At 38.5% G+C, this 57,671-nt stretch carries 60 protein-coding genes (2 of these 60 running past the window's edge); 48 read left to right on the top strand and 12 right to left on the bottom strand.

Annotated features, from left to right (window positions below):
• From AB986_RS08950 to AB986_RS22335, 5 genes are all read left to right on the top strand, one after another.
• On the top strand, window positions 1–865 hold the 3' portion of the coding sequence (locus AB986_RS08950; protein ID WP_048310493.1) for an NADH:flavin oxidoreductase. Its footprint begins 227 nt before the window's first position; only the last 865 of its 1,092 coding nucleotides appear in the window; the start codon falls outside the window, past its left edge; the stop codon is at window positions 863–865.
• 255 nt (window positions 866–1,120) lie between these two features.
• On the top strand, window positions 1,121–2,314 hold the full coding sequence (locus AB986_RS08945) for a Bcr/CflA family efflux MFS transporter (protein WP_048310492.1): 1,194 nt from the start codon (window positions 1,121–1,123) through the stop codon (window positions 2,312–2,314).
• Window positions 2,315–2,423: 109 nt separating this feature from the next.
• On the top strand, window positions 2,424–3,281 hold the full coding sequence (locus tag AB986_RS08940) for an ABC transporter permease subunit (protein WP_048310491.1): 858 nt from the start codon (window positions 2,424–2,426) through the stop codon (window positions 3,279–3,281).
• Window positions 3,282–4,310 carry a hypothetical protein gene (locus AB986_RS08935; protein ID WP_048310490.1) on the top strand — a complete coding sequence of 343 codons (1,029 nt, stop codon included), beginning with the start codon at window positions 3,282–3,284 and terminating at the stop codon, window positions 4,308–4,310.
• A 55-nt stretch (window positions 4,311–4,365) separates the two neighbouring features.
• The gene (locus AB986_RS22335; protein WP_161797354.1) at window positions 4,366–4,503 is read left to right on the top strand and encodes a cupin domain-containing protein; all 138 of its coding nucleotides are present in this window, start codon (window positions 4,366–4,368) and stop codon (window positions 4,501–4,503) included.
• A gap of 50 nt (window positions 4,504–4,553) precedes the next feature.
• Here the strand turns inward: AB986_RS22335 and AB986_RS08930 are convergent, their stop codons facing one another.
• Complete coding sequence (locus AB986_RS08930) at window positions 4,554–5,894, bottom strand: arsenic transporter (RefSeq protein ID WP_048310489.1); 1,341 nt, start codon at window positions 5,892–5,894, stop codon at window positions 4,554–4,556.
• A 581-nt stretch (window positions 5,895–6,475) separates the two neighbouring features.
• Here AB986_RS08930 and AB986_RS08925 point away from each other — a divergent pair.
• The 7 genes from AB986_RS08925 to AB986_RS08895 all read left to right on the top strand — a co-directional run bounded on the left by AB986_RS08925 (window position 6,476) and on the right by AB986_RS08895 (window position 16,056).
• Window positions 6,476–6,760 carry a nucleoside/nucleotide kinase family protein gene (locus tag AB986_RS08925; protein WP_048310488.1) on the top strand — a complete coding sequence of 95 codons (285 nt, stop codon included), beginning with the start codon at window positions 6,476–6,478 and terminating at the stop codon, window positions 6,758–6,760.
• 56 nt (window positions 6,761–6,816) lie between these two features.
• Window positions 6,817–7,482 (top strand): class F sortase, encoded by a 666-nt coding sequence (locus AB986_RS08920; RefSeq protein ID WP_053216096.1) that lies wholly within the window; start codon window positions 6,817–6,819, stop codon window positions 7,480–7,482.
• Window positions 7,483–7,860: 378 nt separating this feature from the next.
• Window positions 7,861–9,819 carry an IucA/IucC family protein gene (locus AB986_RS08915; protein WP_048310487.1) on the top strand — a complete coding sequence of 653 codons (1,959 nt, stop codon included), beginning with the start codon at window positions 7,861–7,863 and terminating at the stop codon, window positions 9,817–9,819.
• Window positions 9,820–9,823: 4 nt separating this feature from the next.
• A complete protein-coding gene (locus tag AB986_RS08910) occupies window positions 9,824–11,842 on the top strand; it encodes an IucA/IucC family protein (protein WP_236690332.1) in 2,019 nt (672 codons plus the stop codon).
• Between the two features lie 96 nt (window positions 11,843–11,938).
• On the top strand, window positions 11,939–13,138 hold the full coding sequence (locus tag AB986_RS08905; protein ID WP_048310486.1) for a type III PLP-dependent enzyme: 1,200 nt from the start codon (window positions 11,939–11,941) through the stop codon (window positions 13,136–13,138).
• A gap of 447 nt (window positions 13,139–13,585) precedes the next feature.
• Entirely contained in the window at window positions 13,586–15,520 is a 1,935-nt protein-coding gene (fbp, locus tag AB986_RS08900) for a fructose-1,6-bisphosphatase (protein ID WP_048310485.1), read from the top strand.
• 89 nt (window positions 15,521–15,609) lie between these two features.
• A complete protein-coding gene (locus AB986_RS08895) occupies window positions 15,610–16,056 on the top strand; it encodes a hypothetical protein (RefSeq protein ID WP_048310484.1) in 447 nt (148 codons plus the stop codon).
• A gap of 107 nt (window positions 16,057–16,163) precedes the next feature.
• Here the strand turns inward: AB986_RS08895 and AB986_RS08890 are convergent, their stop codons facing one another.
• On the bottom strand, window positions 16,164–17,054 hold the full coding sequence (locus tag AB986_RS08890; protein ID WP_048310483.1) for a fructose bisphosphate aldolase: 891 nt from the start codon (window positions 17,052–17,054) through the stop codon (window positions 16,164–16,166).
• A 344-nt stretch (window positions 17,055–17,398) separates the two neighbouring features.
• On the opposite strand from AB986_RS08890, the gene AB986_RS08885 reads away from it, so the two are divergent.
• Together AB986_RS08885 and AB986_RS08880 are read left to right on the top strand one after the other, a co-directional pair.
• Window positions 17,399–18,226: an STAS domain-containing protein gene (locus AB986_RS08885; RefSeq protein ID WP_048310482.1), complete on the top strand. Its 828-nt coding sequence runs from the start codon at window positions 17,399–17,401 to the stop codon at window positions 18,224–18,226.
• A gap of 211 nt (window positions 18,227–18,437) precedes the next feature.
• Complete coding sequence (locus AB986_RS08880; protein WP_048310481.1) at window positions 18,438–18,953, top strand: CBO0543 family protein; 516 nt, start codon at window positions 18,438–18,440, stop codon at window positions 18,951–18,953.
• 68 nt (window positions 18,954–19,021) lie between these two features.
• On the opposite strand, the gene AB986_RS08875 is transcribed toward AB986_RS08880, so the two are convergent.
• Window positions 19,022–19,582: an MEDS domain-containing protein gene (locus AB986_RS08875; protein ID WP_048310480.1), complete on the bottom strand. Its 561-nt coding sequence runs from the start codon at window positions 19,580–19,582 to the stop codon at window positions 19,022–19,024.
• Window positions 19,583–19,832: 250 nt separating this feature from the next.
• Here AB986_RS08875 and AB986_RS08870 point away from each other — a divergent pair, with 250 nt between their 5' ends.
• A complete protein-coding gene (locus AB986_RS08870) occupies window positions 19,833–20,225 on the top strand; it encodes a DoxX family protein (protein WP_048310479.1) in 393 nt (130 codons plus the stop codon).
• Between the two features lie 87 nt (window positions 20,226–20,312).
• Here the strand turns inward: AB986_RS08870 and AB986_RS08865 are convergent, their stop codons facing one another.
• On the bottom strand, window positions 20,313–20,741 hold the full coding sequence (locus AB986_RS08865; protein ID WP_048310478.1) for an ArsI/CadI family heavy metal resistance metalloenzyme: 429 nt from the start codon (window positions 20,739–20,741) through the stop codon (window positions 20,313–20,315).
• 45 nt (window positions 20,742–20,786) lie between these two features.
• Entirely contained in the window at window positions 20,787–21,110 is a 324-nt protein-coding gene (locus tag AB986_RS08860) for an ArsR/SmtB family transcription factor (protein ID WP_048310477.1), read from the bottom strand.
• A gap of 390 nt (window positions 21,111–21,500) precedes the next feature.
• Here AB986_RS08860 and AB986_RS08855 point away from each other — a divergent pair, with 390 nt between their 5' ends.
• From AB986_RS08855 to AB986_RS08820, 8 genes are all read left to right on the top strand, one after another.
• Window positions 21,501–21,686, top strand: coding sequence for a hypothetical protein (locus AB986_RS08855; RefSeq protein ID WP_048310476.1), 186 nt, complete (start codon window positions 21,501–21,503; stop codon window positions 21,684–21,686).
• A complete protein-coding gene (locus tag AB986_RS08850) occupies window positions 21,676–22,860 on the top strand; it encodes an ImmA/IrrE family metallo-endopeptidase (protein WP_048310475.1) in 1,185 nt (394 codons plus the stop codon). The genes AB986_RS08855 and AB986_RS08850 overlap by 11 nt, the downstream gene beginning before the upstream one ends.
• 75 nt (window positions 22,861–22,935) lie before the next feature.
• A complete protein-coding gene (locus tag AB986_RS08845; protein WP_152670949.1) occupies window positions 22,936–23,271 on the top strand; it encodes a hypothetical protein in 336 nt (111 codons plus the stop codon).
• Between the two features lie 15 nt (window positions 23,272–23,286).
• On the top strand, window positions 23,287–23,844 hold the full coding sequence (locus AB986_RS08840) for a GNAT family N-acetyltransferase (RefSeq protein ID WP_152670948.1): 558 nt from the start codon (window positions 23,287–23,289) through the stop codon (window positions 23,842–23,844).
• 302 nt (window positions 23,845–24,146) lie between these two features.
• Complete coding sequence (locus AB986_RS08835) at window positions 24,147–24,596, top strand: VOC family protein (RefSeq protein ID WP_048310473.1); 450 nt, start codon at window positions 24,147–24,149, stop codon at window positions 24,594–24,596.
• 13 nt (window positions 24,597–24,609) lie between these two features.
• Entirely contained in the window at window positions 24,610–25,293 is a 684-nt protein-coding gene (locus AB986_RS08830; protein ID WP_048310472.1) for a VOC family protein, read from the top strand.
• 203 nt (window positions 25,294–25,496) lie between these two features.
• Complete coding sequence (locus tag AB986_RS08825) at window positions 25,497–26,909, top strand: LVIVD repeat-containing protein (protein ID WP_152670947.1); 1,413 nt, start codon at window positions 25,497–25,499, stop codon at window positions 26,907–26,909.
• A gap of 199 nt (window positions 26,910–27,108) precedes the next feature.
• The gene (locus tag AB986_RS08820) at window positions 27,109–27,582 is read left to right on the top strand and encodes a DinB family protein (protein WP_048310470.1); all 474 of its coding nucleotides are present in this window, start codon (window positions 27,109–27,111) and stop codon (window positions 27,580–27,582) included.
• A 47-nt stretch (window positions 27,583–27,629) separates the two neighbouring features.
• On the opposite strand, the gene AB986_RS08815 is transcribed toward AB986_RS08820, so the two are convergent.
• The gene (locus AB986_RS08815) at window positions 27,630–28,019 is read right to left on the bottom strand and encodes an SRPBCC family protein (protein ID WP_053216095.1); all 390 of its coding nucleotides are present in this window, start codon (window positions 28,017–28,019) and stop codon (window positions 27,630–27,632) included.
• Window positions 28,020–28,296: 277 nt separating this feature from the next.
• On the opposite strand from AB986_RS08815, the gene AB986_RS08810 reads away from it, so the two are divergent.
• Genes AB986_RS08810 through AB986_RS08795 form a run of 4 tightly spaced genes read left to right on the top strand, consistent with a single transcriptional unit; the run spans window position 28,297 to window position 31,632 of the window.
• Window positions 28,297–28,950 carry an ABC transporter permease gene (locus AB986_RS08810; RefSeq protein WP_048310469.1) on the top strand — a complete coding sequence of 218 codons (654 nt, stop codon included), beginning with the start codon at window positions 28,297–28,299 and terminating at the stop codon, window positions 28,948–28,950.
• A gap of 16 nt (window positions 28,951–28,966) precedes the next feature.
• Complete coding sequence (locus tag AB986_RS08805; protein WP_048310468.1) at window positions 28,967–29,959, top strand: ABC transporter ATP-binding protein; 993 nt, start codon at window positions 28,967–28,969, stop codon at window positions 29,957–29,959.
• A 4-nt stretch (window positions 29,960–29,963) separates the two neighbouring features.
• Window positions 29,964–30,701, top strand: coding sequence for an ABC transporter permease (locus tag AB986_RS08800; RefSeq protein ID WP_048310467.1), 738 nt, complete (start codon window positions 29,964–29,966; stop codon window positions 30,699–30,701).
• A gap of 22 nt (window positions 30,702–30,723) precedes the next feature.
• Window positions 30,724–31,632 (top strand): ABC transporter substrate-binding protein, encoded by a 909-nt coding sequence (locus AB986_RS08795; protein ID WP_048310466.1) that lies wholly within the window; start codon window positions 30,724–30,726, stop codon window positions 31,630–31,632.
• Between the two features lie 91 nt (window positions 31,633–31,723).
• On the opposite strand, the gene AB986_RS08790 is transcribed toward AB986_RS08795, so the two are convergent.
• Entirely contained in the window at window positions 31,724–32,302 is a 579-nt protein-coding gene (locus tag AB986_RS08790) for a DNA-3-methyladenine glycosylase (RefSeq protein ID WP_048310465.1), read from the bottom strand.
• A gap of 247 nt (window positions 32,303–32,549) precedes the next feature.
• Here AB986_RS08790 and AB986_RS08785 point away from each other — a divergent pair, with 247 nt between their 5' ends.
• Window positions 32,550–32,861 carry a hypothetical protein gene (locus AB986_RS08785; RefSeq protein ID WP_236690331.1) on the top strand — a complete coding sequence of 104 codons (312 nt, stop codon included), beginning with the start codon at window positions 32,550–32,552 and terminating at the stop codon, window positions 32,859–32,861.
• Between the two features lie 341 nt (window positions 32,862–33,202).
• Window positions 33,203–34,150, top strand: coding sequence for a phosphotransferase enzyme family protein (locus tag AB986_RS08780; protein ID WP_048310464.1), 948 nt, complete (start codon window positions 33,203–33,205; stop codon window positions 34,148–34,150).
• Window positions 34,151–34,572: 422 nt separating this feature from the next.
• On the opposite strand, the gene AB986_RS08775 is transcribed toward AB986_RS08780, so the two are convergent.
• Window positions 34,573–35,643: an AbrB family transcriptional regulator gene (locus tag AB986_RS08775; RefSeq protein ID WP_048310463.1), complete on the bottom strand. Its 1,071-nt coding sequence runs from the start codon at window positions 35,641–35,643 to the stop codon at window positions 34,573–34,575.
• A gap of 334 nt (window positions 35,644–35,977) precedes the next feature.
• Here AB986_RS08775 and AB986_RS08770 point away from each other — a divergent pair, with 334 nt between their 5' ends.
• The 9 genes from AB986_RS08770 to AB986_RS08730 all read left to right on the top strand — a co-directional run bounded on the left by AB986_RS08770 (window position 35,978) and on the right by AB986_RS08730 (window position 40,961).
• Window positions 35,978–36,583, top strand: a complete 606-nt coding sequence (locus tag AB986_RS08770) for a superoxide dismutase family protein (protein WP_048310462.1) — start codon at window positions 35,978–35,980, stop codon at window positions 36,581–36,583.
• Between the two features lie 191 nt (window positions 36,584–36,774).
• Window positions 36,775–37,038 (top strand): SunI/YnzG family protein, encoded by a 264-nt coding sequence (locus AB986_RS08765; protein ID WP_048310461.1) that lies wholly within the window; start codon window positions 36,775–36,777, stop codon window positions 37,036–37,038.
• Window positions 37,039–37,066: 28 nt separating this feature from the next.
• Window positions 37,067–37,666 (top strand): nucleotidyltransferase family protein, encoded by a 600-nt coding sequence (locus AB986_RS08760; protein ID WP_053216094.1) that lies wholly within the window; start codon window positions 37,067–37,069, stop codon window positions 37,664–37,666.
• 136 nt (window positions 37,667–37,802) lie between these two features.
• Window positions 37,803–38,099, top strand: a complete 297-nt coding sequence (locus AB986_RS08755) for a hypothetical protein (protein ID WP_048310460.1) — start codon at window positions 37,803–37,805, stop codon at window positions 38,097–38,099.
• Window positions 38,100–38,176: 77 nt separating this feature from the next.
• Window positions 38,177–38,488, top strand: coding sequence for a hypothetical protein (locus tag AB986_RS08750; protein WP_048310459.1), 312 nt, complete (start codon window positions 38,177–38,179; stop codon window positions 38,486–38,488).
• A gap of 34 nt (window positions 38,489–38,522) precedes the next feature.
• Complete coding sequence (locus AB986_RS08745) at window positions 38,523–38,717, top strand: hypothetical protein (RefSeq protein ID WP_048310458.1); 195 nt, start codon at window positions 38,523–38,525, stop codon at window positions 38,715–38,717.
• Window positions 38,718–38,764: 47 nt separating this feature from the next.
• Window positions 38,765–39,589 carry a DUF4037 domain-containing protein gene (locus AB986_RS08740; RefSeq protein ID WP_048310457.1) on the top strand — a complete coding sequence of 275 codons (825 nt, stop codon included), beginning with the start codon at window positions 38,765–38,767 and terminating at the stop codon, window positions 39,587–39,589.
• A 58-nt stretch (window positions 39,590–39,647) separates the two neighbouring features.
• Complete coding sequence (locus AB986_RS08735) at window positions 39,648–40,052, top strand: VOC family protein (RefSeq protein ID WP_048310456.1); 405 nt, start codon at window positions 39,648–39,650, stop codon at window positions 40,050–40,052.
• Window positions 40,053–40,595: 543 nt separating this feature from the next.
• Complete coding sequence (locus AB986_RS08730; RefSeq protein ID WP_048310455.1) at window positions 40,596–40,961, top strand: hypothetical protein; 366 nt, start codon at window positions 40,596–40,598, stop codon at window positions 40,959–40,961.
• An 86-nt stretch (window positions 40,962–41,047) separates the two neighbouring features.
• Here the strand turns inward: AB986_RS08730 and AB986_RS08725 are convergent, their stop codons facing one another.
• A complete protein-coding gene (locus AB986_RS08725) occupies window positions 41,048–44,080 on the bottom strand; it encodes an efflux RND transporter permease subunit (RefSeq protein ID WP_048310454.1) in 3,033 nt (1,010 codons plus the stop codon).
• Window positions 44,081–44,510: 430 nt separating this feature from the next.
• Here AB986_RS08725 and AB986_RS22330 point away from each other — a divergent pair, with 430 nt between their 5' ends.
• The 3 genes from AB986_RS22330 to AB986_RS08710 all read left to right on the top strand — a co-directional run bounded on the left by AB986_RS22330 (window position 44,511) and on the right by AB986_RS08710 (window position 45,776).
• Window positions 44,511–44,687, top strand: coding sequence for a hypothetical protein (locus AB986_RS22330; protein ID WP_161797353.1), 177 nt, complete (start codon window positions 44,511–44,513; stop codon window positions 44,685–44,687).
• A 594-nt stretch (window positions 44,688–45,281) separates the two neighbouring features.
• On the top strand, window positions 45,282–45,512 hold the full coding sequence (locus AB986_RS08715) for a hypothetical protein (protein WP_048310452.1): 231 nt from the start codon (window positions 45,282–45,284) through the stop codon (window positions 45,510–45,512).
• Window positions 45,513–45,548: 36 nt separating this feature from the next.
• The gene (locus AB986_RS08710) at window positions 45,549–45,776 is read left to right on the top strand and encodes a hypothetical protein (RefSeq protein WP_048310451.1); all 228 of its coding nucleotides are present in this window, start codon (window positions 45,549–45,551) and stop codon (window positions 45,774–45,776) included.
• A 290-nt stretch (window positions 45,777–46,066) separates the two neighbouring features.
• On the opposite strand, the gene AB986_RS08705 is transcribed toward AB986_RS08710, so the two are convergent.
• Window positions 46,067–47,299, bottom strand: coding sequence for an SGNH/GDSL hydrolase family protein (locus tag AB986_RS08705; protein WP_048310450.1), 1,233 nt, complete (start codon window positions 47,297–47,299; stop codon window positions 46,067–46,069).
• 368 nt (window positions 47,300–47,667) lie between these two features.
• Between AB986_RS08705 and AB986_RS08700 the strand changes: the two genes are divergently transcribed.
• Entirely contained in the window at window positions 47,668–48,513 is an 846-nt protein-coding gene (locus tag AB986_RS08700) for a hypothetical protein (protein ID WP_048310449.1), read from the top strand.
• A 166-nt stretch (window positions 48,514–48,679) separates the two neighbouring features.
• Here the strand turns inward: AB986_RS08700 and AB986_RS08695 are convergent, their stop codons facing one another.
• The gene (locus AB986_RS08695) at window positions 48,680–49,102 is read right to left on the bottom strand and encodes a hypothetical protein (protein WP_048310448.1); all 423 of its coding nucleotides are present in this window, start codon (window positions 49,100–49,102) and stop codon (window positions 48,680–48,682) included.
• Window positions 49,103–49,381: 279 nt separating this feature from the next.
• On the opposite strand from AB986_RS08695, the gene AB986_RS08690 reads away from it, so the two are divergent.
• Window positions 49,382–51,391 carry a hypothetical protein gene (locus tag AB986_RS08690; RefSeq protein WP_048310447.1) on the top strand — a complete coding sequence of 670 codons (2,010 nt, stop codon included), beginning with the start codon at window positions 49,382–49,384 and terminating at the stop codon, window positions 51,389–51,391.
• A gap of 162 nt (window positions 51,392–51,553) precedes the next feature.
• Here AB986_RS08690 and AB986_RS21575 read toward each other — a convergent pair whose 3' ends face one another.
• On the bottom strand, window positions 51,554–52,474 hold the full coding sequence (locus AB986_RS21575; protein ID WP_236690330.1) for an LVIVD repeat-containing protein: 921 nt from the start codon (window positions 52,472–52,474) through the stop codon (window positions 51,554–51,556).
• A 324-nt stretch (window positions 52,475–52,798) separates the two neighbouring features.
• Between AB986_RS21575 and AB986_RS08675 the strand changes: the two genes are divergently transcribed.
• The 5 genes from AB986_RS08675 to AB986_RS08655 all read left to right on the top strand — a co-directional run.
• Complete coding sequence (locus tag AB986_RS08675; protein WP_048310446.1) at window positions 52,799–53,707, top strand: ABC transporter ATP-binding protein; 909 nt, start codon at window positions 52,799–52,801, stop codon at window positions 53,705–53,707.
• Window positions 53,704–54,444, top strand: coding sequence for an ABC transporter permease (locus AB986_RS08670; RefSeq protein WP_048310445.1), 741 nt, complete (start codon window positions 53,704–53,706; stop codon window positions 54,442–54,444). The genes AB986_RS08675 and AB986_RS08670 overlap by 4 nt, the downstream gene beginning before the upstream one ends.
• A 171-nt stretch (window positions 54,445–54,615) precedes the next feature.
• Complete coding sequence (locus tag AB986_RS08665) at window positions 54,616–55,623, top strand: DUF3231 family protein (RefSeq protein ID WP_048310444.1); 1,008 nt, start codon at window positions 54,616–54,618, stop codon at window positions 55,621–55,623.
• A 453-nt stretch (window positions 55,624–56,076) separates the two neighbouring features.
• On the top strand, window positions 56,077–57,012 hold the full coding sequence (locus AB986_RS08660; protein WP_048310443.1) for an ABC transporter ATP-binding protein: 936 nt from the start codon (window positions 56,077–56,079) through the stop codon (window positions 57,010–57,012).
• Window positions 57,005–57,671, top strand: the 5' portion of a protein-coding gene (locus AB986_RS08655) for an ABC transporter permease (RefSeq protein ID WP_048310442.1). The gene runs 578 nt beyond the window's last position; only the first 667 of its 1,245 coding nucleotides appear in the window; its start codon is at window positions 57,005–57,007; its stop codon lies off the right edge, out of view. The genes AB986_RS08660 and AB986_RS08655 overlap by 8 nt, the downstream gene beginning before the upstream one ends.

Raw genomic sequence — 57,671 nt, 5'->3', positions numbered from 1 at the left:
ATTTCATGGGGAAGCAGCATTAAAAGGCTGGGAAAATGTTGTGAAGGAAGTTCACAGCGTTGGCGGTAAAATTGTTCCACAGCTCTGGCACGTTGGGATGACGCGTAGCAAAGGTGATCTTCCGAATGAAGAAGCATTGCCTGTTGGTCCATCAGGACTAAGCCTAGACGGCGAAAAAGTAACTGAACCGTTATCAGAAGAAGAAGTTGGTCAATTAGTAGAAGCGTATGCGCAAGCAGCGGCTGATGCCAAACGCATTGGTTTCGATGGAATTGAACTTCACGGAGCTCACGGTTATTTAATTGATCAATTCTTCTGGGAGCAAACGAATAAGCGTACCGATCGCTACGGTGGTGATCTTGTTGGTCGAACTCGCTTTGCAGTGGAAATTATTGAAGCATGTCGACGTGAAGTAGGACCTGACTTCCCGATCATCTTCCGCTTCTCTCAATGGAAAATGAATGACTTTAAAGCAAAACTTGCGACAACTCCAGATGAGTTAGAGCGTTTCTTACAACCTCTAGTTGAAGCTGGCGTGGATATTTTCCACTGTTCAACACGTCGTTTCTGGGAGCCTGAATTTGAAGGATCTGACTTGAACTTAGCTGGTTGGACGAAGAAACTAACAGGAAAACCTGTTATCTCTGTTGGATCCGTTGGACTTGATGGAGAATTCACTAGCTTTGCAGGTGCTGAAACAACAAGCCTTGATGGTCTTATCGAAAAAGTCGAGAACGAAGAGTTTGATCTCGTTGCCATCGGACGCTCACTGTTAATGGATCCAGAATGGGTGAAGAAGGTGCATGACGGTAGAGAAAATGATCTACTAGCGTTTGATAAAGAGTCACTCAAGAAATTAACGTAAGCTAGATGATGAATAGTGCATGAAGTAGGCTGGAGTTTAGGATATATTAGCCGAAATCTCGATATATTAGCGGGAATTCTATTTTATTGGCTAGATTTCAAATATATTGTCCAAATCCTACTTTTATTGTCCAAACCACCAAAGGGAGCTGCTATTCTGGCAGCTCTCTTTTTTAGTTAACTGTTGTCTTGCCCCTGCCTGTTTGCTAAAATCAATAGGGTTATTTAGCTAAAGCAAAGAAAGGTGTTACCATTAATGATACAAAATCCAACAGGGAAAGAACGCTTAGGACTCGCATTCCTGCTTGGTATGCTTGGAATATTAGGTCCGCTTAATATTGATATGTATTTACCGAGTTTTCCAGGAATTGCAAGTGACTTAGGGGCGAGTGCATCCCTTGTTCAACTTAGTTTAACCTCTTGTTTAATCGGCCTTGCCATCGGTCAAATTGTGGTGGGGCCGTATAGTGATGGGCAAGGTAGACGAAAGCCATTATTACTCTTTATTTTCTTATTCGCAGTGTCATCCATTCTATGTGCCATAGCACCAAACATTACCACGCTTGTCATTGCGCGCTTTCTTCAAGGATTTACCGCTTCAGCAGGCGTAGTTCTTTCTCGTGCCGTTGTACGAGACGTATTCAGCGGGAGAGAGCTTACGAAATTCTTCGCACTGCTTATGGTGATTAATGCAACAGCGCCGATGATTGCTCCAATGACAGGGGGAGCCATTCTGCTGCTTCCTTTTGCGACGTGGCATACGATTTTCTACTTTCTTGGATTTCTTGGCCTCGTTATTGTAGCAGTCATTAAGTTTAAATTACCGGAAACGCTGCCGCCTGAGAAACGAATGCCGGGTACAATTAGTCAATCCGTACGTACAATCGGAAGTCTTATGAAAGATCGTTCCTTTATCGGATATGCATTGACGATTGGTTTTGTACATGGTGGAAGCTTTGCTTATGTTTCAGGTACGCCCTTCGTTTACCAGGGCATATACAACGTTTCTCCGCAGGTATTTAGTATCCTATTTGGAATCAACGGCCTCGCCATCATTTCAGGAAGTTATCTGATTGGACGACTGAGTGCCTTTTTCCAGGAGCGTAGCCTACTTAGAACAGCTGTTGTTACTGCAGTGAGTGCGACGCTGTTCCTACTTGTGATGACTATTATTGAGGGACCTCTTGCGACGCTTGTTGTGCCAATCTTTATCTACATGACCGCAATGGGAATGGTCCTAACAAGCACATTCACTCTTGCCATGGAGAAACAAGGCCATCGGGCTGGTAGTGCAAGTGCAGTATTAGGAATGCTTCCCTTATTATTCGGTGCAATGGTTTCACCACTTGTTGGAATTGATGAAACCACGGCAGTACCGATGGGAACCATATTATTTACTACTTCCTTAATCGGTTCGATTATGTTCTTTACATTAACAAGTAAAAATTAAGTAAGAAGCGACTTCTGATAATGGGAGTCGTTTTTTGTTTTTTTGGAAACTTTTCTTGCTTTCACTCGTCTTTACTAGTATAGGAAAAATAAGTAAGGAGTGTAAGTGAATGAAAGGTATTGTAAGGTTCTTTAGTATCCTGTTAAGCATCGTTTTAATCGTGAGTATCGCAGGTTTGTTTCAGAACGGTATCAGCTTTAGCTTCCCTCTATTGCTTGATGAATTTGTAGCGAACGTCAAAGCAATCACCGATTTATCAACGATTACCTATGAATCATCAGAAGGGAGTGGGATTGAGCGCTCTGTTTTTCCAATTATTTTTGAGTATTATAGCTATTCTCTATCGATACTTCTACTTGGATTTGTTCTCGCTTTAGTATCAGCGCTGTTGTTAACAATCATCACTTTGTTCCTTCCGCACAGGTTACAAGAAATTCTAAAGAAAACGGTAGGGTTTCTAGAAGCCGTCCCTGATCTATTCATAATTGTGATGGTCCAGCTTGCTTTTGTTGCTCTCTACAAACAAACTGGTATTCTTCTTTTTGAAGTTGTAGGAGGGTTCGATCGGCCACTCGTTCTTCCGCTTGTGACCTTTTCTATATTGCCATCACTTTTTCTCTACCGAATTATGCTACTCATATTTGAAGATGAATTAACGAGGCCATACGTTGAGCTTGCGAGAGGGAAAGGCATTTCGAGATGGAAGATCTTGCTCAAACACATTACGAGGAATTCGCTAGTTAGCGTCGTTAATCATTCGAAATCGATTATTTTACTTATGCTAACGAACCTCGTCATGCTGGAAATTATTTTTAATCTGTACGGTATCACCTGGTTTATCATTTCGAATGTTAGCGCGCAAATTGTGATGTTAAGCATCATAATGATCTATATCCCGATCTACATAATCGAATTCGTTGCGAAACGCCTTATCACCCATTTCACAGGTGAGGAGGTGCCAAGTTAAATGCTACCAATATTGATACGAAATAAACGTTTTATGATTGGAAGTAGTTTTATCTTCATTCTGATTCTATCAAGTGTGCTGTATAGTGTTATTGCAGACAATTCCATTCCTACAGCGGAAATTATAACAAATGAGAATGGAGACATTGTCGCTCGACCACCATATTCACCATGGGACTATCCTCCCTTTGGTACGGATCAGATTTCTCAAGATTTGTTTTTTGTCATCCTAATTGGAGCCAAATATACAATTGGAATCGCGCTAGTTATCGCCTTAAGTCGCTTCTTGTTCTCTAGTATCTTAGGAATCTTCATGCAACTGTACTGTCGTTCCTTCCTTCAAAAAGTAAAACCGGTTTTTGAGGGATTGTATTACTTTCCGGCATCCTTACTTGCTTATTTATGTTTAAGCTGGGTACTGATGAAAGACGGATTCCTAGACGGGTTCTCAACGACATTTACTGAAAGAGTTCTGTTTGAGATGGTCGTTCTTATTCTAATTGGCGTCCCAATTGTTTTGATTAATGTTTCAAAGGAAGTAAGCATTATTCAAAAGAAGGAATTCATTGATAGTGTGAAGGTATTGGGAGGAAGCAGGTTCCATTTACTTCGTGTGCATCTTATGCCCTATTTACGCCCACAGCTGTTTCTACTCTTTGTTCGAGAGGTAATTCAGGTGTTGCTGCTATTAGCCCATTTAGGAATATTGAACATTCTGTTTGGAGGTGCGCTTCTAACAACAGACATGTTTGATAAAGCTGTTTATGTATCGTTTTCAAGTGAATGGTCTGGCCTAATTGGCAGTAATTTTCGCTTTCTGTTTACAGATTATTATTGGATCCCGTTAGTCCCAATTTTTTGTTTTACAATAGCGATTCTAGCGTTCAAGTTAATGATTGAAGGATTTGAAGCCACACTTTATACCAAAGCGTGTCAGTCCGCAGCAAGTGCGAAGGTAGATAGTAAGAAAGATATAAAAGATGTTCGTACTGGCGTAAGAATAACAAACAATTCTTTTGATTATTTGTAAGATAAAGACTGAAACACACCATTTGCTAACTAAAAGGAGAAGGTGGAGATGAAGGATGAATCTATTAACTTTACTATCTTTAGTGAAAACTGGTCGCTACAAAATATTCAGTGAAATGGATGACTATCAATTGAAACTAGTAAAAGTGGAAGGGGATTTTGTAGGTGAATTAACTGCCGATTATGATTTGTGAATATAAGAAAATGTGGTCAGTTCTCAGAAAGAGGATGACCACATTTTCTATTAAAAGAATAACCATTCCAACCAGAAATACAATAGTGTCCATGTGACTATAATCGTTGGTGGAATGACGATAAGAGTGACTTTGATATATTGCCACCATGTTACAACAATGCCTTTTTTCTTAAGAATGTGCATCCAGATTAATGTTGCTAATGTTCCCATCGGAAGGATCAGAGAACCAATATCACTACCAACGATGCTTGCCAGGTACATGCTTTCCATAACATTGTGATCAATAGTCATTGCCGTTAAAGATAAAGTACCAATCATTAAGGCAGGGTGGTTATTGAATAAGTTAGAAAAGAAAGTTACCGCTAGTCCATTCATAACACTTGCTTGATAAAGCGAGGCCTCAGCGAAAGGTTCTAAGTATCGGACAACAAGGTCGGTTAATCCAATGTTTGATAGACCGAAGACTAGTACATACATGCTAAATGCGAATAAGAAAATAGACCAAGGTGTTTTCTTTATCATATCGAGTGGACTGACTCGTAAGTAGTACCATCTCCAACCTAATAGAGCTAGTGAGCCAACTACTGCAACAATGGATACTGGGAAGTTAACGTAAGATGCAATGTACAACCCAATACGAACTGTGAAGACAAATAGCAATACTTTTTTCATGAATCTAGCTACTTTCTTAGGATTAAGATCCTCAGCATGATTGCCAAAAATCTTAGCGTGAATCTGGTCTTTTATTTCAAACTTTTTTGTTTCAAAGGTAACTGGTAATTGCTTTCGGAATACGAGGTACAATAAGAGGACCATGAAGAATAGACCAACAGAAGCTGGAACGAGCATCATAGCGGTGTGTCGATATAAGGAGATGTCAATAATATCAAGTGAAATGAGGTTCACAATGTTACTTACCCCAATAGGCGCACTTGATGCAGTGGCAACAAGGGCACCACTTAGTAAATAAGGAATCTTTTCTTTTGTTGTAAACGATAGGTGATTTAAGAGTAAGACTAGTATCGGCGTAGTAATTAGAATACTCCCATCGTTATTAAAGAAAAGCGTCATGAGGAAGCACAGTAGGTTTGTATAGAAAAAGAGTCGGATTCCTGAACCTCTGGAACGATCTACTAGTTGAGATGCACACCAATGAAAGAACCCGAAGCTTTCAAGCACAATTGCCATCACGACTGTGGCGACAATTGTAATACCAGCCCCACTAACCTTTGACGAAATAGTCAGTAGGTCACTATTGGAAACAACGCCTAGAGCAATAATGAACACAGCCCCAAGGGTTGCTGGAATTGCAATGTTTAATCCCCATGGTCGAATGAAGATGAAGAAAAGGGTGGCAATAAACGTAGCAATCGTTATTGTTTCAATCATCTTGTATTTTTCCTTCCTTTCTTAACCCACACATGTAGGCTAATGAATGTATGAGACATTCGTTCACCACTCATTTGTGGAGTGTTACGTTATACTACGTCAATGGACAATCATTGACCTGAGCAAATGCCATGCTAGGTAACAAAAATGGCTCTTGTCCATCAGAGATAGTTACCTAAATAATTTATTTACTAGAGAGAGAAGCTCATATTCTAAACAAAAGTATAGGAGAATGGCTTTATTTATGGGAAAATAATGTCATTAATGTCTGGAGGAAAATATAGACTCACTGTTTTGGTTTATATCACAAGTAGGCGCATGTACTGTTGGGACAACTTATAAAATTTGGGATAGTGTCTTAATTGATAAAACCTAAGTAGTTATTTCTCGTTTTTAAAAAAATTGGTGTATGTTAGGGCATTGAATGAGCCTAGTCATACTAAAGGTTTATAAAAAAATTACACAATTGTTGAATATCCCTTTAGCACATCGAATTAAGATCTTGGGTTTGAGACTTTTGTACTTGGGAATATATCTCATATCAGCAAATATCTGAACGGAACAATAATAAAAGATTTTGTGTGAAGAGAAATAAGAACTTAAGCCTTCCCTATGTAGCAGGTGACTATGAAGAGACTTGGTTTTCTGCTCGTGAAGGATATGCACATATGTTTACACCAGCAAAGCTATTTAGCTCAGCGATCGTAACGCAGTTTCCTGACAAATTTGCAGGTATGCCAGAAATGCCTGAAACAGGAATGGGTGGGATGAGTGACTCAGCTAGCCTAAACTGGTTAATCTGGACTGCACCACTGTTTATTCTTGCTGGCGCTTATGCAGTGAGAAGAAAAGTTTCTGCAGAGTGATAATTAGTGAAGGAGGGGTATTCCCTCCTTTTTTTACATAATAGGGAGGAAGAAAGATGAAAGGGTTACGTACAGTTGCATTTTTGTATATGATTTTTCTTCTAACCACAATTAGTGGTAATACTGTTGTAAAGCCACCAACGCTTGCTTCGGCTAAGGAGAATAGTTTGAAGGTAGAGCAGAATACGGGGAGTCAGGAAGAATCAGCAGAAGAAGCTGATCCTTCTATAGTAGTCCCAGATTATAAACCAGATCAGTCTCCTGTTAAAGGTACTGAAGCACTCACACCTGTTACTATTGAAATTCCATCCATTCATTTGAATGCTCCAATTCAAAATGTTGGTAGAACCAAAGATGGCTCAATGGGCGTTCCAGATGAAATCAATACCGTTGGTTGGTATGGACCCGGATACAAACCTGGAGAAACAGGTAATGCCGTTCTTGCAGGTCATGTTGATGGCAATTCTAAGCCAGGTGCTTTCTACTTTCTGAAAGAGATGAAAAAGGGAGACGTTGTTATCGTTAAGGGAGAAGATGGAGAGAAGCTCGAATTTCAAGTGACAGGGATAGAATCATACACGCCTGAAGATTCTCCACTTCAACGCATATTTGGCTATAGTAGCCAAACGAACTTGAATTTGATTACATGTACAGGAACATTTAACAGAAAGTCAGGTCATTACGAAGAACGGCTTGTGGTTTATACAGAGCTAGTTGAATAGATGGTGTGTGGTATAGGAAAATGAGAGGTCTCCATCATGGAGAACCTCTTTTTTCGTTTTTTACTAGTATCCATTTCGACAACCTTCGAGCTAATTCGGGTGGTGCCTGTCACTCGCACCCCACAACCCGCTCTAACTAACGAATTCATATTCGTTAGTCTTTTTAATGAGTGCATTTTGTTGCTATGTAGTAGACTAAAGAAATGAGAAAATGTCCAGGTGTTGAACTTGCTCATCCAGTAGTTGCACTTTATATGAAGCTATTGCCCGATTTTAAGGATAAGGTTTGACAGTGATAATCGTTTTCAATTAGTATGAATTGAATAGTACTTGATAACCATTTTCAATTACCGTGCGGATAGAAGAGGAGGGTTTCGATTGAAAGCTAACACCAAAGATGAAAACCGTATATACGACTACGCTTCAGAAGTTGTTCCTTACTTACAAGAAGATTTTCCTCATTTTATAGACCCATACAGAAATAATGTGAAGATAGCTGAAAAGGTTGTTCTTCATCAACTTGTTCAGGCGATTATAAGAGAAGAATTAATGGAAATTGAGTGGTTAAATACGAAAGAATCACTTTCGATCGCTACCATTAAACTGAACGAAGAGAATGAACTGATTGAAATCCCAGTTTTAAAGGTATATATATTAAGTCATATCGATATCAACGGTGATATCGTGCATGTGAATAAATCAGGTCACAGAAAAGTGATGTCTAACCCGAGTCAGTTTCTTTCGTTACTAACAGACAATGGTTTCGCTAAGACGTTTGATCATATCGACCAGTTCCATAACGAAATTACCAACAGCACGCATAACTATGCGCTCGCTTTAACAATAGCAGAAGATAGAAAAACGAACGTACAGAAAGAAGCAAAGCAGCTTGAAGTGAATAAGACGATGAATTACGTTCTTGAGAAAAGACGTCAAAACCCATCGTTTAGTCCACTCATTTTCTTTGAGCAATGGGTTATTCAAGGGCATACAATTCATCCATGCTCAAGAACTCGACTTGGACTTTCACCAAGGGATGTAGCGAAGTATGCTCCAGAATGGTCTGGAAATCCGAAAGTTATTCCTGTGGCCGTTCATAAGAAATACTGTCAGATGACGACAGTAGGAAATCGATCGACTACCAACATCATAGTAGAAGAGTATCCAGATGTTTCGAGTCAACTAGAAACGATGATGGCAAGTAAAAAATTGAATCTAAGCGACTATGAACTGATTCCTGTACATCCATGGCAATTTGAAAATACAATCAAGCTACACTATAGGGATGATCTCAACAATAAATGGATTGTTCCTCTTGAAGAGAGCACAATAGAAACAGCGGCACTCGTATCATTCCGATCACTCGCACCGCTCGGAGATCAGACAAAGCATCATATCAAAACGGCTATGAACGTCCAAATGACGAGTGCAATTAGAACAGTATCAGCTGCTTCAACTCGTAATGGGCCTAGAGTATCTTCTGTTCTTAAAAACATCACAGACCATGATTCACTTATCAAAAGTTCGCTAAGTTTTATGAATGAAGAAGCTGGAGTGCATTATGAACCAGTTTCATCAGTGAGTGCAGATGATCGTTATTTTCTTCAGAAGAACTTAGCATCGATTATTCGAGAGAATCCAGAGTCGACTCTAACAAATGAAGAAGTCGCATTGCCTGCGGCTGCTCTTATTAATGCGTCTCCAGTAACCGATCAACTTTTAATAGAAGAATTAATTATAAATTATGCTGTGATTAATCAGTTTGGTTCAATATCAGAAGCAGCTGGCGACTATATCGAGAAATACGCAAATGTGTTATTTCCTGGGGTATTAACGTTAATCACGAAGTATGGAATTAGCATGGAAGTGCACTTGCAAAATTGTGTTTGTGTGTTTCGAGACGGCTTGCCTGAGCGCATGATTGTCAGAGATAATGGTGGGATTCGGATTATGAATGAACGACTGAGTCATTTTGTGAACGTAGGAGAGCTTGATGGGAGCACTAATTTAATGACAGATAATAGCAAAGAGCTACTTGATGTCTTTTTCCATGCGCTCATTCATAATCATATGGGAGAAATTATCGTAGCATTGGCGCGAAAGTTACAGATCAACGAAGCTGAGCTTTGGAAATCCGTCAGAAAAACGGTTGAAAACTTATACGCTTCTTTAACTCATGATCGTTCAATCCCAAGGGACAATCTAAAGGATAAACAACTCATAATGTCACCGAAATCAAGTATGAAGGCGTTAGTTAAAATGAGACTCACAGACAAATTTACAGAGAATGCTTATGTGGATATTGCGAATCCTTTAAGTTTAACGAACGAGGTGTAGCAAAATGGTGATTCAATTCAGAAAAAGTCAATTGAATAATAGAAGTGACAATGATGTTATGTTGGAAGAAGAAGGGATCTGTATGCGTTTTTTGATGAAGCAGCAGGCTTCTGAAGTAAATCGATACATGGCAAATCTCGATAAAGGGCGGAAAGGCATTCTTCATAAATTAGCTTCCTCTATTCTAAGGGAGAACATTAACAACTTTTATGCTAACGCGTTTACTCTTAAGAAAATGGGTTCAGTTTATATTGTGAATCAAGAGAAAGACACTAAAAAGTGGAAAGCATTTTTCAAACACATTCAGGAGTATCCCATACGTGAGGATCTTACATATAAAGTAGTTGAACTCTCTGAAACGTTCATTGTTTTTCCAATTCAGCATGAATTTGCGTTTCAGCGAATTGAGACGACCGATGACATTTTATCTATCAACAGCAGTGGGATTACCTGCATTAAGTTAGCATCAGAGTTATGTGAGCTATTGTTTGGAAAGACCCAAGTAAATTTAGATCATTTTATGGATGAGCTTAACAACGGAACAGCTAATCTAGCACTAGCCTATATGTATGAGGAATTATGGAAAAAAGAGATTCAGAAAGAAGCTAATCATCTTGGTGCTGATTCAACCGGTGACTATCTTCTGAAGAAAAAGAAAGCAGATCCAGGCTTTTCCCAAAGTTTATTCTTAGAACAGCTTGTCCTTGATGGTCATCACCTTCATCCTGGTGCGAAGACAAAAATGGGGTTGAATCCAGAAGATGTTTTTCGGTATTCTCCTGAATTTCATCAGCCATTCAGCGTTCGTTTCGTTGCAGTGAATCGTAAATATGTTTTAACAACTTCCATTGAAACACAACACTTTCTTGAGCCTTACTTTCCAGACCAGTTGGAAGAGTGCATTATGGCGTTACGAAACATAGGAGTAACTCCAGATGCGTATGAAATTATTCCTGTACACGAGTGGCAGTATGTACACGCCATTCCTAGCGTTTATGAGAAAGAGCTCGATGAAGGAACGATAATCATGATCGAAGGTGTTAAATTAGAAGCTGAGGCGACCTCTTCATTTCGAACCGTTCATCCGAAAAATAGCTCATCACCGTCATTAAAGCTTGCGGTTAACAGTCAGATGACTTCCACAATACGTTCGATTTCAACGCAAACGGCTATGAACTCGACTTTGTTTACATCGATGATCAAGACAATTATGGATAGAGAACCTTTGTTAAAGAACTTTATTCCGTTAAACGAAATTGCAGGAGCTGCGTTCAACTCAAACGAGACATTAAAAAGTAGAAATTTAACGATGTTATTGCGTGAAAATATAGAGCAAGAGCTGAAAGAAGATGAATTAGCTGTAGCAGGGCCTGCATTGTATGCACAATCCCCATTAAGTGAGCAAACCATTCTTGCTGAACTTGTTACGACTTATGCGAAAGCGAACAACTTAGCTAAGAACAGCGGTGTTTTTCCCTTTTTCGAAGACTACATTACAACTGTCATTCCAGGCTATCTTACATTGATGGTAAAGTATGGAGTTGCACTAGAAGGCCATCTTCAAAACAGTATTCCAGTGTTTAAAGAGGGAAGGCTTTCCCGCTTCTTTTTCAGAGATTGGGGTGGCGCACGGATTTATCAAGAGCGACTCGATCAGCAAGGCATTGAAGTGACGTTTACCGATGGATCCGTTTCTGTTACTGACCAACAAGCGGATATGCACAATAAACTGTATTATACGGTTTTCCAAAATCACCTTGGTGAGATTGTTCGTCAGCTCGTCCAGTACTCAGGTGTTGAGGAAGATGCGCTTTGGAAGCGAGTTAAACACGTTTGTAACGACACACTACACTCCTTAGCGAATCAAGGAATAGAAGAGAACATCGCAAGTGATCGAGAATTCTTATTCCAGCCGAAGGTGATGCATAAATCACTTACCAAAATGCGATTAACAGATGCAAAAGACTATTGTTATACAGAGGTAGCGAATCCCCTCCATCATATGGATAAGGAATGTGAGTAATTCTAGCATACAATTCGCAGTATTTTGTTTGAACGACAGAGTAGTTGGATTTTACGTTACTTGGAACGATGTTTTAGATAAAGTGGAGGCAACGTCATGGAAACAGTTGAAAAGAAAAGTGCAGTCGAAACATACATTGAACAAAGGAAAAGTAGCGACTCAGAGCCAATCTGTGCCTATGTTTATGATCTTGAACTACTCAAGGAGCATGCAACATCCATTAAAGAAAGCTTGCCATCTTTTTGTCGCTTCTACTATGCCGTTAAAGCAAATCCAGCGCGTGAACTACTTCAAACGCTCGAGCCAATCGTCGATGGCTTCGAGGTAGCTTCCATTGGTGAAATCGGTAAAGTAAGCAACGTAACAAGGAAACCGATGCTCTTTGGAGGACCTGGTAAAAAGGATAGTGAAATTGAAAACGCCATGGACCACAACGTCGAATACTTTAACGTTGAGAGCTTCCATGAGTTGAATAGAATGAATCATATAGCTATCCAAAATAAAGTGACCTTACCTGTTCTTCTACGAGTCAATTTAAGCGAGAATGTTTCAGAAAGCAATATTCGGATGTCTGGTGTTCCAAGTCAGTTCGGAGTAGATGAACGTGATGTGCAAGACCTGATCGAAAAGGCAATGGAGCTCCAGAATATTGATGTAAGAGGCTTTCATTATCACGCCATGTCCAACAATTTAGATGCACATGCCCATGTTCGATTTGTAGAAATGTGTATAGAGAAATCATTAGCTTGGCGAGATGAGTATGAGTTGAATAACCCCATAATCGATATTGGTGGTGGCGTTGGGATTAACTATTGGAATCCTGCTCAACCATTTGACTGGGATACACTTGCCACAGGATTGTCCCAATGCGAGACAGATTATAAGGATGAGGACCTCACACTATTTCTTGAGATTGGTCGCTACGTAACGGCTGAATGTGGGTCGTATGTTGCGGAAGTGTTGGATGTGAAAACGAATCATAGTGAACATTATGCTGTTATCCGAGGTGGATCCCACCACCTTCGTTTCCCAGCAGCATGGAAGATTAGCCAGCCGTTTAGCATTCATCCGATTGACGAGTGGCGCTACCCGTTTGAACGACCAGAAATCACTGATGCAAAAGTTACCGTTGCTGGTGAACTCTGTACCCCGAATGATGTTCTTGTCCGAAAAGAGTACATGAACCGTCTAAGAGCTGGCGATGTTCTCGTTTTTGAATACGCAGGAGCCTATGGATGGACGATTTCCCACCATGATTTTCTTAGCCATCCACATCCTGAACACGTTTATATCTAATCGTATACGTAGCACTTCCTTGATAGAGGTAAGTGTTTTTTTTATAGGCTCTTTTCTCAAAGGTTGTTGCTTTTGAACAAATCTGTATAAAGAACCAAACTTAGCTGATTGGAGCGGAAGTTGCTCGACTCCTGCGGGACTAGCGTGACAGGTGAGACTCCACAGGCGCAATGTTTTTGTGCGCCGAGGAGGCTCACCGCTCGCCCCGCGGAAAGCGAGCATCCTGAAGCGGAAATCACCCCCACTCTTATAGCAACAATGTTTACGAAAACAGCCTTTCTATAAGTTTTCGAAGGTAGCTGAAAGTATACTTGCTTGATCTTCAAATACTTCTATCCAAAAAAATGTGATACGATCATATGGAATAGAAAATTCTTTACCAAATCGATCGATTATGACTATTTTGCTCTAAAATTTTTAATGGACTTTGAAAGGGGTTACATCAGTTTGAATACTAAGTACTTAGATTTACTAGCCCAAAAATATGATAGTGAAGAAAAAGTAGTCACTGAAATAATAAATCTTAAAGCCATTCTTAATCTCCCAAAAGGAACAGAGCATTTTGTGAGCGATTTGCATGGGGAATATCAAGCTTTTCAACATGTGCTAAGGAATGGGTCGGGGAAAGTGAAAGAGAAAATAACAGATCTTTTTGGAGAAGTTTTATCTGAAGAAGAGATAAATGAATTTGCCACATTGGTTTATTATCCTGAAGAAAAAATAACGTTGCTCAAAAATGCTTTTGACAATGAGACAGATTTAAACCATTGGTACACAGAAACAATTGAGCGGATGCTGAAACTCACTTCCTATGCATCTTCCAAATATACGCGCTCGAAATTACGTAAAGCATTGCCTACTCAGTTTGTTTATGTGATCGAAGAGCTACTATACAAAACCGATAATGATCTTAACAATAAAGAACATTATTATAAAAAAATTCTCCAGCAAATTATCTCTCTCGGTCAGGCTGATAAGCTCATCGCAGGTCTTGCTTATACAACACAGAGGTTAGTCGTTGACCATCTTCATGTAGTAGGCGACATCTATGATCGAGGTCCAGAACCAGATAAAATTATGGAGACACTCATCAATTATCACTCTGTTGATATTCAGTGGGGTAATCATGATGTACTATGGATTGGTGCTTTTGCGGGGTCAAAGGTTTGTCTCGCTAACATTATTCGGATCTGTGCGAGATACAACAACTTAGAGATTATAGAAGACGTATACGGAATCAATCTAAGGCCGCTTCTTAATCTTGCGGAGAAATACTATGATGACAATCCGGCTTTTAGACCGAAAGTACAATCAGACGAGAAACAATCGAGTCATGAAGTGTTACAAAGCACCAAAATACATCAAGCCATTGCCATGATTCAATTCAAACTTGAAAGCCCAATTATTAAGAGGCGTTCGTATTTTAATATGTCAGAAAGACTCTTGCTTGAGAAGTTGGATTACGATCGTAACGAAATAACGATTCATGGTAAAACGTATCCACTAGAAAACACCTGCTTTAGTACGATTAATCCTGAACAACCTGATCAGCTCTTAGAGGAAGAAGAAGAAGTGATGGACAAACTGTTATTTTCTGTTCAACATTCTGAGAAACTTGCCCGACATATGAATTTCCTAATGAAAAAAGGCAGTCTTTATTTGAAATACAACGGAAACTTATTAATTCATGGGTGTATTCCTTTAGATGAAAACGGAAAAATGGAAGCAATGACGATTGAAAATAAGTCCTATGCAGGTCGAGAATTACTTGATGTATTTGAGCATTATTTACGTCATGCATTTGCACATCCAGAAGAGACTGACGATCTTGCGACAGATATGGTTTGGTATTTATGGACAGGAGAATATTCATCTCTATTCGGAAAAAGAGAGATGACAACATTTGAAAGATATTTTATTAACGATAAAGAGAGCCACAAAGAGAAGAAAAATCCATATTACCACTTACGTGAATACGAGAATATTTGTCGTAATATTTTAGCTGATTTCGATCTTAATCCGGATCATGGTCATATCATTAATGGCCATACGCCCGTTAAAGAAATTTCCGGAGAAAACCCGATAAAAGCAAGTGGAAAGATGATTGTCATTGATGGAGGGTTCTCTAAGGCGTATCAATCCACCACAGGGATTGCGGGGTACACGCTATTGTTTAACTCCTATGGCATGCAACTAGTTGCTCATAAACAGTTCAACTCCAAAGAAGAAGTTCTGCTAAATGGGGCAGATGTTTTATCTGTCAAAAGATTAGTGGATAAAGAACTAGAGAGAAAGAAAGTACAAGAAACAAATGTTGGGGAGGAATTATTGCGAGAAGTTCATATCCTTAATCGTTTAATGGAGTATCGCTATCTCAATTAATTCTTAATGGGACTAATAGTAACAATTTCCTTTTTTCTAAATAAAATAGCATTGTTAATGGAAGAGTAAAGAGAAAAGGGGTTCACTTGATGGCTAATTTTCTTAGACTCACTCAACTTATTCTTCCTTGGATTTCAATTGTTTTCTATCCTAAACGTTCTTTCACAAGATACTTGCCAGTGGCTATTTTGGCATCGATTCTTGTTGGTGGAATGAGTGCCTTAGCGGTTCCTTATAAATGGTGGAGGGTAGATGGCGGTTTGAAGACGAAGGTATTTAATGATATTACCTTTATCATGGGGCCGTTTTTTATAGGAACATTATGGATATTTCACTTTGCTTTTGGTCATTTAAAACGTTTTATTATAATGAATTTAGTAATCGATGGATTTTTTGCTTTTGTTTTCAGTTATGTATTAGAAAAGGCAAACATTTTTAAGTTAATTAATTTTAAACGTATCCATATCTTTTTAGCATATTTTAGTTTTTCTTTTATCATTTATGGGTTTGAACTACTGATTAACAGAAGGAGGTAAATCATTCTAAGTAGCTCAGTTTTCGGTACGGTAACAATTTAATATATAAACAAAGGGATCTTATCCAAAGGTGGATAAGATCCCTTCTCTTGTTTAACTACATTGAATTACTTTTTATTCACAGAAGCATCGTGAATGCTTTCTACAGCATTCTTCAGAGCTTCGTTGAACTCTTCATCAGATTGATTGGCATTTAGGTCTGCAGAAAGTGCTCTTGAGAAGCTTGCAATGAGGCCATGATTTTCTTTCAATTTCTCATTTGCTTCGTCACGAGAGTAACCGCCAGATAGTGCAACAACGCGTAGAACGCGAGGGTGCTCAATCAATTCTTTATACGCATTCGCTTTCGTTGGAATAGAGAGCTTCAGCATAACATTTTCGTTTTCTGGTAGATCATTCAAGTGCTTCATGATTTCATCACGCAGAATTTCTTCGGACTTTTCTTTTTTCACACTGTAAATGTTCACTTCAGGTTCGATGATTGGCATTAAATCAGAATTCACAATGCGCTTTGCGACTTCGAACTGCTGATCTACTACAGCTTTGATTCCGCTTGTATTTGGCTCATGAATGACAGAGCGCATCTTAGTACCAAAGATCTTTCGCTCGTTTGCACGGCGTAGCGTCTCATCTAAATCAGAGATTGGCTTCATAAGCTGAACACCGTTTTCTTGCTCAGCTAGTCCTTTATCAACTTTCAAGAAAGGAACAATGCCTTTGTCAGCAAGGTAATCGGCTGTGTATTTGCCTTCGATTTCACGATCCATTGTTTGCTCGAATAGGATTGCGCCGAGAATCTGTTCTGCATTAAATGCAGGAGATGTTACGATTCTAGTTCGCATTTGGTGTACACGATCAAACATTTCATCTTCAGTAGAATAAGCATCTTCAGGCACGCCATACTCAGCTAGCGCTTTAGGTGTACTACCACCGCTTTGGTCTAATGCCGCAATGAAACCTTTTCCGTTCTTGATTTTGTCGAATTGACTATTGTTCATGTGATCCACTCCTTTTCGATTCTACTCTTCAAACTAACGTCCACCTATACTGTTCCCAATATTTCTTCATAACTAACATCCGATTAGATAGAACTTATTTTTAGCAAGTAAATAACCCTCTATTTTAATATCGTGAATTCATTAAGAATAGAAGGCGGTACTGTATAGTAATGTTTCTTGCTTTATAACAGGCTCCTTTCGTAGGCATTGTTGCTATTAAAGTAGTGGTTAATTTCCGCTCCAATTAGTTAAGTGTATGTAGTCAAAAAGTCTTTCAAGAGCAACAATTTATAAGTGAAAAGCCTTATAATAAAAGTAATTAACTTATAGAGGAGGAGAGGCAATTGCAAACGACTAAGTATGAAAATTCATCTAAATTCTTAGAATTCTTCGAAGAAAACAGTCAGACCTTTACAGAAACACTATTAAAAGAAGCCGTTAATGTAAAAGATAAAATTGATGAAATACTAAGAGTAGGCAATATCGATCTTGTTACTAATGCTCATACACTCGTAGTTTATATTATCGAAGAGAATGATCGGGATCTTCGCGCTTTTGCAGAACAAGAAGGAATTGCCTGGGCAACACATTCCCTTGCTGTTTCTTTTAAATTAGAGTGGGTACAAGCTATACGTAGAACGCTGTGGGTGTTTTTTCAGAAATATACCGAATTGGAAAGTAATGATACGAATCTTAATTTCTTTGAAATGGAGAAACAAATTAACAACCGAGTAGACAACTTTTTGAATTCCTTCTTCATAAGTTATACGAAATATAAAGATTCTCTTATAAAGGCTCAAAAAGAGCTAGTTGAAAATCTTTCCGTTCCAATTATTCCAATTAATAACTCGGTAAGCATCTTACCTTTAATCGGTACAATTGATGCTCAAAGAACCGAAATCCTTGAGGATAAGGTATTAACCGTAATAAGTGAAATGCGTATCCAAACATTAATAATGGACTTATCAGGTATTGCAGATATAAATCGTGATGATGTTTACCGATTGATTCAAATCATCGATGGCGCCTCACTGATGGGTTGCACAACTGTCATAACCGGGTTAAGAAAGTTAGTTGTAATGAAGGTAACGGAGCTTGGTATTAAGTTAGATAAAGAGATCAGAACTTTAGGTACGTTACAGCAGGCTTTAAGAGAATATTTTATTACTTAACAATGATTTCCTTTGTTTATAGATACTTGGGGTAATAAATAAAGGCGTATCCTAAAATTAGGATACGCCTTTTATGCGATCTAAAAAGAGTTGGTTTATTACGGAGCAGCTAAAGCGTTTATACTGAACTGAAATCATTCCTCTTATAAATACTGAATCCATTTTTTTAGAACATACTACTAGGGACTATTAATGACAGAGGCGATTGTTCATGATTTCAATTATTGTTACGATATTATTCATTTTGGCAGCCTGGCGATATGGAGACTGGAGAAATTGGGAGAAGTACTATCCCACAATGCTTTATATGATCGTAAATGCGGTTCTCTTTAATGTAATTACATATGAATATCCAACATGGGAATGGGAAGATTTCAGCGGTGTTTTCTCCAACCATACGCTTTTAGATATGTGGATTATCTTCACACAGTTTCCTGCAGTAGTTCTACTGTACTTGTCCAACTACCCGAAAACAGTAGGGGGGAAAATAATAAGGCTGTTAGTATGGGTGGGTATTTTTTCTGGATTAGAAGTAAGCGTTCTACTTGTCCATTATATTCATTATCATAACGAATGGTCGTTACTGTGGTCGATCCTATTTAACTTTGTTACGTTTACAATGATTGGATTACATCATCGAAACCCTTTGTTAACATGGGTTCTGTCATTTGCTTTTATTCTGTTTCTCTGTATAATTTTTCAAGTCCCATTGACCAAAATGAGATAGAGTTGTGAGAGTTATAACAATACAAAACCTGCTTATGGTTAATCCATAAGCAGGTTTTGTATTGTCTATCAACTTGATTGATATTGATCGGAATGAATGAAGTTCTCATCCATAAGGACGTATGGGTGGGTTTCCATTAAGATTTTCACCAGATAGTCGGGCATTCTTTCTCCATCGTAAGCGCAAATTAATGGGAATGAGTATTGATTAACAGCTCCGTCTACAATCTTCTCGAAATCTTCTATTAGATGAAGCGGTTCCTCCATACTAGCCCATTCGACATGTGCCCAGGACCGGAAAGAGATGTTTTTCTCGATGTATGGTTGAACCATTTGATTAAAGTAAGCTTCTATTGCAGGTGGGTGATAACTTCCACTTGAGAAATAGAAATCAAAGCTATTTACGCGGTGAACAAACTTCATTTGCTCTTCCGTTAATATACCGTTCAGTTCTTTTTCAATCATACGATAAAGTCGGTCATTTTCAATTAGAATGACATAATCTCCAGCAAGCACGCCTTCTTTTATATAGCTCAATACTTGTTCCATGTACTTTTGCATCCCACGATAGGCATACAACACATGAACGCTCTTCTGATCTACAAACAATTGATTCATTTGGCTGTGCAAGTCATCACCCTTTCTATTTAAATGATACTGTTTATTACACTGACGAAAATGAAGTTAATAATTTCATTCTATACAAATAAGACATTTCCTGCAAAGGGTAGGGCGGGATGTGTGTTCCTTTGTTGGAATTTATGAGTTATCTTCCTTCTATATAAGTGACTTGTTTTCTGTAAGACATAAAGACATTGCAAGAAAAGTATATATAAATAGAAGTAAGGTGATGTATTGGATCTAAAAGAGGGGGATAAAAATGGAGAAGACAATGTCTTTAGGTAGGGTAACACTTGCCCGACTGATGAGCGCTATTGTTATTCTGTTTATGTTTCTTGATAGCCTTTCTAAATTCTATAAGCCTACTGCGGTTGTAGAAGGGACTTTAGAGCTCGGCTATGCTGAACATCATCTATTGGTGATTGGTATCCTTGGCTTGCTTTCTGTCATTCTTTATGCTTTTCCTAAATCATCCATTCTAGGAGCAGTCCTATTAACTGGCTACTTTGGAGGTGCAATCGCAACGCACATTCGTTTAGATAACCCCCTGTTTACTCATACACTATTTCCACTCTACTTAGCGATTTTGGCTTGGGGAGGAATTTGGCTGAGAGATGAAAAGCTCCGTTCCATTTTTCCTTGTAAAGAGTAGAGGATGTCGCAGTTTGGCACCTGTCTTAAACAAATGCATATAATTCCTAACAAAAAAGCGGCCAGATGTGGTCGCTTTTTTATAGTTCTATTTAATTGTTATATTCTCTTCCGCTGTTGAGCAGCATTCCTCACTTTCCGTTACTGCTTCACTGTCTTGTTTTGTGAAGAAAAACTCCCATTCGTTTCCATCGGGATCTGTCACCCAGAACTTATCTTGAAGCGCATAGCAACAATTCGTATTCATTTCTTCTCGTGCAAAGAAGCCAAGCTTTTCAAGTCTCTCTTTATGAGTTAATACTTCTTCAAGAGTATCAACTTGGATTCCGAAGTGTCCAACCTGATTTCCGTTGACTTGATCATGGAGATTCAAAGTAAAGTTTAACGCTACGTCATTAGGTAAGAACTTCGCATAGTCTTCTTTGACTTTAACAGGTGACCCATCAAAAATTTTCGTATAAAAATCAATCGAATTTGTTAGATCTGTTACATTTAGTCCAATGTGAATGCGTTGCATAAGAACACTCCTTAAATCAATTTAATTTGATCTATAAGATAAAAATTAAGACCCGTCATTTGTACGGAATAGACAACAGAGTTCTTCTGATAGAATATGATTGACTTCTTTGGTATTTAACTTGTAATAACTCCATGTTCCTCGCGTTTCCTTAGTAATTAAATTTGCATCCATTAGTATTTTGAGATGATAGGACAGCTTAGATTGAGGCAAGTGAAGCTTATCGGTTAGATCACAAACGCACAATTCATTCGCTTGAGTGATTTCATACATAATGTGCAAGCGTTTATGATCGGAAAGTGCTTTAAACCGTTTTTCATACGTCTTAAATGTTTGCTCAAGTTTCTGATCGACAACAGGTATAGTCATGAGGAACACCTCTATTCATCAAATTTATTTGATTAATTAAAGGATACAAAAGTTATCAGTAAATTGCAACCATTTACATCATTTTTTTTTGATTGGCTAGGTTTCACTCGAATGAGCCAAAATCGATAAATCAACAATCTGAGCTAACATAGCCTATTGATTAATTGATAATACAGTAGGTAAGTTTCTTATTTATGAAATAAATCATTGAGTTAGAGGAAGTGGTTTGAAATAATTGGAAGAGGGAGGGGTTTCGGGTATGAGAGTTAGTTGAAGGAAAGTGTCGAGGGCAGGCTTCAGTGAATTGTTGCTCTATTATCCCTAGGGAAGTAGTTCAAGAATTTATAAATCACGAAACAATCACCAAATTCGTTTAGAAAGAGGTTCGCTATGGAAGGTATCATTCTGCCAATTGTTCTATACATTGTAGGAATTTTCATCCTCTATGTTGTCATTGAAACAGCAGTAAGAAGAGGGATTAATAGTTCGATTGTGGGGCAATCCCTGGAAAAGCAAGACGGAATGGATGTTAACAAGAAATCTTTTCTTGATCATGATTTAGACAATGAAGATTAGAGAAAGAAAAGGTAAAAAGTCGTCTCTCATTTTGAATGTCGTTATTTTGGTTGGTGTGTTCGTCCTCGTCTCAAGCTTGTTGAGATGGGCACCTATTTCACAGTTATCTTCTAAAATGATGCTGCACGTTTTTCATTATAATTATTCTTCTTCAACGATAGGGAATGTAGAGTTAAGGTTTGATGAATCGCAAAAAGATGTTGCGTTCTCTTTAGCCGATCAAATTCCAGATTTCGATCAATTAAGTAAAGAATGGTTTGGTGATTTATCAATTCCTGAGTTAGAAGTATTCGTCATTAAACAAGGGAAATTACCCTACCCTATCGTAAGAAATGCAAACGGACTCTTTTTTCCGTTCACTAACATAATAGCGATAAATAGTAGTTTACCAGAGGAAGAAAGAGTCCATGCATTGGCACATGAATTCGCTCATTTTTATTTGCAATCATACTTAGAGCAACAGAATGTAAAAGAAACGGATCTTCCAGACTGGTTTCATGAAGGAGTAGCAGAAGCTTTTGCACATCGTTTTGCTCCATTGCCTTTCTATGAAGCTATTCATATGTGGAAAGTTGTTCCATATTCTGAAATGGATATGAATAATCAAGCTTTTGGAACGAGTGAGAGGTATATCATGGCTCATTTTACAGTTGAGCAGCTTCTTGCTAACCATGGGACTGGAGTGTTGAGAGATCTTATAAATGGGACAAAAGTGAGAGACTCTTTCAGCAAGAGTTTTACAGTCGTCACAGATGAGAAACTTTCAAGTTACCATACGTTTCTAGAGCGAAATGAAGAGTTTATGAACAACATGTCTGAGAAGTTAGTAAGTGGAGGAAAAGATAACGAAGTAAAACAAAAGTTGCTGAAATACGATAACGAGCAAGGGCCTTATTATTACGAAGCTCCTAGCGTATATAGGTTATTACAAAGCATTTATAAACAGGAACAAAATTGGGATGGCGCCATCTCGCTTTTTTTGAAGGAAAGACAGTATTTACGAGCTACCCCATTTGAATGGAAAGAGGCTTCTGAATTTGCGTTGCAATTGGAAGATTATGATCGAGCAAAAAAGTATGCCAGGAAAGCAGTCGTATTAGCAGATGGTAGCGACGGAAAGGAATTTGAAGAGTGGCTGGTGGAAGTGGAGAGCAGGAGTGAAGATAAGAAATAGTGAATTTAGCTGGTACTAGATAGAGACTTTTTTTAGTATATAAAAAAGGAGTGATTTAGAACAGGGAGTGGTGTTTTGAGAAAAACTTTTTTGTTCTTAGTTGGGGTCTTTCTGTTGATAAGTCAATTAGCTAGCTGTTCTTCTAACCAACCTAATAGTGACCATGAAACAATTAGTGATGGAGTAGCTAAAGAGAAACAGATACTCTCAGAAGATGACGCTGAGGTTTTGGTATATAATGAGCTAACCGATGAAGAGCAAGAACGGTTTACCGTTGACTATATGAAAGAGGAAGGAACTACATACCTCATTCGAATTCATGAAGCTGTTAATGGGGAAATTAAAGTTCGAGCTTACTATACTGTAGATTTTCAAACGGAAAAAGTTGAGATGATTAAGTCCATTGAATGATGAGGTGTAGTATTGATGATGCAAAATCAGTTTAAGACCATCGAAAGCTCGCGGGTGCGTTTGAGAGCTTTTCAATCTTATGATTTGGACAACTTTGTCCACTATAGAGCAAATCCAGACGTCGCAAGGTATCAATCTTGGGAAAACTTCACAAGAGAACAAGGAGTAAAGTTCATAGAAGAGATGACAAAAGCCTCTTTCAATAGTCCTGGAGTATATTATCAGATTGCGATTGAATCAAAGGAAACAAACGAATTAATTGGAGACTGCGTGATGCATCCCTTAAAGGATGATCCAACGCAGGTAGAGATCGGTTTTACATTAGATCCTCAGTTCCAAGGAAAAGGGTACGCATATGAAGCGGTTAAACGTCTTGTGCATTCTTTATTTACTGATCTCTCGAAACACCGCATCACTGCGATTACAGATGTGAAAAATGAACCTTCCATCAAATTGTTAGAAAGGCTTGGAATGAGACGAGAAGGGCACTTTCATCAAAATATATGGTTCAAAGGAGAATGGGGAAGCGAATATCTCTATGCGATATTGGCCGAGGAATGGACTAGGGAGTAACGAGCCTTGGAATAGAGTGAAAACCGGGCGGAATGAGTATTTATTGTCCGAATTTGAATTATATTAGCCAAATTGAGAATATATTGGCCAAAGACAGATGAGGGGGAAAATAGAGTGAGTTTGAAGCTGAAGGTGGAAACAAATCTTCAGCTTTTCTTTTTCTTGAATTACAAATACTTCATCCAAAAGTCGTAGAAAAGTTCAGTAAAACGCATCATTACAATGACAATGGTAATTGTTACGATTTTAATAGATTCTAAGTAACTCCAATGTATCTTATTCTCGAATAGGAGGTAGACAGTATGATTAAAGGTTTATATGAAGCACATCTTCCGATAAGTGATTTAGCGGTATCGATTGATTTTTATAGTAGGTTGGGATTAGAGGTAGCTCATCATGGTGATGCTGTAACCTTTTTTTGGATTGAGAAAGGGAAGAGTTGGCTTGGGTTATGGGTGACAGATAAGGTTGATACGCCTTATCATCCATCTTTAAGACATATTGCCTTTCATGTAGAGCTAGATGATCTGCTTGAAGCGAGGGCTTGGTTATTTGAACGAAATATAGACGTGAGAACAGCTTTTAACTTTAAACCAGAACAGCAGCCTATTGTACTACCAAATCATCCACAATCTCATGCTGCAATTTATTTCAATGATCCTGATGGGAATTCGTTGGAATTAATTACACCAATGCAGGTAGAGGAGGATATTAATTTTAAGATGATGGAATTAAAGGATTGGAAAATGTAAAGGAGGGGCTTACTTGTTTATTAACAAAGTGACTCTTTTTAGTCATCTTGTAGACGAATTGAAAAAATTTTACATTGAAAATTTGGGGTTTAGGTTAGTAGAAAGCAATTCTGGTGGTTTTGAAATTAAGGTAGGAGAAAGTTTATTAGAATTTAAACAGACTCAGTCCACCACTAAACCACTTTATCATTTTGCCTTTATGATCCCTGTTAATAAATTTGAAGAAGCAAAGAAGTGGGCAAAACAAAAAGTCTTATTAAGTGAAGAGGATAATGAAGATGAGATTTCCTTTGCGTATTCAAATGCTCAGTCCTTTTATTTTATAGACCCGTCAGGAAATATAGTAGAATTTATTTGTAGGAAATTGATTTCACCATCTAGTGAGCGTCTAGGTTTTTCGGTAGAGGATCTCGTGAAAATTAGCGAAATTAATCTAACAACGAACGAGGTTATTTCAGTGGGACGAAAAATAAGGGAGTTCGGCATTCCAGTTCGAAATAATGAGAGCCTACTGGAAGATTCACTGAATTTCCTAGGGGAAAAAGAGGGAGGATGTTTTATTCTGCTAGGACCTCCAAAGCGTCGCTGGATATTTTCGAGTCAGGACTCGGAGATTCATCCTCTAATAATTGAAATTGATAAATTGAAGCGAATTAAATTAGATGATAAAGGGATTATTCGCTTGAGTTATGAATAAGCAGGCAGTTAACTCAGTGCTTTAAAGGCTGAGAGAACTGCCTCTTTTTAGTAGTTTCTAACCAATCCAACCATTCCTTTAGACCTATTTCCAAAAAAACAACCTAGTTCATAGGAATTATTTTCCATGGTAAGTATTTAAAATAAAAGTATTCATGATACTATTTGAATTATAAAACTATTTAGACAATGGAGGTTTGTGTATTGGATAGTAGGTACATAGTAAAGACGGCGTTGACTGGTGTTCTAGCTTTTTCAATGATTCTACCTGTACAGGCGCTAGCTCATGATGAGATTGGTGATGTGAACATTGAGAAAGGCGAGCGTGCAAATTATGAAGATGTTGTAGCTCCTGTTATGGAAGGAAGTAAGAATCTGAAGTTCTTAAAAGAAGTGGCAGCACCGGAAATGGAAATTGTGCGCGAAGACGGTAAGCAAAATTCATTCGCTGATGTATATGCACATAAAGGATACGCCTATGTAGGCACACATGTCCAGAACAATGGTAATGGTGGAGTACGTGTATTCGATTTGAAAGATCCTGCGAATCCTGAAGAGATTGCAGTGTTCGCGAATGACGATATTCCTGGCACATGGCAGGAGAAAGTTATTGTGAAATCAATTAGCACGCCAGAATTTAAAGGTGATTTGGCAGTTGTGTCTGTACAGCAACTAGACAAAACCAATCCGGATTCAAAAGGTGGCTTCCTTCTTTATGACGTAACAAATCCTGAAACTCCAAAGAAACTAGGTTTCTGGGAAGTATCGAAGAAAACGAGAGGCACACATGAATTGTATTTAACGACACAGGGGAATAGAGCAGTGGTTGTAGCTGCAAACCCTTATGCTGATTATTTCAGTCATGGTGAAGAGAAAGACTTTCAAATTGTAGATGTGACAGATCCAACAAATCCTGAAACACTCTGGCAGTTTGATCCTAGAATGCTTCCTGAAGTATCCGATGATTTCAATGGTTATCACTGGGAATCACCAGATGGGAAAACAAGGCCACTTTTCAACCATAGTACAATGGTTGATGAAACAGGAAAGTATGCGTACGTATCCATGTGGGATCTTGGAACGGTTATGTTCGATATTTCTAATCCAGAGAAGCCTGAGTATCTTGGTAGGACAGACTTTGCCTCTGATCAGCAGGGATCGGCTCATTCTGCAACGCTTGCAAAAGGTGGAACGATTCTAATTGAAACGCGTGAAGTTTATAATCCTGTGAGAGAAGGATATGAAGAAGCTTATGGGTATACACGTATTTTCGATATTAAAGATAAAAGCAATCCGAAGCTTTTGAGCGAGTTTAAAACAGAATTAACATACGATATTCCTGAAGAAAACAATGTAACTTTCGCAAAAACAGTTCACGATCCAAAAGTACGTGGAAATACACTTTATCTATCTCACTATGCAGGAGGAGTTGTAGCTGTAGATATTACGAACCCTTCTGATCCGACTGAAATTGCGCGATATACACCTGAAGAATCTGATGTTTGGGGTGTTTTCGTTGACCGAAATTACATCTTAGCATCAGACATCGGAAGCGGATTAAAAGTGCTACAGTCGAACGGAAACAAACAGAAAGATCAATCGGTTCCGCAGTCGTAAAGCGAATACAATCTAAAGGGGTAGATAAATGTAGTACTATGCTACTTTATCTATTCCTTTTTTATCTTATTACTTAGAAAAAAGGCCGTTAGAACTTATGATACAATACAGTTGAGTTACACCAGTTTCCTTAGTAGAATTTGTGTTAGAAAAGGTACAAAAGGGTTGATGATGAAAATAGGAAGAGGTGTGTGTACGAATGGAAAACAAGGTTTTGAAACAATTTGAAATGACTCGAACGTTCCTTTTAATGGGATCAGAGAGAATTAAAGAAGAGCGAGCAGATGTTATCCCTGCAGGGTTTCCAAACTCGTTACGCTGGCAGCTTGGTCACGTCTATGTTTCTGTTGAACAACTTCTTTTTCTCCAAACTGGTAGAGAAGCAAACTTACCAGAAGGGTATAGCGAAATGTTCTCACGTGGAACAAGCCCGAAAGACTGGACAACTGAGCCCCCGACAGTAGATGAACTGAATGCTCACTTGTCTGCACAATTAGGTCGTGTGAAAGAAACGTTTCAAGGTCAATTAGAAGAAGAGATCGCACAACCATTCAAGGTTGGTCCATTTGAATTAACAACGATTGGTGAAGTTGTTCTGTTTGCTATTTACCATGAAAGTGAACATAACGGGTGCATAAAGGGGTTAAAGAACAGCATCAAAGGTGTTAACTAAAGAGGAAAAGAGGCTAACCACTGTGGTTAGCCTCTTTTTATAGCCTATTAATTGTTAAGATAGTTTCTTAAACGAGACCAGTAATGCTCTTCCCATCCGTCTCTTAAATCTTCTTCATATTCCTCAGGGAAGCCAATGTGATTAAATACAAGCAATGTTTGATCGCCATCAGCTTTTAGAACAAACCTTACAATCGAATACTCTCCAGCATTCCAGTTGTTTGCCCGCCATGCTTGAACAATTCGTTTATTAGGAACAAGCTCAACAGTCATGCCTTCGATCTCACCACCGAAAAGGGAAAAGGCTCCACCTGCACAAGCATCAATCTTGGCGTGTGCACCCGTAGCATCTTTGAACTTATCTGAATTCATTAAAGTGGTATACAGGCGTTCTGGGGTTGTTTTATATGTGAGCTCGGAATGAATCGTGTTACCCATGATTTTCACCTCCAATAAGTATAGTCGTTAAGTAGAAAGTATTCATATAGTATGTCCAATAGCGTTTTTTTACTTACTTTAATCAATAGGTTCGTTCCATCATTTGTAAATGAGGGTTAGGACTTTCGTTATAGGGTATTTATATACAGTAAACTAGTAAAAACCTACTAGATATTCCATTAGGTCATTGTTTATCACGATGTTGGTAATGAGAAGGACTATGTTACCATTAAGGTTGATGCATTTTTAGGAAATGAAAGGAAAAGGAGGTGTCAAATTGGATAAATGGATGAAATTTCTTGAAATCAATTCGTCACGAATTTTTGATTTGACGATTGAACATGCCATTCTAGTGGGATTAGCAATACTTGTTGCTCTCTTAATAGGGGTTCCCCTTGGCATTTACTTAACGACAAATGATTATTTAGCCGAGACGGTACTTCAAATCGCATCAGTTATGTTAACGATTCCAAGTATCGCATTATTTGGTGTTATGATCCCAGTTTTCTCTATCGTCAACTTAGGGATTGGATTTGTCCCGGCTTTCGTAGCGTTAGTTCTGTATGCACAACTCCCCATAATACGGAATACATATACCGCGATTCGTAACGTCAATCCGCAGATGAGGGATGCTGCAATGGGATTAGGGATGAAGCCCCTTCAACGTCTCTTTCGTGTCGAGATTCCAAATGCTTTTCCGGTAATTATGGCTGGAATTCGAACTGCTGTGGTGATTAATATCGGCATTGGTGTCATCGCTGCATACATTGGGGCAGGTGGTCTTGGCGTGTTAATCACACAAGGCATCTCAAGGGGAGATAATTATTTAATCATTACTGGATCGGTTGCTGTTGCAATTCTAGCAATGATTGCAGATGGCTTTTTGCTATGGATTCAAAAAAGGTATACTCCCAAAAGCATTGCCAATTAAAGAGTGAGGTGTAGGAATGATTACATTTGATCAGACAACAAAGACTTATGCTGGCGGCGTCACGGCAGTTAAAGGTGTGGATTTCACAGTTGAACAAGGAGAAATTGTCGTTCTGTTAGGGCCATCAGGATGTGGAAAAACTACATTACTCAGAATGGTTAACCGTCTTGAGACAATTTCAGATGGGAAAATTATGATTGATGGTGAAGATTCAATGGCATTGGATCAAATAGCGTTACGGAGAAAAATTGGATATGTTATCCAAAGTAACGGACTATTCCCTAATATGACTATTGAAGAGAATGTAATGATTGTTCCTGACTTATTAGGATGGAGCAAAAAGGAGAAAAAGGCTCGATTTAATAAACTAATGGAAATGATTGGTTTAAGTGGAGACAAGTTTGGAAAGCGCTACCCGCATGAATTATCTGGTGGACAGCAACAGCGAATTGGGGTTATTCGCGCTTTAGCGGCAGATCCACCCGTAATGCTAATGGACGAACCGTTTGGAGCACTTGATCCTATTATTCGTGAAAAGATTCAAGGCGAATTTCTTCAAATTCAAAAAGAAGTAAAGAAAACGATCCTGTTTGTAAGTCACGACATTGACGAAGCGATTAAAATGGCGGATAAAATTGTTCTCCTACGTGGAGGAGAATTGATGCAATATGATACGCCTTCCGAAATGCTTGTGCGTCCTAAGAATGAATTTGTTCGAGAGTTCTTTGGGAAAGATCGTGCCATTAAAAGCTTAAGTTTACATACGATTCAGAACCTGCGAGAAATTATTGGTCTTGCAGAGTTTGATGAAGCAATCACTGACACGAAAACCATCAATGTTCATCATGATCTTCGTAATAGTCTATCGATGCTGTTAAACCAGGAAGCAGAACAGGTTATTGTGAGTGATGATAATGGAAATAAGCTTGGCGCTATCACCATCGACCTTGTCCAAAAGTACCTCCATTTCGAAATCAAAGCAAAACCTGCCCTGGTACAGAAGGGATGATGAGATGAATAAGAAGAAAGTTGTTAGTCTTATTGTTCGTTATTCGGTTTATGGACTGGTCGCTTTGTTCTTTTTCTGGGCGATTAGTAACCATTACTTTGACTATATTTTCAGTGAATCAACAACATTTCTGCTCCTAGTGAAGCAGCATTTACAGCTAGTGCTTGTTTCATCATTGCTAGCGCTAATTATTGCGATTCCAGGTGGGATTCTGGTAACACGTAAAAGCTTTCGAAGAGCAGAGTGGGTCGTATCGAATACTGTAAACCTTGGTCAAACTATTCCAAGCCTTGCTGTACTTGCTTTGATGATCAGTATTCTCGGTATCGGATTTAATACAGCTGTTTTTGCACTCTTTATCTATTCGCTTCTGCCGATGTATCGAAATACAGTAGCAGGAATTGATTCCATAGATGAGAATCTAATTGATGCTGCTAAAGGAATGGGAATGAAGCCGATTCAAATTCTCTTAAGAATTGAATTACCCAACGCTGCCTATTCGATTCTAGCAGGAGTCCGTACAGCAATCGTGTTAAATATCGGAACCGCAGCTCTTGCTTACGTCGTTGGAGGTGGAGGTCTAGGGGTTTGGATTTTCACAGGGATACAATTGTTTGATAATGGTTATTTAATCTCAGGGGCAATCCCTGTCACGTTACTAGCCATTTTTGTAGATTATTTGCTTCGACTACTTGAGCGTCTTATTGTGCCTGAAGGGTCAAAGCCGCCCCAAGAATTGTAATGGAACGTCAGGAGGTGTTTACGTGAGAAGGAAATTACTTAGTGGATTCATAATCGTTGTTATACTATCCTTGCTAACATCTTGCTCAACTGTAGGAATTGGAGGAAAGCAGATATCTGTTGGAGGCAAGAACTATACAGAACAATATTTGCTTTCTGAAATGACCTCCTTTCTTCTAGAAGAGGAGGGCTTTGATGTGAAACAAATGAATAATCTTAGCAGTACCGTTGTTCGTAAAGCGCTTGAGAATAAACAGGTAGATGTGATGTGGGAATACACTGGGACTGCACTCATTACATACATGGGGCAGGATACGATTGCTGATCCTGTAAAAGCGTTCGAGAAAGTGAAAGAGATTGATCGAAAAAATGATATCCATTGGATGAATATGTCTAATGTGAATAACACCTATGCTCTTGCAATGAAAAAGGAACAAGCGAAGGAATTAGGTATTCAATCGATCAGTGATTTAGCTGGATACATTAATGAAAATCCTGGAGAGTTGACAATAGCGTCTGACGCAGAATTTGCCAACCGTCCTGATGGGATCCCTGGTGTAGAGAAAACATATGGATTTGAATTTCAAACAGGTCAAATCAAACAAATGGATATAGGTTTAACGCAAAGAGCACTAAATAACGGGCAAGTTGACATATCCGTTGCGTTTGAAACCGATCCTACAATCGTTGAGTATGATTTGGTTACATTAGAAGATGATAAGAACTTCTTTCCTCCTTACAGGGCAGCAGTCACGATAAATGAGGATGTTTATGAGAAGTACCCTGAAGTAAAAGAGATTACAGCGCCACTTGCTGAAAAACTAACTAGTGACATTATGCGTAAGTTGAATTATAAAGTTGATATTGAGGGAAACCCAGTATCGATCGTTGCTCATGATTGGCTTGTGGAAAACGGATTGTTGAAGAAATAGAATTCAAGAGGGACAGACTCCGGTCTGTCCCTTTTTTTTAAGGTCCCGACGGCCTTCAGAATTCACTATTATACTAAATGCCGATATAGAATTACCTGGACACGTACTTATTCCCAGTAACCCAGAATCGATAAGGATAGTCACGAGCTTCACCGGAATTATCAATGCCTATGCGTTTCCCTTCAGAAGTTTGTTTTGGGGTATAGCCATGATGAATATAGAGAGGTTCTCGTAACAGGGCATGACCGTAATCACTCTTGTTGATTCCAAGGGCTTTCGTTAACTTGCCAGGTCCATTAGTCCAGTCCTTTTGCTTACGGCCAGCTCTACGTTTTTCCATGAGATGTAGTCCTCTTACAGGTTCCACGGCACGTATTAAAATAGCTTCAGGTGTTCCAATTTGAGCACTCACAACATTGAATAAACAGTGTGTGTGCATAACATACGTATAAGCATTCCCAGCAGGACCAAACATTACTTCAGTTCGCTTTGTTCGTTTGTTGTTAAAGCTGTGAGCTGCTCGATCTCCTGCTCCTAAATAAGCTTCGGTTTCAACAATGTAACCGGAAGCTAGTCCTTCTTCAGTTTCTTTGACCAATTCACATCCGAGCAATGCTTTTGCAAGATCTAAAGTGGGTTTCTGATAGAATTCTCGTGATAAAAGTGTCATAAGTAGCTCCTTTCTATTTTTTTGGTATGTGACAGCAAGTGTGAATTGCTCGAACATAGCATTTATCCGCGATATTTTGTATATATCCGCGAAAAACAAATTTTATCCGCGATTTTTAAAATATATCCGTTAAAACGAGATTATATCCGCGAATCCATTTTTTTAACAGAATCTGACTAGCCCTAACGCGAAAAACGAAACCTTTTCGAATAGCATTCGTATGAATACTATCAAAGGAGGCATCACTTTGAAGAAGATTATACTTAAATCAATCGTTACAGCAATCATAATCAGTTTAATTGTTTTGACTGCGAGTCTCATCGTTCCCTTCTCTTATAGCAATTGGAGCTTTTTTATCGGACTAGGAATTTCTATTATTCTTTATCTATCCAATAGCAGTGGGGGGATCTTATCTTCATATGCAGACGCTAACCTGAGTGAGGCGACATGGAAAATTGAGAACAACAACGAGCAGAAAGTAAATGTTGGAATAGTGTTTTATGGATCCGTACTATACACTGTTATTAGTTTTATTTCGATGCTAATTATGTACTACTAGTAGCACATATCCCCAAATTTTATAAAATCGAATCTCTATACTAATTGAAAAGTGATTTATCCTAAATAGGGTAAATCACTTTTTTTTGTAGTGCTCTTTTAGTAGCCATTGTTGCTATAAGAGTAAATTTCCGCTCCTACCCGCTTTCCGCGGGGCGGGCGGTGAGCCTCCTTCCGTTCCAATTTACCGAGTGTGGTTTGATACAATGTACTTCAAAAACAACGATCTTTCAGAATAGATTATTTTGCAAATATTGCTTGCTGTAACTAGTTGCTTTTGGAATAATTGGAAAAGTGAAAAACTAATATTCAATAAATCGAATTAAGAAGGAGAGAGTAGAAATGGAACAAAAATTACGTGAATTACTCAATAATCTCTATCCAGTAGATATTATAAAAGTCGAATCAGTAACGAATGAAATGTATCTTTGTAAGACCGAACAAGGCGATTATTACGCAAGGGTAACAAATTATAAAAGCGAGGAAGAGCAGGTAGAAGAAGTTCAGTACACAAATTTCTTATACGAAGAAGGCTTCGGTGTAACGCCATCAATCTCTTCATTTGATGGAAAAGCAGTAGAAAAGATAACGCTAGACGATTATCATGTATCAACTGTTCTTTATCAATCGGCTCCTGGTGTTCACTTATCGAAAAATGAATGGAACGCTAATGTATTAAAAGAACTAGGTCGCCAAATAGGAAGATTGCATCGTTTATCTAAGAAATTTGAAGAGGTGCATCCGGTAAAATACATAAAGGATTGGCATGAAAATGAAGAATATGCTTTTCTAAACTATATTCCTAAAGAGGAAACGGCTATCCGATCGATTGCTCAAGAGATTTTATCAGCAATTAGAAAGTTACCAAAAAATCATTCGACTTATGGATTGTTACACGGTGATTTATGCTTAGAAAATGCATTGTTTGATGGTGAGTCGAATGTAACAATGATTGATTTTCAAGATTGTGAGAAACATTACTATATTTATGACTTAGCTGTTCCAATCTATAGCGCATTAGAGTATTCGTTTGTAGGAGGAGGTAACATCGTTGAATATGGCCGCGATATTACAAAAGCAATCCTTGATGGGTACCAAGAGGAAAATGACCTTTCAGAAGAAATGGTAGATCAACTTCCCCTCTTTCTTAAACTAAAGGAAGTCTTTGAATATAGCTTAATGCACATGTACTGGGATAAAGAAATGCTAACGGAAGACCAAATAAGGCTAATGAATAACTTTAGGATGAGGATTGAGCGCAATCATTCTCTTCTTAATGCCGACTGTTAGTAGATGAATAGAGTTCTTTTTGAGCATGGTAGATCGATTAATATGTAAAGGCATAATACATAGGAAAACATGTAAACGGTTCAAAACCTATCCAATGCTATCTAAATGTTTACCTTAGTATAAGTAGGGGAACTAAGGCAGAAAAGAATTGCTTTATTTTGATAAAGCGTTATTTAGTTAAAAAGGATGGTTAAATGAACAGTCAATTGCAGTATATATAGAGATGTCCATCCTGCTTCTCACCGTATACAAATGGTCGGCAGGAGAATCATACACAACTGATTATTGGGAATGAACGCGTGCCATATTCTGAACTTGATGTTATTCATGACTACTTCGAGAACGGTTCATTGTGCGAGCAGTTAAAGGAACCTTGCTAAAATTAAGTTTATATAAAAAGCATGCGCCGAAGCGCATGCTTTTTACTTATGATCCATTTCAGTTGCCTCTTTGTTTTCCTTTGATACGAGAAAAGGAACAAGAGCTGGGATAATTAGAATGAGAACAAGTAAGCGAATTACTTGCATCGCAGCAACAACGCTCGCATCAAGCTGGAGCGAGGCGGCAACAGAAGCCATCTGGGGTGCTCCGGCAGGAACAATGGCAAGGAGACTTGTGGTGAAATCAAGTGGTGTCATCAGATAGAAGACAAATGTTACAACAAACGTTAAGAAGAAGAACGCAAGCAGAATAGCAACGCTTGTCCAACCAATTTGCTTAATATCAGCTAATGACTTGCGATCAAATCGAACTCCGATGATAACACCAAGCATGGCCATCCCTAATCCAACTCCTAGATTCGGCATAGGAGGGAGAGGTTGGATCAACACATGAAAGAGAAAGGCAAGCAAGATCGAATAGAGAAATGGAGCAATAGGAATGCGCCACTTTTTAGCAACAACGAGTGTAAGAACAATTAGGAACAAATAACTGAACACGGCGAGCCACATAGGCAAAGCGTTATCTGCCACTTGTCCTAAGGAGCTTGATTCCACTTCCTTGGTCGAGAGGAAGGAGGACATTAATCCAGCTACGATTGGAATTGTTGCGACGAGCATCATAATCCGCACCGTTTGAAACGCTGCAACAATTCCTAGATTCGCTTTATACTCCTTACTTAGCGCCATCATGACAGAAGCGCCTGCAGGTAAGCAGCAGAATAAAGCTGTCTTGGCATCTAAATTCGAATAGCGGTTTAGAATTTTTCCGAGGATCCAACTCGCCACTAAAAGGATCATCATCGATACAGCAAGTGGGAGCAAATAGTTCGCGACCTCTTTAAACATCGAGACTTTTATGCTAATACCAATGCTCACACCAATCACGGCAAGAGAGAGATCGAATAGTAGATTAGGATACGCTATATCATTGATCATGAGGCGGTAGTAAACACCGACAAGCATAGCCCCTAACAACCAGCCAGCAGGGATGTTTAGTAAATCAAATAGAAATCCTACCCCAAATGCGACTAGTATTAATAATATTTTTGACATATGAACAGCACCTTCATTTTGTTTAACAGATTAATAAGCGTTTATTGCATCTTTCCGGATTCCTGCTAGCTAGTAGCAGACGATTTACGTTAGTTTAGCACAATTGACTAGCATAAATCACAGGAAGCAACTCGGGTGCAGTGAGTATAACTGTCTGTGTTTGAATCGTCTTGCACTTCCTTTTAACTAGTGTGCTTCTGGCCCTATAAGTCTAAAGACTCGATTTACTTATAGAATACTAGGAAAATGGATAGAATTCCCTTTAGAAGAGTTTAAGCTATTGGCTTATGGGATACCATGTATATGAAAAAAGGAAGTGAGAGGGGATCTGATTATGAAACGTTTGACGATTCTATTTGCAATCTTTTCGGTATTACTATTGTTGACTGCTTGCGGTGGCACGGGGGATGAGGAAGGTACATCTGGATCAGAAAATAACGGAACAATGAATAACGGAGAGGAAGAGCAACAGCAAGGTGATGAAGCGGCTGAAACGATCTCGGTTAAAATGATGAACCAGGATGGAGAAGAAATCGGTACAGCTGAACTGATGCAACAGGATAGTGGCACGATGATTCAACTAGATGCTTCTAATCTACCAGAAGGAACGCACGGCTTTCATATTCATGAAACCGGATCATGTGAAGCACCTGATTTCAAGTCAGCAGGCGGACATTTTAACCCAGCAGATGCGAGCCATGGAACGATGTCAGAAGATGGTCCACACGCTGGAGACTTGGAGAATCTTGAAGTAAGCGCAGACGGAACGGTTCAAAAAGAAATCATGAATGAGAAAGTGACACTAGAAAAAGGGAAAGACAACTCGTTACTAAAAGAATCCGGAACAGCACTTGTGATTCATGCTAGTGAAGATGATAATACCTCACAACCATCTGGAGATGCAGGAGATCGGATTGCGTGCGGAGTGATTGCCGAATAGTTTTCATTTTATTTAAAGTAGTTCAATTTTGGCGTACAAGACTCAAAGTGTACCCTCAATTGAACTGCTTTTTTTATTTGGGATGATAATCATGAAGAATTAATGATAGTTCTCCACTAATTCAATTTCCTAATAATTGAAACTAACTCTTCCCAACAATCGTATGTAAATAAAAGATGGGAGTGAATCGAATGCAACTATTCGAAATAAATGTCACTAAAAAAAATAATAGCCTTATTATTAAATGGCAGTTAAGTAAGATTGAAATACTTTTGTCTGATATAACCGAGGTTCATTATGATAACACGTATGGTGGGAAAGATAAGTCGGCTATTAGAATTGGTAACCCTTATGCAAGTACTGATACTGTTGTGATTAATACCAAAAAAGGAAACTACGTTCTATTTACGAATATAGGTGGAATGAAAGAAAAAATAGAATCGTACGTGGCTTAGCAAGATTATCAAACAGGAGCGTGGTAATTTGAACGGCTTGAACAAAGACGTAAACAGTCAGATTGAAATACTAGAAAACATTTTGAACTTGAATGAGAACATTGAAAAAGTGTTAAAAGTATCTCAATTAGAATTTGATCACTACTATGTTGGAGCGGGTAGTTTAGTTCAGACGGTATGGAACTACTTATCAGGTTACCCAATAAGTTATGGCATTAGTGATATTGATATCATTTATTTCGATGATAAGGACTTAACGAAAGAGAAAGAAGAAATGATAGAACTGAAACTCGCAAGCTCTCTTAGCGATCTTCCTCTCGAAATAGATGTTAAAAATGAGGCTCGAGTTCATCTTTGGTATAAAAAGAAATTCGGAAAAGACATCAACCCCTATCAATCACTAGAAGATGCGATCAATAGTTGGCCAACAACCGCTACTGCGCTAGGGGTTAGAAGAGAAACTAATGGAGAATTCAAGGTGTATGCCCCATATGGCTTAAATGATCTTTTTAGTATGACAGTAAGAGCTAATAAACAGCTAATATCACGTGACATATATGAAGAAAAAGCTACTAAATGGCTTAATCTTTGGCCAAAACTCACTGTGATTCCGTGGGAGAATGAATAGGCTACTATTTACGCAGGTAATGATGGGGATGGAATAATTCTAGAAGGTGAAGACATCCAAATGATAGGTGATATTGTTAAGATTAACGGATAGCCTCGTTATTTTACTACGTAATTTCTAAGCAGAGGTGTAAAGGATGGAGAGTGAAGATAAGAAAAATAAGATGAGTAGAAAAGGTATTACAATAGGATGCAATTTATTATGTGGATTAATGATTTTGGGAGCTTTTCAAATGATTTTTGATAAAAACCATAGTAATGATTATGTGGGTGGTTTCTTTTTATTGGTATTTTGGATGTTTCTAAGTCTGAAGCGAATGGTCAATGATTTGTGGGATGGTAAAAAGCAGAGTGCGATTATTAATCTTCTATTTACTATAGTTATAATGGGCCTCGTTATTTTCGGAAGTGTTCAGTACATTTTTTCTTCATAAAAGATGAGCGTTTAACGTGGGTTTCGGGTAGTTCTGAATGACTGAATATTAATTTTTCTTGGAGGAGTGAGAAATTTATGTTTGTAAAAGTTTATGAATATCATATTCAAAAAGAAAAAATAGAAGAGTATTTGCTTATTCAACAGAAAGCTCGAGAAGTCTATGGAAGGTACATAGATGCTGAAACAACTTACTTACATAGCAAAGTAGATCCTACAAAATGGCTGGAAATGACGTACTATAAAAGTGAAGATGATTACCGAACTAGTATGGAACTTATTAATAAGGAAAAAGAGATTCAAGAGCTTTTTACATCCTTTAAAGCTCTTCTTGTTACTGAAAAAAGTGAGATTAAAGAAGAAGATTACTTAGGAATAATAGAGAAATAGCTTTTGACACCTTATCGTGGGAGGTGAACTACCTATGAAAACGTATCTCGTTTTGTTCATAATCGTAGCTATCATGCACACAATGACACTTATAAATATCGCAATATTTAATGGTGAATGGAACGGAATTGTCATGTTCCTTTCAACTGCATTATTTATCATTGCAGTGTTCTATTTTTCAACGGAGTATAGAGCTAATAAATATAGAGGATCTAGGTCTAATACATAGAAATGATTATGAAATAATATTTGCAGATAAACTTGTTGGAGGTCTAGATGAATTTATTACAAAAATCAATCGAGATGTCAGCACATTATAAGGAAAACCCAAAGGTAGATGCCGTTCTTCTTGCTGGATCAGTATCTAAAAACTTACAAGATGAACATTCGGATATTGAATTACATATTTTATGGTCAAGCTCTCCTACTGACGAGGATCGACAGAATCCGATTCAAAAAATTGATGGCACTATTCTTTCATATCATCCTTATGAAGATGAAGAGTGGTCTGAATCTTACTTGGATCAAAATGGAATTAAGTTTGAGATTAGTAACTTTTTGTGTGAAACAGTAGAACGGTTTATTTCAGATGTTGTGGATAGATACGAAACGGACTACGATAAACAGTGTATTATAGCTTCCATAAATGATGGTGTCAGCCTTTTTGGAGAAGAAAAAATCAATGACCTAAAAAACAGAATTGCCACTTACCCGTTAGAGCTTTCAAAACGTATGATTTCGGAAAACCTCTGGTTGAGTAATCGATGGAATAACCGAAAAGCACTTTTGAAACGCCAAGATTGGTTAATGCTTTCTGATGTTATTTGTGGCGTGCAAAGGAATCTACTAGGAGTTTTATTTGGACTTAATCACATATATGTACACCACCCTGTATTTAAGTGGATGGGGATCTATATTGAACAAATGGAAATTAGACCGGAAAGTCTTCATGATCGAATGACGAATATTCTAATTGGACATCCACAAAACGGTATAGAAAAATTAGAGAAGTTAATTGAAGATGTTATTGAATTGGTAGAGAGATATCATCCTGAACTGGACATCACCGACCAGAAGAAACATATTGGATATGCTAAATAAGGATCCTGTAAATGCATCATTGAATAATTAATTAAACCTACATTAGGAGGTATCATAATTGATTTTTGAGATGACTACTCAAGTTCGTGTTTCTAATATTGAAGAGGGGCATAAATGGTATGAAACTCTAATAAATAAACATCCCGATTTTATTCCCCATAAGGGATTTGTTGAATGGGAACTCATTCCTGGCTGTTGGTTACAGGTGGCTGAAGGAGAGTTAACGGAGGGCAATGGTCCTTTGCGATTAGGGGTTACAGATATTGAAGGTGAACGTGAAAGACTTATAAAGGAATTAACGATTGAAAGGTTCGAAATACACTCAAGACCCGAAGTTCCAGTCAAGTGGGGAACCTTCCGAGATCCATGGGGAAATCGTATTGGTTTTTTTGAGTACCTGGATAAGAAAGAAGAAGAAACACAAATTAAATCAATCTTAGGAACTGACTCTTCTCGAGTCTAATCTATACGACCGGTTGTTCTACATAATAATAGTCTAGGTTCAAGGGAACTTCATCAATGATGTAGTTCCCTTTTCATTTTAATAGGCTCTTTCTGTAAGGTCGTTGCATTTGAAAAAATTTAAATATAAAACACCACACTTCGCTAATTGGAGCGGAAGGATGCTCGACTCCTGCGGGACTAGCGGGGCAGGTGAGACCCCACAGGAGCGTTAGCGACGAGGAGGCTCACCGCCCGCCCCGCGGAAAGCGAGCATCCTGGAGCGGAAATTAACTCCTCTTATAACTACAATGTCTACGAAAAGACCTTAAACATTTTTTATTAAAGGCTTTCGACCAGAAAAAGTTAGTCTTGTTGAAGGTATATAAACTTAAGCAAGGAAGATATAGAGAGTATTAACCCAATTCCATGCAAAACCGAACAACGGGAGGAATGGAGTGACGTTCAGCGGAATAAGATAGGTACGTAAAATGTCTCTTCTTTAACGCTAGTTGGTGTAAAAGCTTTTGCTAGAAAACGAATGTTCTTTGAGGGAGCTGGGACAATGTATTGGATTCTGTATGTTATGATCCTGCTGGCGTTATTTTTGTTCATTCCAGTTGAATTTGTTTTCATCTTCATGATTGGTGGGTTTTTTGTATTCAGGAGTCTGTCACGTCGATCTAAAGTAAAAGCTGTTACGAGTAAAGTTGCAGCCACTCATGCTTCATCTAATGTGAGAACCCATAAGTGGGATGTTGATTTTGATGACGATGACGACTATGAAGAGAGATATGATGAAACAGGAGAATTCAATGACGAAGATGAGGAACAACGAGATCGTGAGGAAGAGCAAGAAGAGCAAGAAGAGCGGGAACGCTGGACATACGAAGAAGATGGAAATGACAATAGCAGCCGAGATGATGATTAGGACAGTTCATGCTGTGCACATCAATTTTGCGCTGAACTACAATAAAACTGCCACCCTTATGATAAAAGGATGGCAGTTTTTCTTGATTAGTTCGCTACTTGTTGCTCTGTTACAATTTCCTGCTTTCGCTGGCGTTTTGACTTTCTAAAGTAAAGCAATTCATAAAAGACGGGCACAATGACGAGCGTGAGAACAGTCGCTCCAGAAAGTCCGCCAATTACAACGACGGCTAGCGACTTTGATACAAGGCTACCGGCTTCAGAATGTCCGAAGAGAAGTGGAAGCATTGCACATATTGTAGCAATTGCGGTCATCACAACGGGACGAAGGCGGATTGCACATGCTTCGAGAATAGCATCTCGGATAATCATGGTTTCTTCATTTTGCTTCACACGATCAATGAGCACGATCGCGTTTGTGACGACAACTCCAATCAGCATTAATGCTCCGATCAGCGCTGTCGCATCAGCTGGCACGCCAGAGATTAATAGACCAAGAACGGCTCCGATGGATGCAAGCGGAAGGGTCATTAGAATCGCGAGCGGTGCACGTAACGTCTTGAATGTTAGCACCATAATGAGATACACAATTAAGATTGACGCTAGCATCGTGATACCAAGATCTTTAAAGTCATTTGCTTGTTGTTCGGAAGCTCCGCCTGTATCAAGCGTAATTCCTTCTGGGAGATCAAGTTTGTTCACTTTCTCAGTGATTTTCCCAGCAATGACTGAGAGCTCTTCTGGTGTAACTTCTGCGGTAATACGCGCATACAAATCACCATCTTTATGAAGAACCGTACTCGGCTTCTCTTCCTGCGTAATCGAAGCCACTTGAGACAGTGGGACTGCTCCGGCATTCGTCGCAAGTGTTAAATCATTTAAGTCAGATAGTGAATCAGGGTTAATGTTTGCATTAAGAAAGACTGGCAATTTCTGATCATCCAGCGTCATTGCGCCGATTGGTTGTGGGTTAAGTAGACTACTAATTTGCATAGCCGTTTGTTGGGCATTCGCTTTCTTCGTATTAACTTTTACTGTATACACTGGCGATGTTTTATCCTGATTGCTCGATACTTTTTGTACACCGTCAACATCTTTCATTTCATCAATCAATTTACCTGATGCAATTAAGATATCGTTCGTATTGTTTCCGATCACATCATACGTAATGGAAGAGTTCGAGGAGCCCCCGAACATTGAAGCAGGATTTGCTTCAATCGTAACGTTCTTCTCATCTTGTTTTGCTTGATCGACTTCTTCAATGAATTTCTCCGCATCCGCATCTTCTTTCATAATGACCGTGTAGAGTACTGTATTCGGATCACTTACCTGTCCGTACTGTGCTTCCTCTTCACTTGAACCATATTGCGTAATCATATACTCATATCCATCGAAATCAGCTAGCGTATTCTCAAACTCCATCATACGCTTCTTTTTTGTATCTTCAGGTGTGCCGCTCGGGAATTCCATACTCACAGATACCATTGATGCATCATTTGCGCCAGTCGCTGCTTTTGGCATTGTTACATAAAGAGCAATTGAACCACCAAAAACGACAATCGCCAGGAGAATTGGTACGAATTTATGATTGAGAGACCATCTAAGAACTTTGATATACCCTTCAGGTGGCGAATGAGATGGTAGCGTTGTGTTTTTTAACATTGCGCGACTCAGAAGTGGAACAACGGTCAAAGCGACGAGTAGGGAAGCTAGCAATGAGTAAGTGACGGTTAATCCAAACGGGAGGAGGAACGCCTTTAATGATCCGTTCACAAGACCCATTGGTAGAAACACGGCAACTGTAATGAGCGTTGATGATGTGATGGCACGTGATACTTCCTTTGTTGCTTCTAACACGGTTGCCTTTGATAGCTTTTCGTTCTGACTGCGCCTGAAGATGTTCTCGACGACAACGATACTGTCATCAACTAGACGACCGACCGCTACAGCCACACCTCCAAGCGTTAGAATATTTAGTGTTACGCCAGAAACCCAGAGAAGTAAGAGCGTAATGGCGAGTGATAGAGGAATCGAAATGGCTGTAATAATGGTCGGTTTTAATTTCCTCAGAAATAACAGAATAACTAGCGTCGCAAAGAGCGCACCAAGTCCAACCTCGCGCATCATACTTGTGACAGAGTTCTTTACCAAGTCTCCAGTTGTGAAGAGAGTCTTTGCTTCAACACCATTGTACTCGTTGTTAATTTTCTGCACCGTTTCCTCGACTTCATTACCAGCAGTAACCGCACTCGCATCACTTTCCTTAAAAAGGACAACGGCAAGAGCTTCTTTCCCATTCACCCTTGTAACAAGATCATCGGACTTCACCTGTTCGACCGACGCGACATCTTTTAAATAAACTGGCTCCGAGTTCGGAATCTGGAGAGGAATAGGTAAGTTCTCAAGCGCATCGATTGATGTCAGGTTATCGGTTACGTTAATCGTGCTTTTCTCTCCATCAATGGTTGTGTTTCCAGCTGATGCGGAAACATTCTGCCCTTGAAGGACTCCCATAATCGCATTAACTGGAATTTGAAGCTGCTCTAACTTATCTCGATCCAAATTGATCTGAATGCGTGATCCGCTCTCACCAACAATGCTAGCTTGTGATAAGCCTTCCTGGTTCTCGAATAGTGGTTTAAACCTGTCATTTACTTGCTCAAGGTTGCTTTTGGTCATCCCGTCATCAAACGTAATCGACACCTGCCCAACCGGGATCATGGTTGTGTTGAGTTGCGATATCTGGGGTTTTCCAACACCTTCTGGTAGCGAAAGTGGGTTGATGGCATCTTCTACGTTATTCTTCGCTTCCTTCATGTCCGTTTTCGAATCAAAGTTAATCGTAATTTGTGAATATCCTTCACCTGTTGTTGAGAGAACCGATGTTTTTCCACTCACGGAAGCTACGGCTTGTTCAATTGGTTCGGTGACATTTGTAGTCATAGAACCCGCATCATTACCTGGACCAAGCGTAACGACGGTTACCTGTGGGTTATCAGCTTCAGGCAGAAATTCCATAGGCAGTAGAAAATAACTAACAGTTCCCACCAAAAGCGTAATAACGATAAATAGTCCCATTGCTGTTTTGTTTCGAAAAGCCCAATTCGTTAATAATTGCATACATTCTCCCCCGATTCCTTTTTCGATTAGTCTTGCTAAGCACTTTTTTCCTCTCTTTAAAATTACTGCAAGCAAACCAATAATACAGCGGTCTACAGTCCAAATTCCCTCTAGGTCTCGAGACGTAGTAGGCGAATTCCGTTGGTACAACTGTCATTTTACGAGTGAGAACAACGATGTATTCTTAGGAGTTTGTTTAAGGTTAGAGAGCTCTTAGTAGATATGGGTTTGTCATTAGCTGTTAAGTAAGTTATCTGAGGAGTCAGTCACGATATGGTAATATATAGAAGAGTGATCGTTTCGTGATTTTAAGAAAGTTATTGAGTGTTATTCTTTTGGAAAGAGTGGTGAAGTTATGAAAGAATACATTCATTATGTTTCAGGATACTGTGGCTATTTTCTTTTAGCATTCGTATCTGTGAGATTAATAATGAATAATGATTTGACTGGAAATATAATGACCTGGATTGGACTTATATTGTTAATCATTTATGTAGAATTTATGGAGAAGAAAAGTGGAAAGCCAAAACATAGCAGGTTAATCAAATTTGTATTGAGTGTTGTGTTTCTTCTTGTTTCATTGGATTATGCATACGGTTTGTTCTAAGCTATAAGATTCTCTCTTAGTGTAATAGATTCCTTCAGATGGGACTGAATTGAAGAGAGGTTTTGGTTAGGTAAAACAAAAAGGGAAAGAAGTAAGCTGCTTTCATTTGTTTTAGTCTTTGCGCTTATATCAGTCGGAGTAGGGACTATACAATTATTAGTTAATTAATGAATCTAGTTTAGATGTGAGGAGGATGTCATACTCTTTTCGTAGACATTGTTGCTTTTAGATAAGTGGTTAATTTCCGCTCCAGGATGCTCGCTTTCCGCGGGGCGGGCGCGGTGAGCCTCCTCGTCGCTAACGCTTCTGTGGGGTCTCACCTGTCCCGCTAGTCCCGCAGGAGTCGAGCATCCTTACACTCCAATTAGCAAAGTGTGGTTTTTATCCAATAATTGATTCAAAAGCAGAATCTATTAGAGATGAGCCATTTATTATCAACATATCGATCTAATGGTTCGCTTCAATCTAATCTCTCTATTGAAATCGCTTTTCTATTTCTAGGAATAGCATTGATTCTCCTATCAGTTGTCTACAAAAAATAAATCTTCGGTTGATGCCTTTATGATAGGGTAGAACACAGATAGAGGTGGGCATTTGAAAGAGTTCATAGCCATTGTCGTTACGGTTATAGCGACTAATCGGATTACTGAGCAAGTATATGAAAAGATGAACTTCCATTACAATTGGTTTGAAGATCGATTTAGCTTAAAGTCGTTGTTAATGGATTTAGGAATATACTTTATCATCGGCGTTCCTATTTATTTAATAGTAGAAATGTTAATTGATAGAGGACGATCATTGTTTAACAATAAAAGAATAGAATAGGGTACAGAAGTAATGAACAACTAAAGGTGTGGTTTGTTGGGTTTACTGAAAAAAGTAAATACTGCTCTTTCGATCGGAGCAGTGATGATGGGTTTCTATCATTTTTTTGTGGAAGATCTTTCTATAAATGCATGGATTCCGTATTTATTTATCATGTACTTATTATTCGGCATCGAAATTAGTAAGCGTGAAGATAAAGATAGTAAATTAGGGTATGTTTATTTTGCTGCATCAGTCCTTTTTCTAGCAATTATGATTACATAAGCAAGCGTTGAAAAAATGCTGAAGATCCACAAAGGATCTTCAGCATTTTTTGTGTTAATTTATGGATCTTTTCGTAGACAGTGTTGCTCTAAGAATGGGGGGATTTTCGCTCCAGGATGCTCGCTTTCCGCGGGGCGGGCGGTGAGCCTCCTCATCGCTTACGCTCTTGCGCGGTCTCACCTGTCCCGCTAGTCCCGCAGGAGTCGAGCATCCTTTCGCTCCAATTAGAAGTTGATTTTTTTATTCAATTATTCATTCAAAAGCAATAATCTTTTAGAAAAGAACTTAATTTATTCAAATACAGATAAATCCACTGTCTCAGCCATCTTCTTATATCCTTTGTCATTCGGATGGAGATGATCACCCGAATCGTAGGTTGAGAGAAATTTCTCTGGATCATCTGGATCTCTAAGTGCTTGATCAAAATCAATAACAGCATCGAATGCTCCGCTCGTTCTGATCCATTCATTTACTTCTTGGCGCGTTTGCTCGCCCTTTTCTGTATACATGCCGGACTCTTTAAACGGTGTTAATGTGCCGCCGTATATTGAAAGTCCTTCTTCATGTGTTGCTTTAATGATTTGTTTCATTCGGTTAATGATTTGTTCTGAATCATACTCTGGGTAGTGTCTGATATCGTTAATTCCCTCATGAAGAATAACAGCTTGTACGCCTTTTTGACTTAACACATCTCGCTCTAACCGTGCTAAGGCATTCTCACCTTTTCCAAGCTCACTATTAATTAAATGATTGGCAGAAACGCCAGCATTTAGAACAGACATGTTGACTTTAGAATCTTCTTCGTTCATTCGATTGGCAAGATAATCTGGCCATCGGCGGTTTGCATTTAGTGTAGAAGCATTTCCATTAGCAATAGAGCTTCCCATTACAACGACAGCACCGCTAACCGAATCATCTGGAATGACTTCCATCCGGTCGAGCCAGAACCAGGCTTCCTCTTTCGATTTGTAGGCTGAACCTTCAGCATCTGAAGCATGGTTACCAGGTTCAGACATATAGACCGTTTGAGTTGAGCGCTGATGCCATGTTGTTGGCCCAGTTTCCTTATCAACGTATAAGCTTACGCTGAGGTTTTGATCAGCATCTACGGGAAATTCAACAGGATCGCTATACTGTTTCTCCCCAGCAGGAATCGTAAATGATTTCTCACCATTGAACGTGATGACCTGATCGGTCTCACCATCTACGCTCGCTCCTTCTTTAGAAACAGCTACTCGAACTTCTTTCATCGATAAAGGTAGTGAACCAAATTCATTCGATAAGCGGATGCGCATTTTATCACCGTCGCTATGTGGACGAAGGATTAAGCGAATCGTTTGATCTTTAAACCCTTCATGAGAATTTCCATCTTTAGCAGGCGCCTGCATGCTTGCTGTCCAGGTACCTACCCACTTGCTTTTTTTCGCATCTTCGTTAGTTGAAGAAGCCCATTCCCGTGCTCCTCCCAAACTAATTAAACTAATGAGTAATATTGCTAGAAGTCCTATTAGAATTCGTGTCATTCGTTATCGCCTCTCATGTTGTTTTTCAATTTCGTTTCAGTATCCACTTGGATCTATTTTTCATTATAAAGAATACCCCTATACTCTTAGATCCAAGCCAAGTTTGTCTAAACGTAATGAACCTGCAAACGAATTGACATAGTTATCATATTTTTCTTTAGTTGTCTTAAACCCTTCGTGTCATTGCATACGTTTAATAAGGTGGAATTTATGATTAATAATGTTCGATTCTCCCTATTAGTGAACAGGAGCTATCAGTAATTATTCCAGTGGAAAAGATTATGATTAATCGTTCTATGCATTGATCTACAGTCAACAAAGATAAAAGGGCTTTACAAATAGAAAAATAACGGAAGGGTGATAGCGATTTGAAATGGATCATGGTTGTACTTATAGGTGTCATCATCATTGGAATTATTGGGTTCAGTAGTATCTTCTCTTTTCAAACAGAAGAGCATGAACAGCCAGGAGAGGGAGAGACGATAGGGATTGAAGAACAGGAGAAGAAAGAGATAGAAGGTGAGGAGCAAGAAAATGCAGGTGAAACTAGTAACATCCAGTTAGACGGAGAATGGACGCGCAATCTCTTAAACTATACGGGGAGCTTGATCATCACAAACGCAACCGAAAAAGATTTTTCGTTCAAGCTTGGTGTCGTTGCTGGTGGGAATGTAGGGTCAATTGAAGGCAAAGCGGATCGATCTTTGGAGACAGCTACATGGGCTGATGCTGAGTCAGGATGTGAGTTAAGTTTCGAGCTGACAGAAAATAAGATTACGATCGAACAAAACAACGCCTGCGAGTACTGGGGAGGAGCGGGAACGTTCTTCTACGGTGAGTATGATAAAGGCGGTGTCTCAATCGAAACCGATTTGGTCAAGCAGGGGGTTTTAAATGAATCAGAAGATGCCCTGTTTCGAGGCATTGTAGGAGATGATTATGATCTCTATCTAGAGAATATAAGCTCATACTTCGATTTAGAAGACAGAGATAAACTAGGAACGCGCGTTGTAGCTGGCTTTATTAGAGGGATCGCTCCTAGTAACGGTGGAATCATCATGGTGAATGAGAAGCATGTATATGCTGCCGTGACAGATTCCGAGAATAGTGTAATCCGTTATCATACAAACGATCCTACTTATCAAGATAAGCTACCCTATACGATTACGGAGTGGCGAGAGGGGATTATGTTTGAAGAAGTGGTGTTTGAGTAATTCTCGGATTTTACTAACTTTAACATCCATATAAAAAATCTAGAGAATAACAATTCTAATAAAAGCTTTCTATTAAGCATACTAACTCGACAGAACTATGAGCTAGTATGCTTTAAATTTAGGAATTCAAGAATGTATTAAGAATAAAGCATAGTTCCTTTTGCTACTATTCATTCCTTTCCTTTTTTAACTTATATTCATGTTCTTTCAATTCTTCTATAAACACATCTACACTCTTAATAAATAAATCCACCATTTCTTTTCTTTCATCACTATTCATCTGATCAAATTCAACACAACTTACTAATGCCTTTTCTAGCTCTTTTTTATTGGTAATATCATACTTTTTCGTACCAGAGTATAATTGATTTAGCTCTAAATGCATTTTATTTATATACCAAGTATGATGATTTTTCGCAACAACCGTATTAAACGAAAAGCTGCTAATAATATCTCTTTGTTCACAAGTTAGTTCTCCATCTACCGCAAAATCAATGAATAAGAACTCCATTTCTACATTAATCTCTTTGAACATCCCCGAATTGTCAAAGCTAAGTTCATGTAACTCCGATTCCTTTACTGGTAACATGTTGCTTTACCTCCAAACAGTTTTAAAATTATAGCTATTTTCAATTTAAATTCAAATCATAACCGTACAACAGTAAGTTAAAACTTTGTTGAGGTTTGTGAAATGGAGATATTATATATTTCAGTTTGTATCTTGGATATGTTGAAATATTATAGGATTCCACATGAGTAGGTTGCTCAAGATTGATTTGTTAATTCTCTATTGAATGAAACTTTCTTCATTATTAGACGTATACCAAATAAAGGTATAATTAACTGATGTAACCAAAGGTGGTGGGTAATGAAGTTCTTTGAACTGTTCTATAAGTACATATTAGGAGTAGTTGGGATCGTATTCATCAGTTGTATCCCAGCATTTTTTACTGACGGCTTTCAACTGAATGTGAATCTTTACTTTCAAAATGTATGGGGCGTCATTCAATCAATCTTTACTCCTTCTGATTGGTACTTTCACCAATTTGTTGGCTATGAGCTGTTAGAGAAGCCTTTGTTCTCCTATGTTTTGGACAATTATCTTTATTCCATGACGATTCTTTTTGCTGCATTAGTCATTGCCATTGTTTTTGGGATGGTATTTGCTCTATCTACTTTCGGTTTGCCTCACAAGATGAAGCGTGCCATCCATACGATGTTAAATGGTTTAGAAGCATTACCTGACATTCTCTTCATTTTTATACTGCAAATGGTAGTCGTCTGGTTTTTTAAGACCTATGATATTTTGCTGTTTGAGTTTGCTTATATAGGTGAGAGGATCTATTTGTCTCCCATTTTATCACTATGTATCTTACCAACCGTCTTATTCTATCGATCATTTCTTCTTCTGTTAGAGGAAGAATGGAAGGAAGATTATGTTCAATTAGTAAGAAGTAAAGGGTTTAGTAAGATGCATGTGTTGATATGGCACTGCTTAAGGAATAATAAAATAAGTCTGGTGATCCAATCGAGGCCAATCGTGTGGGTCACACTATCCAGCTTGTTGGTTATCGAGTATTTACATAACTTCTATGGCATCGTTCGATTACTCTTTTTCGATTCTCGACCGTTTGTCATTGCGATGGCTCTCATACTAATTTTCACACCATTTTATATCATCTATAGTGTTCTAGAATGGAGTTTCAAAGTGAAACAAACGGAGGAGTTTAGTGATTCAAGAGTTTCTATGAGAGGTATGAAACTAATCTCCATGGAATCTATGAGACTAGCAAATCCTGGTATGCATTTCTTTTCAGCGATAAAAAAAATGAGTCGTTTTTTTGTTTCACTATGTAAAAAGCCAACGTTTGTAATGGCGCTAATCTATCTACTAGGGCTCACAATCTTAAGCTTTATGTATAGCTATATTGCAGAAGTTCCGGTGAATACGATTAAAATATTTCAAGGTGAGCAAGGCACTTATCATGCCCCACCTCATCCGCCAGGCGACGGAGGGTTATTGTTAGGATCAGATACACATGGTCATCCTATTTTAAGTATGTTAATTGTTGGTGCTAAGTACACAATCCTACTGACGGGGTTGATTGCGTTTTTAAGAATACTCATTGGGTATGTGCTCTCAATACCTTATCTATTTTGGTTAGGAAATCGATCGAAGCGAATGATTACGAACATAGCTGATGGGATGCAATTCCTCCCGCTTTCTCTCATTGCGTATATTTTGTTAGTGAATGTATTGATTTTTAATGAAGGCCAAAGGATTGTAGCTGAATCTTTAAGGACGTCTAATATCATTTTGGAAATTAGCATTCTCATTTTGTTTGCTATCCCAGTTGTATTAAATACAATTGGTCGTGAAGCTGATGAAATTCTGAGAAAAGACTTTGCACAAGCAGTCATATTATTAGGTGGAAGTAAGAGCAGACTCTTTTTCCGACATATTACCGTTCATCTCTTTCCGAAGCTAGTTCACCTTTTTGGACAACAAATGATTCAAGCTCTTCAAGTTCTAATGCATTTAGGAGTGTTTGGTATCCTGTTAGGTGGAGGGCTGAGAAGTGCAGGTGCGGCTTCACAATCATTAACTTACGAATGGACTGGAATGTTCCAAGCCTTGCGTATGGGGATTATGACTGAGCGTTATTGGCTTATTGTGCCAGTTCTTTTTCTATACGTTCTTCTCATTTTTTCGATACAAGCCGTTGTAAAAAGTATCATAAGCATTCAACAGCAGAAAATTGGGATTTATTCGGATAAAGAGGATACAAAAATAGTAGATAATGAAGATGGGAGATCTTCTACTAGAATGAGAGAGTTAAACAAAAAGTCATTTGTTTTTATCGAGCGTTCATTTTAGATAAAAGTGAGCTAATGGGAGAGATGAAGATGGAATTTCCAGGAGAGTTAAACCAATTAGATAGGCATATACAGCACTTCTTTCTATGAAACAAAATAGTAGCTGCCGAATTTGATCGACAGCTACATATTAATTTGTAATGAAATACTTTTTCGTTTCTATTCACCTAGTCGATGTTAAAATAGCAAATCCAGCAGGATTGTTTAGATTGCCTGAATTAAACACTCCTGTATTGACTGGTGAAGTAGGGTTTGATATGTCGTAGATTTTCACGTTATTGGCATTGAAGTTTGCTACATAAAGCGTATTTCCAGTGATGATTAGCTCTGAAGGTCTATTTAAATTCGAACTATTAAACTCACCTACTCTAATTGGAGCAATAGGATTAGCAATATTGTAGATTTCAACTGTATTATTACTGAAGCTCGCAACATATAATATGTTTCCAATAGCAGCTAATCCTGTAGGGTCATTTAGGTTTGCGCCGTTAAATTCGTTTACTCGTATAGGAACTAATGGGTTTGAGATATTATAAATTTCTACAGTGTTATTTCCAAAATTACTCACGTAAAGGAGATTCCTCCTAATCAACATTAAATAAGGTCTACTTAAATTACTACCATTAAATTCGCTGATCCTAGTAGGAGATGACGGATTAGAAATATTATAAATTTCAACTGTGTTATTTCGAAAGTTGGCAACATATAGAAAGGCTCCTTTAATAGCGAGACCAGTAGGCCCGTCTAAATTTTGCCCGTTAAATTCATCTAGTCTTATTGGAGTTGAAGGGTTATTGATATCGTATATTTCAATATTATTAGCCGATGAATTTTGATTCGAAACATAAAGATATTTATTTATACGAATTGGATTAGTGACCGCTACCACATTATTACAATTAAAAACATAAACTTGTTGGTTCAATAGTGCTTTCACACAACCGGATAGCTTGTTGTAAAGCATAAATGTAATCGTAACTGGATCAGATGAACCTTTAAAATAGATACTTACTCTTTTACCAAGTTCTAGTCTTTCAAACAAAGAACAAATACAAGACGATTTAGGATAGATATGGTCTTTCATGATAGATACATCCTTTTTACAATGACTTGTACTATTATATGTAGGATATAGGGATCTGATAATGAAAATGGATTAAATACTAAAGTTAAATAGATATGGTATATTTTACTGATTTATTTATTGAACAGCATAAAAAATGGAAACATCCTTACCAAAATAAATATATTGAGTTGAAAATATAGCTTGGTGAGAAGCTCCTTAATCAGAGTGTCTTTTTTATATTTTCTGAATCTTTTCGAAAGGTTTAACGTATTAGAAGAGGAGTACAAACATATTGATCATTTGGACGATTACAGAAAAGTGAATATGAAAAGGGGGAGTTTGATGGAGGATGTTATTATCGTTGATCAGCTATCCAAATCATACGGTTCAACTCAGGCTGTGAATAGCATTTCTTTTTCCGTACGAAAAGGGGAGATCTTCGGCATTATTGGGCCGAATGGAGCCGGTAAAACAACGACGATCGAAATGCTTGAAGGAATCCGTAAGCCAGACGGTGGTGCCATTTCTGTGCTCGGTCTTACACCACACAAACAGCTGAGGGAGTTGAACAAGAGAATCGGCGTCCAGTTTCAAGCCACTGCGATTCAGAAGAAGATGAAGGTGAAAGAAGCGCTCGATTTATTTTCTTCGTTTTACAAAACAAATCAGAAAGATCATCTCATAGCATTATTAGGGTTACACGAAAAATTAAATGCCAATTTTGAAGATCTATCAGGAGGATGGAAACAGCGTCTCACTCTCGCTCTGGCAACACTCCACAAACCTGAAATTTTGTTCCTCGACGAGCCGAGTATGGGCCTTGACCCGCATGCAAGAAGGGAAATGTGGAAATTGATCCACGTTCTGAAGGAGGAGGGATGCACGATCGTCCTGACTACTCATTATATGGAAGAAGCGGAAAAGCTCTGCGATCGAGTAGCGATGATTTACGGTGGACGATTGAAGGCGTTAGATACGCCGGAGAACTTGTTGAATGAAATTCCTGTTCATTATTTATCGTTTGAATCAAAAGAGCTCGAGTATGATTTCTTGATTTCACTCCCGAGTGTCGTGAATGTAGACGTTGAAAATCACACGTTCAAACTCCTGAGCGATGATCAACAAGAGACGGCGTATTACATTTTTAAGTATTGTCATGAGAACAACATTCTTTTGCGAAACTTCCGATTTGAAAAAGGTTCGCTCGACGATCTTTTCGTTCATTTCTTAGAAAAGGAGCAAACGGCATGACGGTGATGATGAAGCTCGCAAGCTTAGAAACAAAAATGTTCTTTAGAGATCGCATTTCAGTCTTCTGGACGTTTCTTTTTCCTGTCCTCATGATCTGGCTATTCGGTTCGATGTTTGGCGACAGTGATCTGAATGGTCTATCGTTCGCGGAAATGTTCGTTCCTTCCTGGATCGGAGTGAACATTGTGACAACGTCTTTTTTCACTCTTGGTACTGTTCTTACAGGGTATAGAGAAACTGGCGTCTTGAGAAGGTACCAATCGACCCCGGTTCAGTCCTGGATGATTCTTGCTGCACACACATTTCAAGGAGCGGTCATCTTCGCGATCTCAGCGCTTTTACTCATGATCTTTGGGATGATGATGTATGACCTGACGCTTCCTGCTTACATTGGTAGCACATTAATCGCGCTCGTTGTTAGCATGCTCGCATTCTTTCCCTTTGCTTTGTTTCTGACGTCTCTTGCGAAAAATACACAGTCAGCTGCTGCAATCAGCTCTCTGTGCCTAAATGTGATGCTATTTTTATCTGGAGCTGCCTTCCCATTGCAATTTATGCCAGACATCATTCAGACCGTCGCAAAAGCGCTACCGCTTTACTATGTGGTCGAACTGCTTCGGGGCACATGGAACACAGCACCTATTACCGAGTACGGTTTGGAGGTAGGCGTACTACTTGGAATAGCAGTTCTTTCTACAGTATTAGCTTCACGCTTTTTCAGGTGGAGTGATCAATAACGGAAATGAATTACTTTTAAAAGATTACAAAAGACTGGCAAGTTCTTATACGAACTGTCTGTCTTTTTTGTTTAACTGTATGGTTTACCACATCAAAGATCAATCCCCTTAAGTAATAATAATGTCTTTCAAAGGAATACTAAGTTGAAAAATTATAGGGAGGCATTGGGGATGCTAACAAACCATCATATTGATTTAACTGCTGCAGAAGTTGCGAGCCTTTGGTCGAATTATATGAGTGACACTTCAGCAATTTGTATGTTTGATTTCTTTTTGATCCATGTCGAGGATACGGAAATACGTTCCCTCTTAGAATTTGCAATGGAGCTTTCTCAAGCGCATGTTAAGAAATTACAATCAATTTTCACGGAGGAGCAACATCCTATTCCAGAAGGATTCTCAATCAGTGTAGATGTTAATCGAGAATCTCCACGTCTATTCACGGATGATTTCCATCTATTCTTCATTCAAAATTTAGGGAAGATGGGTATGGAGTTTTATGCCACAGCTTTATCGAATTGCGCTCGTTTAGATATATGTGAATACTTTACAGAATGTTTAAATGAATCATCGAAACTCTTCAACAAAGCAACAGAAATAATGTTATCTAAAGGAAGTTTCATTCGAGCTCCGTTTATACCAGCTTCTAAAAAAGTAGAATATGTTGAGAAACAAAGTTATTTGGCAGGGTGGTTTGGTCATAAACGTCCATTAAATGCAGTTGAAATGTCTCAAATCTATTTCAATATGATACAAAATCAGTTAGGTCGTACGTTTCTTATGGGGTTTAGTCAGGTAGCTAAGTTAAAGGAAGTCCGGGAGTATATGAAAAAGGGAAGAGATATTTCAGATAAGCATGTTGAGATATTTGGTTCACTTCTAAGTCAAGAATTTCTTCCTTCTGCTAGCGCTTGGGATACAATGCCAACTGATTCAACAGTGCCCCCATTCTCTGATAAATTAATGATGTTCCATACTTCCGTGTTGAACTCTGTAGGAATCGCACATTATGGAAGATCTCTAGGTGTAAGTCCTAGACGTGATTTAGGATCCAACTACGTTCGACTAACAGGAGAAGTTCTACAATATGCGGAAGACGGAATGAACATTATGATCGAGAACAAATGGTTAGAACAACCGCCTCAAGCAACCAACAGAGATAAATTAGCGAATGGATAAAATCATAGGTCGATCAAAATGAAAACAATGTAAGAAGTTATGTATTTACATACTTCCTATCTTCAGTATTTCGCAAGCAGGAGCTTTTCTAAGGAGGAAAAGCTTCTTTTTTGTGGAATGATAGACTGGAGTTATCGAATATACAGTTCAAATATCATAACTGGAAGAGGAATGTAGATGTAGATGTAGATGAGAGTTACTTTCGTTGTGATGACTAGACTTCACCTGGCATAGAAAAGTTAAAAGTGCTTCGTGACGAAGAAGTACCAGAAGAGATCGGGAGCTATTTTCTTAAATTAAATTAGTTTACCGGAGCTTATCTGTATAAGGATAAGCTCTTTTACATGTGTAGAAGGATGTGTTCGGAATTGAAATAAAAGGAATTTGTTGAAACCATTCCCTTCTTGCGCTCGTAGATAAAGATGAAGAAGATCAATAACGGGGGAGGACATTATGGAACAACCACTGCTATCTGTCGAAAATCTTGGTAAATCCTTTAAGGATAAACAAGTTGTGAAGGATGTATCTTTTGGAGTTAAGAGAGGGAAGATTACAGCTATTCTTGGGCCAAATGGTGCTGGAAAATCGACGACTATTCGAAGTGTTATGGGAATTATGCGACCGGATAAAGGAATGGTTCAGTATCAAAACTATCCTAAACAAGGAGTTCCTCATCAGGTAGTAGGCTATTTACCAGAGGAAAGAGGATTGTACAAAAACGTTAAAATAATGGACATCATTCTATATTTTGCAGATTTGAAGGATTATCCCACAAAGAAGGCCAGAAGCCGCGCACTAGAGTATTTGAAGAAATTTGGCTTAGAGGGGAAGGACAAAGTAAAGGTTGAGGAATTATCAAAAGGGATGGCGCAAAAGACACAGTTCATTGCTTCGATCATTCATGAACCTGAGCTATTGATTCTGGATGAACCGTTCTCAGGACTTGATCCTGTAAGTCAGGATGTATTTAAACAGGAGATCAGGGAACTTGCTAAGAATGGAACGGCTATCTTACTTTCCTCTCATCAAATGAATCTCATCGAAGAGCTAGCAGATGATTTGCTTCTTATACATAATGGAAAAACAGTTATTCAAGGAAGTATGGAAGAGGTTAAAGAGCAGTATTCAAATTATAAGTGTGTCATCATAGGAGACAATGCAGCATCAATCTTTACCAACGTTCCATCAGTACAGAATGTGAAGCAAGATGGAAAGAAAACGGTGCTGTATTTGGAGAGAGGTATTCATATTCCTACTTGGCTTTCCCACATGCCTAAGGAAGTCATAATTCAAGAAATGACAATTGATCGAATTTCTTTGCACGAGATATTTGTTGGAATCGCTACAGAACAAAATCTAATGCAGACTGTGGGTGAAGTGCATGCGTAATACATGGAAAGTCGCGAAATGGGAATATAAACGAAACGTTAAGAATAAATCGTTCATCATTTCCACCTTCTTGACCCCTGTGATTATCCTGATGTTTACCTTTCTCCCAGTTTTGTTCTCTGGTTCGGATGATTCAGGTAATGAAGAAACGATGAAAGTATACATTCAAGACGAAGTAGGTGTAGCTCCTACAGTTGAAACTTTAGTCAATAGCCAGGATTCATTGGCTTGGGATCTTGAATTTACACAAGAAGATCAGAAATCCATACTATCTTCAATAGAGGAAAATGAGAATCAAGCCTTTCTATCGATAACGGAAGATTCCATTGAAAGTGGCGTAGTTGAAGTGTACACGAGCGAGGAAGTAACAGATTCGTTCTTTAACCAGCTGCAGTTATTGAGTCAACCAATCCAAGCTTATCAATTCGAGCAGTTAGGTCTTACAGACTCTCAAATTCAACAAGTAGCAGCTGGTGTTTCGTTCGAAACATTAGATGCAACGGAAACTTCTTCTGAAAATAGAGTCGTAGAGAAGTCAGGTTTAGGTGAGTCAGGACATATGGTTCCAGGTATAGTTTCCTTGATTGTTCTTTTTGCCATCGTTCTTACAGGAATGATGATTTTTCAAAGTGCATCACAGGAAAAGAAAGAGAAGGTTT

The sequence above is a fragment of the Guptibacillus hwajinpoensis genome (genome assembly GCF_001039475.1).
Classification (GTDB): Bacteria; Bacillota; Bacilli; order Bacillales; family Guptibacillaceae; genus Guptibacillus; species Guptibacillus hwajinpoensis.
This window is presented reverse-complemented; position numbering and strand designations above follow the sequence as displayed.

Bases quoted from the DNA above. Each gene is read 5' to 3' on its own strand.
- AB986_RS08815 (WP_053216095.1), bottom strand. From the start codon at position 28,019: ATGGGTAACACGATTCATTCCGAGCTCACATATAAAACAACCCCAGAA.
- AB986_RS08840 (WP_152670948.1), top strand. From the start codon at position 23,287: ATGATGCAAAATCAGTTTAAGACCATCGAAAGCTCGCGGGTGCGTTTG.
- AB986_RS08820 (WP_048310470.1), top strand. From the start codon at position 27,109: ATGGAAAACAAGGTTTTGAAACAATTTGAAATGACTCGAACGTTCCTT.
- AB986_RS08850 (WP_048310475.1), top strand. From the start codon at position 21,676: ATGAAGATTAGAGAAAGAAAAGGTAAAAAGTCGTCTCTCATTTTGAAT.
- AB986_RS08765 (WP_048310461.1), top strand. From the start codon at position 36,775: ATGCAACTATTCGAAATAAATGTCACTAAAAAAAATAATAGCCTTATT.
- AB986_RS08775 (WP_048310463.1), bottom strand. From the start codon at position 35,643: ATGTCAAAAATATTATTAATACTAGTCGCATTTGGGGTAGGATTTCTA.
- AB986_RS08920 (WP_053216096.1), top strand. From the start codon at position 6,817: ATGAAAGGGTTACGTACAGTTGCATTTTTGTATATGATTTTTCTTCTA.
- AB986_RS08905 (WP_048310486.1), top strand. From the start codon at position 11,939: ATGGAAACAGTTGAAAAGAAAAGTGCAGTCGAAACATACATTGAACAA.
- AB986_RS08890 (WP_048310483.1), bottom strand. From the start codon at position 17,054: ATGAACAATAGTCAATTCGACAAAATCAAGAACGGAAAAGGTTTCATT.
- AB986_RS22335 (WP_161797354.1), top strand. From the start codon at position 4,366: ATGAATCTATTAACTTTACTATCTTTAGTGAAAACTGGTCGCTACAAA.
- AB986_RS08665 (WP_048310444.1), top strand. From the start codon at position 54,616: ATGCTAACAAACCATCATATTGATTTAACTGCTGCAGAAGTTGCGAGC.
- AB986_RS08695 (WP_048310448.1), bottom strand. From the start codon at position 49,102: ATGTTACCAGTAAAGGAATCGGAGTTACATGAACTTAGCTTTGACAAT.
- AB986_RS08740 (WP_048310457.1), top strand. From the start codon at position 38,765: ATGAATTTATTACAAAAATCAATCGAGATGTCAGCACATTATAAGGAA.
- AB986_RS08780 (WP_048310464.1), top strand. From the start codon at position 33,203: ATGGAACAAAAATTACGTGAATTACTCAATAATCTCTATCCAGTAGAT.
- AB986_RS08790 (WP_048310465.1), bottom strand. From the start codon at position 32,302: ATGACACTTTTATCACGAGAATTCTATCAGAAACCCACTTTAGATCTT.
- AB986_RS08910 (WP_236690332.1), top strand. From the start codon at position 9,824: ATGGTGATTCAATTCAGAAAAAGTCAATTGAATAATAGAAGTGACAAT.
- AB986_RS08800 (WP_048310467.1), top strand. From the start codon at position 29,964: ATGAATAAGAAGAAAGTTGTTAGTCTTATTGTTCGTTATTCGGTTTAT.
- AB986_RS08770 (WP_048310462.1), top strand. From the start codon at position 35,978: ATGAAACGTTTGACGATTCTATTTGCAATCTTTTCGGTATTACTATTG.
- AB986_RS08725 (WP_048310454.1), bottom strand. From the start codon at position 44,080: ATGCAATTATTAACGAATTGGGCTTTTCGAAACAAAACAGCAATGGGA.
- AB986_RS08805 (WP_048310468.1), top strand. From the start codon at position 28,967: ATGATTACATTTGATCAGACAACAAAGACTTATGCTGGCGGCGTCACG.
- AB986_RS08835 (WP_048310473.1), top strand. From the start codon at position 24,147: ATGATTAAAGGTTTATATGAAGCACATCTTCCGATAAGTGATTTAGCG.
- AB986_RS08660 (WP_048310443.1), top strand. From the start codon at position 56,077: ATGGAACAACCACTGCTATCTGTCGAAAATCTTGGTAAATCCTTTAAG.
- AB986_RS21575 (WP_236690330.1), bottom strand. From the start codon at position 52,474: ATGAAAGACCATATCTATCCTAAATCGTCTTGTATTTGTTCTTTGTTT.
- AB986_RS22330 (WP_161797353.1), top strand. From the start codon at position 44,511: ATGAATAATGATTTGACTGGAAATATAATGACCTGGATTGGACTTATA.
- AB986_RS08935 (WP_048310490.1), top strand. From the start codon at position 3,282: ATGCTACCAATATTGATACGAAATAAACGTTTTATGATTGGAAGTAGT.
- AB986_RS08940 (WP_048310491.1), top strand. From the start codon at position 2,424: ATGAAAGGTATTGTAAGGTTCTTTAGTATCCTGTTAAGCATCGTTTTA.
- AB986_RS08675 (WP_048310446.1), top strand. From the start codon at position 52,799: ATGGAGGATGTTATTATCGTTGATCAGCTATCCAAATCATACGGTTCA.
- AB986_RS08705 (WP_048310450.1), bottom strand. From the start codon at position 47,299: ATGACACGAATTCTAATAGGACTTCTAGCAATATTACTCATTAGTTTA.
- AB986_RS08745 (WP_048310458.1), top strand. From the start codon at position 38,523: ATGAAAACGTATCTCGTTTTGTTCATAATCGTAGCTATCATGCACACA.
- AB986_RS08690 (WP_048310447.1), top strand. From the start codon at position 49,382: ATGAAGTTCTTTGAACTGTTCTATAAGTACATATTAGGAGTAGTTGGG.
- AB986_RS08855 (WP_048310476.1), top strand. From the start codon at position 21,501: ATGGAAGGTATCATTCTGCCAATTGTTCTATACATTGTAGGAATTTTC.
- AB986_RS08945 (WP_048310492.1), top strand. From the start codon at position 1,121: ATGATACAAAATCCAACAGGGAAAGAACGCTTAGGACTCGCATTCCTG.
- AB986_RS08870 (WP_048310479.1), top strand. From the start codon at position 19,833: ATGGAGAAGACAATGTCTTTAGGTAGGGTAACACTTGCCCGACTGATG.
- AB986_RS08865 (WP_048310478.1), bottom strand. From the start codon at position 20,741: ATGCAACGCATTCACATTGGACTAAATGTAACAGATCTAACAAATTCG.
- AB986_RS08755 (WP_048310460.1), top strand. From the start codon at position 37,803: ATGGAGAGTGAAGATAAGAAAAATAAGATGAGTAGAAAAGGTATTACA.
- AB986_RS08730 (WP_048310455.1), top strand. From the start codon at position 40,596: ATGTATTGGATTCTGTATGTTATGATCCTGCTGGCGTTATTTTTGTTC.
- AB986_RS08860 (WP_048310477.1), bottom strand. From the start codon at position 21,110: ATGACTATACCTGTTGTCGATCAGAAACTTGAGCAAACATTTAAGACG.
- AB986_RS08880 (WP_048310481.1), top strand. From the start codon at position 18,438: ATGATTTCAATTATTGTTACGATATTATTCATTTTGGCAGCCTGGCGA.
- AB986_RS08670 (WP_048310445.1), top strand. From the start codon at position 53,704: ATGACGGTGATGATGAAGCTCGCAAGCTTAGAAACAAAAATGTTCTTT.
- AB986_RS08895 (WP_048310484.1), top strand. From the start codon at position 15,610: ATGGCTAATTTTCTTAGACTCACTCAACTTATTCTTCCTTGGATTTCA.
- AB986_RS08750 (WP_048310459.1), top strand. From the start codon at position 38,177: ATGTTTGTAAAAGTTTATGAATATCATATTCAAAAAGAAAAAATAGAA.
- AB986_RS08930 (WP_048310489.1), bottom strand. From the start codon at position 5,894: ATGATTGAAACAATAACGATTGCTACGTTTATTGCCACCCTTTTCTTC.